The following is a 41,244-nucleotide window of genomic DNA, read 5'->3' on the forward strand; positions in this document are numbered from 1 at the left end:
AGGTGCTGGTCGCCTCGGATGCGCAAGCGGTGCTCGACGCAGCACGCGAGCATGGCTTCGAAGCCGTGTTGACACGCGCCGACCATCCGTCGGGCACGGATCGTCTCGCGGAAGTGGCGGCGCAGTTCGGCTGGAGCGACGACACGATCGTCGTCAACGTGCAGGGCGACGAGCCGCTGATCGACCCCGCGCTGGTGTGCGGCGTTGCGTCGCACCTCGCGGCCAGCAGCGGCTGTGCGATCGCGACCGCCGCGCATCCGATCACCGACCCCGCAGAAATTTTCAATCCGAACGTCGTCAAGGTGGTGCTCGACGCGCGGGGCGTGGCGCTGTACTTCTCGCGCGCGCCGATTCCGTGGGCTCGCGATGCCTGGCAGCCGCACTGGCCCGAGGTCGCGTCGATGCCGACGCCGCCCGCGCCAGCGGTCGTTCACCGGCATATCGGGCTGTACGCCTATCGCGCGCAATTCCTGCGCACGTATCCCAGCCTTGCGATCTCACCGATCGAACAGGTCGAAGCGCTCGAACAACTGCGCGCGATGTGGCACGGCGAGCGAATCGCGGTGCTCGTCACTCAGGACGTGCCGTTGCCCGGTGTCGATACACCCGCCGATCTCGCGCGCATACGGGCTTTATTCGGGTCTTGAGCGCAAGAACCCATGGCATAATCGGGCGGTCGTGCGCGTCTCCCATCACAAGCGAAACTCAGGGTTTGCCCGGTCGCGCCGTTGCCGTCTTGCAGCGCCGTCGTCATTCGACGTGCAGCGCGAGACCCGCGGCGGCAGCCGATGCGGGTCCCTCGACGAATTGCGGGAAAGCTGCAGCGTCATCGAAGAATTCACATAGATCTGGAGATATCACATGCGTTTGATCCTTTTGGGTGCGCCTGGCGCGGGCAAGGGCACTCAGGCAACCTTCATCAAGGAAAAATTCGGGATTCCGCAAATTTCCACCGGTGACATGCTGCGCGCCGCCGCCAAGGCAGGCACGCCGCTTGGCCTTGAAGCCAAGCGCTTCATGGACGCTGGCGAGCTGGTCACGGACGAGCTGATCATCAACCTCGTGAAGGAACGTCTGCAGCAGCCGGACTGCGCGAACGGTTATCTGTTCGACGGTTTTCCGCGCACCATTCCGCAAGCCGAAGCGATGAAGCAGGCTGGCGTTGCGATCGACTACGTGCTGGAAATCGACGTGCCGTTCGACGAGATCATCGTGCGCATGAGCGGCCGCCGCTCGCACGCCGCGTCGGGCCGTACGTATCACGTCAAGTTCAATCCGCCGAAGGTCGAAGGCGTGGACGACGTAACCGGCGAGCCGCTGATCCAGCGCGACGACGACAAGGAAGAAACGGTCAGGAAGCGTCTGGAAGTGTATGAAGCGCAAACCAAGCCGCTCATCGAGTACTACAACGCGTGGGCAAGCAGCGGCGATGCGTCCTCGAGCGCACTGAAAGCGCCGCAGTATCGGCGTATTTCTGGACTTGGCAGCGTCGATGAAATCCGCGCACGCGCGTTCGACGCGCTGAAGTAAGCGCGGCGCCCATCGCTCTGGTTTGTCGAAAAACCCGCCCTTGCCGGCGGGTTTTTTTTATTGTGTCGTGCGGCGTGCGGGTGTTGAGCTGGCCGCGCGTGCTTGCCATCGTTGTGTCAAGACAGCGCCATTAATTAGATGTCCATAGGGTTTGAGGCGTTGACCGGATTCGTATTTCGCCGCCGAACCATGACCCGCACATCGCCCCCGCGCTTTCCGCGTTGCAACATCGCCGCTACAATCGAACGTGGAAAAAATATTCGATCCAGCCAGGACTGATCAACGTAGCAAAGGAGCAGACATGGAAATTCGTGACAATGTGTTTTTGATCACCGGTGGTGCATCGGGTCTTGGCGCTGCCACGGCCCGCCTGCTTGTCGAGAACGGCGGCAAGGTGGTGCTCGCGGACCTGAATCAGGATGCCGGCAACGCGCTCGCCAGCGAACTCGGCGGCGTGTTCGTCAAGTGCGACGTGAGCCGCGAGGACGACGCCACCCAAGCCGTCGCAGCCGCGTTGAAGCTCGGCACGCTGCGCGGTCTCGTCAATTGCGCGGGCGTCGCGCCGGCCGCCAAAACGGTCGGCAAAGATGGTCCGCATCCGCTCGATTCGTTTGCGCGCACCATCTCGATCAATCTGGTCGGCACCTTCAACATGATCCGCCTCGCGGCCACGGCGATGTCGAAGAACGAGCCGAACGCGTATGGCGAGCGCGGCGTGATCATCAACACGGCATCGGTCGCCGCGTATGACGGTCAGATCGGCCAGGCGGCCTATGCGGCATCCAAGGCCGGCGTGGTCGGCATGACGCTGCCGATCGCACGCGACCTGTCGCGCAACGGGATCCGCGTGATGACCATCGCACCGGGCCTGTTCGAAACGCCGATGCTACTCGGCATGCCGCAGGAAGTGCAGGACGCCCTCGGCGCGATGGTGCCGTTCCCGCCGCGCCTCGGCAAACCGGCCGAATACGCGATGCTCGCCAAGCAGATCTTCGACAACCCGATGCTCAACGGCGAAGTGATTCGTCTTGACGGCGCGATCCGCATGCAGCCGAAGTAAGGCTGCAGCCGGGTGCCGCCCAATGCGGCACACCCAAATAGAAACGCCTGCGCATCCGTGATGTGCAGGCGTTCTGTTGTGCGCGGAGCAGCGGCGCAGCCCGGCTATTCGCGATCGTCGTGCTGGGTGCGCTGGCGCAACTCGTGCAGCTGCGACTCCACCACCGTCGCGTCCTCGGCATCCGGCCGATCGCCGAGATAGCTTTCGAGGTCTTCGAGCGCGGGACGCAGGTAATCGAGCCGGGCGTAAGCGAAGCCGCGATCACGCACCTCTTCGATATTGTCCGGCAGCAGAATCACGAGCCGCTGCTGCACCGCCAGCAGGCGCTGCCAACGCTCCGTCTGAAGATAGGTGGACTTAAGATTGCGCAGCATACGGGCGATGATCTCGCGGCGCGTGGCCGGCTGTAGCAGCATGCGCAGCGCACGGCTGACCGAATCGCCTGCCGACGCCACGTACGGCTCCAGCATGTCGACCATCTGCGATTCGGACAGCGAATGACCGGTAGTCGGATCGAGCATCACATCGCCGTCGGGGGTCGTCACACGCAACAGGAAGTGTCCGGGGAAGGACACGCCGCGCACTGGAATGCCGATCTGCTCGGCCATCTCCAGATACAGCACCGCCAGCGAAATCGGAATGCCGCGGCGGCGCTTCAGCACAATGTTCAGATGGCTGTTATCGGGATCGTAATAGTCGTTGAGATTGCTGGCGAAGCCCAACTCGCGGAAGAAGAACCGGTTCAGAACCCCGACCTTCTGCCTGATGTCGGCGTCATCCGGCATGCGGCGCCGCAGCCGCAACACCAACTCGTCGATTTCGGCCAGCGTACCTTGCAGATCGAGATCGGGGTAAGCGTCCTGCGCCAAAGAGAGCGCCGCTTCGGTCAGCGGCAGACTATCGTCTTCGGCTACGAGCGTGTTGAAATAGTCGAGAACCCGCGTCATCGTGATCACTTCACTCGCCTTTTGAAATACGCGTACTTGAAGCCCATCAACCAAAGCATACCGAAATATAGCGCGGCGATCAGTACGAGGCACGCGCCCAGCAGCACGATCCGGTCGACCGGTCGACTATGCATGCCGATCCAGTCGAAGCTGAGGGCCAACCAGTGCATCGCGCCGGCCAGTACCAGACAGGCGCCCAACAACTGCACGAAGAATTTGAGCCAGCCGCTCGACGGCATATAGATGCCACGCTTGCGCAGACCGATAAACAACAGCAACGCGTTCACGCAGGCACCGAGCCCGACGCTCAACGTCAGGCCCGCGTGCGCGAAAATCGGCACGAACACGAAGTTGCTCAACTGCGTGACGATCAGCACGCCGACGCCGATTTTCACCGGGGTCTTGATGTCCTGCTTCGCGTAGAAGCCGGGCGCGAGGATCTTGATCAGAATCAGGCCGATCAGGCCGACGCCATACGCCGCGAGCGCACGGCTGACCATCACGACCGAGTTGCCGTCGAACTTGCCGTAGTTGAACAGCACGGCAGTCAGCGGCTGCGCGAAGAAGAACAGCGCGACCGCGCTCGGCGCGGCCAGCAGGAACGTCACGCGCAGCCCCCAATCGAGCAGCGACGAATACTCGTGCGGATCGGCGTCGACGTGCGCCTTCGACAAGCTCGGCAGCAGGATCGTCCCGAGCGCGACGCCGAGCAGCGCGGTCGGAAACTCCATCAGGCGGTCGGCGAAATTGATCCACGACACGGCTCCTGGGCCGATGCGCGACGCAATGTTCGTGTTGATGATCAGGCTGATCTGCGCGACCGACACCGCGAACATGGCCGGCACCATCTTCGAGAGCACCCGCTTCACGCCGCGATGCGCGAGCGCCCGCACCGGATTCAAGCCGATGCACGGCACCATGTCGATTTTCTTCAGACCGGGCAGTTGCACGATGAACTGCAAGATCCCGCCGACGATCACCGCCCACGCGAGCGCATAGACCGGGGTGTGCAGATACGGCGCGACGAACACCGCGGCGACGATGAACGCTACGTTCAGCAGCACCGGCGCGAACGCGGGCAGCGAAAAGTTCTTGTACGTATTCAGCACGCCCGACGCGAGCGACGTCAGCGAGATGAAAATGATGTACGGAAACATGATGCGCGTCATCGTGACCGCGAGCGCGTACGCCTGACCTTCATGCGCGAGCCCCGACGCGACGATGAACACCACGCCCGATGCCCCCGCCACGCCGATCAGCGATAGCACTGCCAGCGCCCACGCGAGCACCGTCGAAGTAGCATCGACCAGCGCCTTGGTGGCGTCGTGGCCTTGCTGGTTCTTGAACTCGGCGAGAATCGGCACGAAGGCCTGCGAGAACGCGCCTTCGGCGGAAATACGGCGCAGCAGGTTGGGAATACGGAAGGCGACGTAGAACGCGTCAGTGAATTGACTGGCGCCGAACGCGCGAGCGATCAACGTTTCGCGGGCCAGTCCGGTCACGCGCGACAGCAGCGTGAAGCCGCTGACCGTCAGCAGGGCTCGGAATAGATTCATGGGGCGCTTATTATACGGGTGCCGCAAGTGCGGACGACGAGCCGGGACGCGATTCGGACCGATTTGCCGCCAGGACGTTCGATCAAACAAGCCGATCGGCGCGCTGTTGGTCGCTTTATGGGTCGCTTTGGATCGCTTTTTCGCTTGCCGCATCGTGGGCTGTCCGCGTGAGATGCGCCTGGGAGCGCGTGGCCCGGGGCGGCGACGCTATGCCAGGCCCACTTCACCTGCTGATCGAGCGCTGACATGGACGGGGCTTTGCCCCCTACGGCCTGTGCCGCGCAATCGCGCACCCCCGTTGCCACGTGCCTGATTTTGTTGCTATAATCATCGGTTTCGAAGCTCGCTCAGTTTTCAGATTGGTTTTCGGGCCGGATTCTGGTTGGCGCCACGCCACCCGGCAACGCTGTCAAATAGCCGAAACGAACCGAAACCGCAACCGGAAACACAAGCCCGCCTTCGCGTAGTTCGATCGATTTTTTCGACACTTTTTGCGCTCTTGGGCAATCGCTTCCAAGAGTTCGGATCTAAAAGCAGCACCTCACCGCTCCAAGGTCGGGTACTGGAAACAGGAACAGGATAAGGAACCGTCATGGCTAACTCCGCACAAGCACGCAAGCGCGCCCGCCAGGCCGCGAAGGCAAACTCGCACAACTCGGCGCTGCGCTCGAAGTTCCGCACCGCGATCAAGGCTGTCCGCAAGGCAATCGAAGCCGGCGACAAGGCCAAGGCCGCTGAAATCCTCCAGGCATCGTCGAAGACCATCGACATCATCGCCGACAAGAAGATCGTTCATAAGAACAAGGCAGCTCGTCATAAGAGCCGTCTCGCTGCAGCCATCAAGGGTCTGCAAGCTCCCGCAGCGCAGTAATTCCGGTCAGCCCGCTTCGGTGGGCTACCTCCTGTTTCCGCTGCACGAAAAAGCCCGCCTCGGCGGGCTTTTTTGCATGGGGCCGACAGATCCGCCTTGCCGCGCGACTCGCCGCCGCGTGCGTGTATTGACGGACCGCCCAGAAGACCGCCCGCTTGAGCCTCGACCTCAGCCCCAGAAAAAAACCCGCTGCTCGCGGGTTTTTGTTTTTGCCGGTCCAGCTCGCTTGCGCTATATCACGTGTCGTTTGGCTTGCGGCGTGGCGTGCTCGAGTTGCAGTTCGCACGCCTCAGTCACGACTAGGTCGTTATCTTTCGCGAAGTTGAGCACGAAATCGAAAGCCATCGGCTCGATGTCGCGCAAGCGCGAATCGAGAATCACGCACTTGAGATCGCCGATCATGGTTGGCCGAACGTACAACGAGTACTGCATATAAGCGTTTGGCCCCTTCCTCACACCGGGGCCAAAGCCTGACATCACGCCCGCGAGCCGCTCCGACCAGTCGCTCGGCCGAAATTTTTTTCCGGTCGACGTAATGCCCTGAATGAAATATTCGGTTGGAGCTGCTTCGGCCATGTAGGAATACCTGTGTGACTGCCCAGCGGGATGACGGCAAAACCGACTGCGCGCCGGCTTTGAATGCCTGAACTCGTCGCACGCCGCGATGGCGAGTCGCGTCGCCAGAAACCGCCAGGGGCCGGTCGGGCCAACTCGGCGCTCATCATGACGGCGCACCGCGAGCAGGCTTTCCGGACCGCGCGAGCCGTGTCCCGCAAGCGAAATACCGGCCTGCCGGGCTTTGGGATAACCCTGAGATTATAGCGCAGCGGACCCTTTTCCGCAGCGCACACAAGCCTTGCCTCGCCATCGCGCGAGGCTTTCGGGCAGCTTTCCCGGCCTTTTGGCTGACTCGTCAAACGAGGCAAAATCCTTTATGCTGCATTGAGTTACCACAAACGACGGCGGCGCCGTCCGGCAATCCTGCCGGGTGAGACCGCCGTATTTGTTTCATGACCGCCAAGAAAATTCGCCACTACCTGCAGTTCAAGGATTTCTCGCTGGAAGACTACGAGTACGTGCTCGAACGCGCACGCATTCTGAAACGCAAATTCAAGAACTACGAGACCTATCACCCGCTGCACGATCGCACGCTGGCGATGATCTTCGAGAAAAATTCGACGCGCACGCGCCTGTCGTTCGAAGCCGGCATCTTCCAGCTGGGCGGCCACGCCGTGTTCATGAGCACGCGCGACACGCAGCTCGGCCGCGGCGAACCGATCGAAGACGCCGCGCAAGTCATCTCGCGCATGGTCGACATCATCATGATCCGCACGTTCGGCCAGGACATCATCGAGCGTTTCGCCGAGAATTCGCGCGTGCCGGTGATCAACGGGCTGACCAACGAATACCACCCCTGCCAGGTACTGGCCGACGTCTTCACGTACTTCGAGCACCGCGGCCCGATTCGCGGCAAGACGGTCGCGTGGGTCGGCGACGCCAACAACATGCTGTACACGTGGATCGAAGCCGCGCAGATTCTCGGCTTCAAGCTGCGCCTGTCCACACCGCCGGGCTACAAGCTCGACCGCGCGCTGGTCGCGGCCGAAAGCGCGCCGTTCTACGAAGAATTCGACCACCCGAACGAGGCCTGCGCGGGCGCCGATCTCGTCACCACCGACGTCTGGACCAGCATGGGCTTCGAGGCTGAAAACGAAGCGCGCAAGAAGGCGTTCGCGGACTGGTGCGTCGACGCCGAGATGATGGCGCGCGCCAACCCGGATGCGCTCTTCATGCACTGCCTGCCGGCCCACCGCGGCGAGGAAGTCAGCGCGGAAGTGATCGACGGGCCGCAAAGCGTCGTGTGGGACGAGGCGGAAAACCGTCTGCACGTGCAAAAGGCGTTGATGGAATACCTGCTGCTGGGCAAGCTGAATCACTAAGCGAGCCATCACGCAGCATCTTGCGTGAAGCGCGACGGCGCCTTGCATACGCGGCAAGGCATCCACCCCGGCGCCACGCAGCGTGGCCGGGCTCCACGGTTGCAAAGCGGACCCCGCCGCACCGCACTGCCCCAAAATCTCGGGCAGCCAGCGGTTTAGTGTCAAAATAGTGTTTTTCGCGCTCCGGAACTGCCGGTGCGCGTTGTCTTCCCGCTTTTTCCAGCTACGAGTTCACCATGAGCGATATCAATAAGGTCGTGCTCGCCTATTCGGGCGGCCTCGACACCTCCGTCATCCTGAAGTGGTTGCAGGACAACTACGACGCCGAAGTCGTCACGTTTACGGCCGACATCGGCCAGGGCGAAGAGCTGGAGCCGGCGCGCAAGAAGGCCCTGCAACTCGGCATCAAGCAGGAAAACATTTTCATCGATGACCTGCGCGAAGAATTCGTGCGCGACTTCGTGTTCCCGATGTTCCGCGCCAACACGATCTATGAAGGCGAGTACCTGCTGGGTACGTCGATCGCGCGTCCGCTGATCGCCAAGCGCCAGATCGAGATCGCCCGCGCGACGGGCGCGCAGGCGGTGTCGCACGGCGCGACCGGCAAGGGCAACGACCAGGTTCGCTTCGAACTCGGCTACTACGCGCTCGAGCCGGGCATCAAGGTGATCGCGCCGTGGCGTGAATGGGACCTGCTGTCGCGCGAAAAACTGCTCGCGTATGCGGAAAAGGCCGGCATTCCGATCGAAATGAAGCACAAGCAAGGTGGCGCGCCGTATTCGATGGACGCGAACCTGCTGCACATCTCGTTCGAAGGCCGCCATCTGGAAGACCCGAAGGCGGAAGCCGAAGCCGATATGTGGCGCTGGACCGTGTCGCCGGAACAGGCACCGGACCAGGCTGAATACATCGACATCGAGTATGAGCACGGCGATCCCGTTGCGCTCAACGGCAAGCGTCTGTCGGCAGCCGAAATGCTGACCGAGCTGAACCGCCTGGGCGGCAAGCACGGCATCGGCCGTCTGGATCTGGTGGAAAACCGTTACGTCGGCATGAAGTCGCGCGGCTGCTATGAAACGCCGGGCGGCACGATCATGCTGAAGGCGCACCGCGGCATCGAGTCGATCACGCTCGATCGCGAAGTAGCTCACCTGAAGGACGACCTGATGGCCCGTTACGCGTCGCTGATTTATAACGGCTACTGGTGGAGCCCGGAGCGCCGCGCGCTGCAGGTGCTGATCGATCATACGCAGGAGAAGGTCAACGGCTGGGTGCGCGTGAAGCTGTACAAGGGCAGCGTCTCGGTGGTCGCACGCGATTCGAAGGAAACGCTGTTCGACAAGACCATCGCCACGTTCGACGACGACGGCGGCGCGTACAACCAGGCCGACGCCGGCGGCTTCATCAAACTGAACGCGCTGCGCATGCGAATCGCGGAAAACGCTCGCCGTCGGCGCGGCTGATGGCGAGCGTTGCGGTGAAGGCCAACTTCGCGTCAGGCGAAGTCAGGTGCCGAAGGCGCGACTAGAGCCGAAACGCAAGTGCAAAAAAGGCGCCGGGAGGAAACTCCCGGCGCCTTTTTCATGGCCCGCCCACCGCCAGAACAGCCAACCGCAATTCGGCAACAAGCGAGTCACACACTCATAAGCAAACCGGCTCGGCCTCCAACTCCACGCCAAATCTCGTCAGCACGTCGCGCTGGACCGCCTGCGCGAGCGCCAACACCTCTGCGCCGCTCGCCCCGCCGCGATTCACCAGCACCAGCGCCTGCCGCTCGTGCACCGCCGCCGCGCCCATCGCACGGCCCTTCCAGCCGCATCGATCGATCAGCCAGCCCGCTGCAAGCTTCACGCGGCCATCCTGCTGAAGGTAGGACACGACGTCCGGCTCCCTGAGCTTCAGCGTCTCGAATAGTCCCGCATCCACCACCGGATTCTTGAAGAAACTCCCGGCGTTGCCGAGTTGCAGCGGATCAGGCAGTTTGGCGCGCCGCACCGCCACCACCGCGTCGAAGATGGCCTGCGCGGTGGGCTGCTGGCCAGCGGGATCGGCACTCCCGACGTAGCCGCCTGCAGCTAGCTCACGCGCCAGATCCGCATAGCCGGCACGGGGTTGCCACACCTTCGGCAAACGGAACGTCACCGCGGTGATCACGAAGCGGTCACGCCCTTCGCGCTTGAAGAAGCTGTCGCGATAGCCGAACTGGCAGGCCTCGGCGTCGAGCTCGACCAGATCCCCCGTGGCGAGTTCCACCGCGCGCAGGGACGCGAAGCGCTCACACATCTCCAACCCATACGCGCCGATATTCTGGATCGGCGCCGCGCCGACCGTGCCCGGAATCAGCGCAAGATTCTCGAGACCAGGCAGCCCCTGCGACAAGGTCCACGCAACGAACTCGTGCCACGGTTCGCCGCCGGCCGCCTCGACGTACCAGGCGTCGGCATCCTCGCGCACCACGCGGCGACCCTGCAACCCCACCAGCAATACCAGTCCAGCGAAGTCGCCGGTCAGCACGACGTTGCTGCCGCCACCCAGCACGAGGCGCGGCAGACCAGCCGCACGCGGATCGCGCACGGCGGCCATCAACTGGTCTTCGCGTTCGATCCGGCACGCAAACTGCGCGCAGACATCGAAGCCGAAAGTGTTGTGCGCCTTCAGCGAATAACCGGCAATGAACGCGGTGGAAACGGATTCAGACATCAGAATGAGAACAGTGAAACGGCGAATGACGGCATGAATGACGCATACCCGGGACGCACACCTGGGACGCACACCCGGCCTTGCACGCGCGACAATACGCGCGGCCTTGGGCAAAAGGGAGTGGCGTCGGTAAAATGACGTCCGGTCCGTGATTATAGCGAGTGCGCAGTGAGCAGCCGACCGGCCGCGTCACGCACCGCCGCACTATTGGGAGAATGCAATGCCATCGTTTGACGTCGTCTGCGAAGCAAACATGATCGAAGTCAAGAACGCGATCGAGCAGTCCAACAAGGAAATTTCCACGCGCTTCGACTTCAAGGGATCGGACGCGCGTGTCGAACATAAGGAAAACGAAATCACCGCCTACGCCGACGACGACTTCAAGCTCGGCCAGGTGAAAGACGTGCTGCTGTCGAAAATGGCCAAGCGCAACGTGGACGTGCGCTTCCTCGACTACGGCAAAATCGAAAAGATCGGCGGTGACAAGGTCAAGCAGGTCATCAAGATCAAGAAAGGCGTGTCCGGCGATCTATCGAAGAAAATCGTGCGCCTCGTGAAGGACAGTAAGATCAAGGTTCAGGCGAGCATTCAGGGCGACGCGGTGCGCATCACCGGCGCCAAGCGCGACGACTTGCAAAGCGTGATAGCAATGCTGCGCAAGGACGTGACCGACACGCCGCTCGACTTCAACAACTTCCGCGACTGAGCGTCAGGCGCGCGAGCCGTATCAAAGATCGTTGCCAGCGGCCGGACCGGCCGCTTTCTTTTTATCGCCGATCCGGCTTTCCTGGCCGTGCATCAGCTTGGCGATGTTGCCACGATGGCGCCACACCAGCAGCGAACTCATCACGACGATCGCCAGCGCGATGATGCGCGGCCCGAACAGGAACGCATAGAAGAGCGGCGCGAACACCGCGGCGGCCAGCGCCGCCAGCGACGAATAGCGCGTGAAGAATGCCACGATCAGCCACGTCAGCAAGGTCGCGACGCCGAGCGTCGGATTGATCGCAAGCAGCACACCCGCCGCGGTCGCCACGCCCTTGCCGCCCTTGAAGCGGAAGAACACCGGATACAGGTGGCCGAGAAACACGGCGACCGACGCAATCGCGACCGACATATCGTCGAGCCCATAGCGTGCGCCGTATTGCACGACGAACCACACCGGCAGCCAGCCTTTGAACGCGTCGCCGAGCAGCGTGAGAATCGCCGCCTTCTTGCTGCCGCTGCGCAGCACGTTGGTGGCGCCCGGGTTGCCCGAGCCGTACGAGCGCGGGTCGTCGAGGCCCATCGCGGCGCTCACGATCACGGCGAACGACACCGAACCGATCAGGTAGGCAACGACAGCAACGATCAGGTTTTGCATCTGGGACTCTTATGAGGATCCGCGGTCTGAAATTCGACACCCCAACCGCAACAGGGACTGCAACTCGGCGCAAAGCGGCGCACATTCTACCGAACGCGCCCGCCAGCAAGACATTCAGGCAAACGTCAATCGACGCTTGCGCACTGCACCGCCTGCGCCGCCAGCAACTCGGTCAACACCTTCGGCACGATGCTGACCAGAAAACCGCGCCGCCCGCCGTTCAGCCAGATCCGGTCCATCTCGAGAATGCTCGACTCGACATAAACCGGCATCTGCTTGCGGGTGCCGAATGGCGACGTGCCGCCGATCAGGTAGCCCGAATGCCGGCTCGCCACTTCCGGCTTGCACGGTTCGACGCGCTTTGCGCCGATCTGCCGCGCGAGGTTCCTGGTGCTGACGGTGCGGTCGCCATGCATCAGCACGATCAGCGGCTTGGCGTGCTCGTCTTCCATCACCAGCGTCTTGACGACATGATGTTCATCGACGCCGAGCTGACGCGCCGATTCCCCGGTGCCGCCGTGTTCCACGTAATCGTAAGGATGCTCACCGAACGTGACGCCTTGACGGCGCAGAAACTGCGTGGCGGGTGTTTCGGAGACGTGTCTGGATTTGCTCATCGGCGCATTGTAATGGCGAGTTTGCACAACGGCTATTTGCCGAATGGCCAATTGTGCGGGTCAGACGCTTGTGGCACGATCGTTCGAAAATCTTCCGGCGCAGTGCAAGCCGCGCACCGGACCGTTTCCAGGAGACAGCCTTGAGCACCGATTCATCCATCCGTTCCACGATCGACGTTGCCGCGCTGCTGGCCGCGCTGCCCGCGCGCATCGCCGAGATTCCAACGCTTGCCGCCGCCCGGGACCCGCAGCACATCGCGCTGATCGAGGATGCGCGCCAGCTCACCAGCGCGCAACTGCTGCAGGCCGTCGACGCCGCCGCCGCGTTGCTGCGCGATTGGGGCGTGCGCGGCGGCGATCGCGTGATGATCGTCGCCGAGAACAGCATCGCGCAGATCGTGCTGCTGTTCGCCACCGCCCGGCTCGACGCGTGGGCGCTGGTGTCGAACGCGCGGTTGACGGCGGCCGAGCTCGACGCGATCCGCGCCCATGCGCAACCGCGCGTGGTCGCCTATGCGGTGGAAAGCTCCGGCGACGCGCGCCAGCACGCGCAGCGGCATCAGGCAGCGGATGCGCCGGCCATCACGCCCGACATCGGCGCGTGGTCTTACACGGTGGATAGCACCGTGCAAGCCGAACCGGTCGAAGCCGCCAGCCACCGTCAATGTGCCGCGCTGATCTACACCACCGGCACCACCGGCGCGCCGAAAGGCGTGATGCTGTCGCATCGCAATCTGCTGTACATCGCCGCGGTGTCGAGCCGGCTGCGCAACGTCGGGCCCGGCGACGTCGTGTATGCGGTGCTGCCCATCTCGCACGTGTATGGCTTTGCGTCGGTCTGTCTGGGCAGCCTGCAAGCCGGCGCCACCTTGCGGCTCGCACCGCGCTTCGCGCCGGAAGCCGTGCGCCGCGCGCTTGCCGACGAACACGTGTCGATCTTCCAGGGCGTGCCGGCCATGCATGCCAAGCTGCTCGAACATCTGCAGACGCACGGTCATCCGTGGTCCGCGCCGTCTCTGCGCTTTGCCTACTCGGGCGGCTCGCCGCTCGACGCCGCGCTGAAGGCGCAGGCCGAAGCCGTCTACGGCCTGCCGCTGCACAACGGTTACGGCATGACCGAGAGCAGTCCGACCGTGTCGCAGACCATGCTCGATGCGCCGCGCAGCGACTGCTCGGTCGGCGAGGTGATTCCAGGCGTCGAGGTGCGGTTCGTCGGCCTCGACGGCGTCGAAGCCGCGCCGGGCGAAATCGGCGAGCTATGGGTGCGCGGCCCAAACGTGATGCTCGGCTACTACCGCAGCCCGGAGCAAACCCGCGCGGCCGTGACTGCGGACGGCTGGCTGAAGACCGGCGACCTCGCGCGCCAGGACGCGGACGGCGCCTTGCATATCGTCGGGCGCAGCAAGGAGTTGATCATCCGCTCGGGGTTCAACGTCTATCCGGCCGAAGTCGAACATGTGCTGAACGCGCATCCCCAGGTCGTGCAGTCGGCGGTGATCGGACGCGCGGTCGAAGGCAACGAGGAAGTGGTCGCGTTCGTCGAACTGATCGCGGGCGCGCAGGTGACGCCAGCGGAGTTGATCGCGTGGTGCGGCGAGCGTCTCGCGCCCTACAAGCGGCCCGCCGAATTGAAGGTGCTCACCGCGCTGCCGGCGGCCTCGACCGGCAAGATTCTCAAACACCGGCTGCGCGAATTCGTCTGACGCAGCGCCGCGCGCAAGCAGGAACCCAAGCAGGAACCCAAGCAGGAACGCAAGCAGGAGCACAAACAGAAGCGCAAGGAGGAGCGCAAGCAGTACCGCAACTGGCAGCGCGCTCGCAGCGCGAGCCGCAGCGCAAGCGCCCATCACCCCCGCGGATGATGCTGCGCGTGCAGCGACTTCAGACGTTCGCGCGCCACATGCGTGTAGATCTGCGTCGTCGAGATATCGGTATGGCCGAGCAGCAGTTGCACGACGCGCAGATCGGCGCCGTGATTGAGCAGGTGCGTCGCGAACGCGTGCCGCAGCGTATGCGGCGACAAGGGCGCATGCACGTCGGCGGCGGCTGCGTGACGCTTGATGATGTTCCAGAACTGCTGGCGCGTCATGCCTTCCGCGCGGCTCGTCACGAACAACGCATCTGTCGCGCGGGCGCCGAGCAGCGCCGGACGCGCCTCGCGCAGATAGCGTTCGATCCACCCATGCGCCTCTTCGCCGAACGGAATCAGCCGCTCTTTCGAGCCCTTGCCCATCACGCGCACCACGCCTTCGTTCAGCCCCACTTCCACGGTCTTCAGCGTGACGAGTTCGGTGACGCGCAAACCGCTCGCATACATCAACTCCAGCATCGTGCGATCGCGCAGCCCCAAAGGCGTGGTGAGATCGGGCGCGCCGAGCAGCGCTTCGACTTGCGCTTCGGTGAGCGTCGACGGAAAACGCGGTGGCTGCTTCGCCGAACGGATGCGCAGCGTCGGATCGACCTGCGCGCGATGCTCGCGCACCGCCCACGCGTAGTAGCGGCGAAACACCGAGAGCCGCCGGTTCGCCGAGGTCGATTTGTCTTTTTGCCGCGCGGCGCTATAAGCATTGAGATCGGCTTCGCTGGCGGTGTCGAGCGACGCGTTGCGGCTCTGCGCGAGCCATTCGCAGAACAGACGCAGATCGCGCCGATAGGCATCGAGCGTGTTGCGCGACAGGCCGTGCTCGAGCCACAGCGCGTCGCAGAACGCGTCGATCGACGCCGAGCTGGTCAGCAACAGAGGTGACGCGGCGCTCGCGTGATCAGCCAGGGTATCGCTCATGCGTAGGGAATGCCTTCATGCGCCAGCAACCAGCGCTTGACGTTGCGGAAGAAGCCGTCTCCAGCGTGATGCGCGAACCCGCCGATGCCGCTCGAACTCACCACGCGATGACACGGGATCACGATCGGCAACGGATTGCCGCCGCACGCCTGACCGACCGCACGCGGCACGCTGCCGAGCTGCCTGGCCAACTGCCCATAGGTCAGCACGACGCCCGGCGGAATCTCGCTGATCGCCTGCCAGACGCGCCGCTGAAACGCGGTGCCGACCAATGCCAGCGGCAACTCGAACTTCGCGGAGGCGCGCTCGAAATAACGCTCGATCTGCTCGGCGGTTTGCCGCGCCAGTGGCGTATCGGGCGCGACGCTCTGCGCCGACTCCGGCAGGTACACGATCTCGCGCACGGCTTCGCCTTCGAGACGAATGCCGACCTTGCCGAATGGCGCATCGATCACTGCATTGAACATGGTTGCCTGCTCCTTGCTGACGCGGCGTTCCGGTTGGCAACATGGAGTACCCGGCGTGTCCGCGCGAGGCACGGCATGCTGCGCAATCCGCTGCCGGCAAACCTTGGCCGCCCGCCGGATTGCCGCTACTTTACGCCGCTTCCAACGCCCATTCCACATGCTCGCGCACCAGCGCGGAAGGGTCGTCGGCACGCAGCTTCAATGCGTGCACGATCGCCTCGCGAGCCTCAGCGCTCAAACTGCCGGACGGCGCGCGCAGCGCGTTGCCCATGCCGACCGCCAGATTGCGCAGCCAGCACTCGTAGCCGATGCGGCGAATCGCGCTGCCCTGCATGCGCGTATCGAATTCGTCCGCGCTCCACGCAAACAGTTCGACCAGCGACGCGCGATCGAGCCCATGCCGCACATCGAAATCGGCGACCGGCGCGGCCTGCGCGAACTTGTTCCATGGACACACGAGCTGGCAATCGTCGCAGCCATACACACGATTGCCGATCAGCGGCCGCATGTCCAGGGGAATACTGCCCTTGAGTTCAATCGTGAGATACGAAATGCAGCGGCGCGCGTCGACCTTATAGGGCGCGACGATCGCGCCGGTCGGACAGGCGCCGATGCAGCGCGTGCAGCTGCCGCAATGCGAGCCCGGGGTTTCGGGCGCCGCGTCGGGCGACGTTTCGGCGTCGGTCGGCAACGGCACGTCGACATAGATCTCGCCGAGGAAAAACAGCGAGCCCGCCTCGCGTTGCAGCAGCAGCGTGTGCTTGCCGCGCCAGCCGATGCCAGCCTTCTGCGCAAGCTCCACTTCAAGCACCGGCGCCGAATCGGTAAACACGCGGTAGCCGAACGGACCAATCTCTGCTTCGATTTTCTCGGCCAGATGCTGCAGACGGTTACGCATCACCTTGTGATAATCGCGGCCGCGCGCATAGATCGACACCACCGCCGCCGACGGATCAGCGAGCTGCGCCTGCTCGGCCGCGCGCCACTGCGGCCAGTGCGGCACCAGAGGACCGTCCTGCGCAGTGCTTTCGTGCGCCTTTCCACTCAGCGTTTCGATAGGCAAGTAAGCGATGCGCGCGGTAATCACACGTCGCGTGCCGGCCACAAGCTCGGCGGGCCGTGCGCGTTTCATGCCATGTTTGGCCATATAATCCATCTCGCCATGGCAACCCGCTTCCAGCCATGCTGCAAGCGGCGCTTCGGCAGCGCGCAGATCGGTGTCGCTAATGCCGATCGCGCCGAAACCCAGTTCACGGCCCCAGGTTTTGATGTTCAGCGCGAGCGCATTCAGCGCCGCTTCATCGAAATGACGCACGGCGCCCTTGGCGTCGACGGACGCGGGCGCGCTGGAAAGAGGGGACTCCGGACTTCGCTTCATCACGCCATTTTACGAGAATGCCTGTCAATCCCGATCACGCGATCCAACCGCCCGCTCCTGTCCTGCTCGAACGCACCTTCGCGCTCGCGGACGAAGCCGCCACGCACGCGTTCGGCGAGCGCTTCGCGCAGGCGATCGAAAGCGTGCGCCTGATGTATCGGGAAACGCGGCAAAGCGTGACGCAATCAGCGCTGCAATCAGCGCCCCGCCCCGCCCCGGGCACGGATGGCGACGCGGCATTCCACGGGCTGCAAGTGCAACTGGCCGGCGACCTCGGCGCCGGCAAAACCACGCTCGTGCGCGCGACCTTGCGCGGCCTGGGCCATACCGGCCGCGTGCGCAGTCCCACCTACACACTCGTGGAACCTTATGTGCTCGAGCGACCCGCAGGGGAACTCGCGCTCTACCACTTCGATCTTTACAGGTTCACCGATCCGGCCGAATGGGCCGATGCAGGCTTTCGCGAATATTTCGACAGCGGCGCGATCTGCCTTGTCGAATGGCCGCAACGCGCGGGGGCCCTGCTCGGCGTGCCGGATCTTGTCTTCTCGCTGGAGTTGGACAGCGAGGGTGACGGCCGCGTACTCGTCGCGCGGGCATACAGCGAATCAGGAAAGGCATGTCTCGAAAGATGTTGATCAAACCGTTCCGCTCGATCGAATCGGCGGCTACCGCAACGCATAACTGGCGGCGCCGGCAGATTCTGCAGGCAGGCGCGTCCACGCTCTTGCTCGGTCTCGTCGCGCCGCGTCTCGCGCACGCCAGCTCGGTGCTCGGCGTGCGGGTCTGGCCCGCACGCGACTACACGCGCGTGACGATCGAATCCGATCAGCCTTTGCAGAACACGCAGCAGCTATTGCAGGGACCGGACCGGCTGGTGGTCGATCTGAGCGGGCTCGATCTCGATCAGGCGCTGAAGGATCTCGTCTCGAAGATCACGCCGAACGATCCGCAGATATCGTCGGTGCGGGTCGGGCAATATCAGCCGCATGTGGTGCGCATGGTGTTCGACCTGAAGGGCTCGGTGAAGCCGCAGGTGTTCACGCTGCCGCCGGTCGGCGCGTACCGGTACCGGCTGGTGTTCGACCTGTATCCCGAGGTCGCCCCTGATCCGTTGATGGATCTGCTCGCGCAGACGGAGCGCAAGCAACAGACGCTGAACGAAGAAAACAGCGCACCGCCCGCCACGCTGAGCGGCCCCGCCACGACGCCGCCCACCGTCGACAACAGCGAGGCGTTCTTCGAGCGCTATGCGCAGAACGGCGGCGGCAACGCCGCGCCAGGCGTGCCGCGTGCGCCGTCGCATAGCCTGCCGACGCCCACCGCGCCGATCATTGCCGGCAAACCGGCAACACCGCTCGCGCCGCCCACCGCGATGGCACGCAACAAGGGGGCCAACAGCGGTGTCAACAGCAGCGCCAACAGCGCGCGCAGTCTGGAGAACGACGATACCGGCAGCGACGAAACCTACGCGTTCAGCACGCCGAAATCCAGCAAGAGCAACACGGTGCGTCTGCTGACGGTGACAATCGATCCGGGTCATGGCGGCGAAGACCCGGGCGCGATCGGGGGCTCGGGCACATACGAGAAGCACGTCGCGCTCGATATTGCGAAGAAGCTGCGCGCGAAGATCGACGCGCAACCGAACATGCGCGCGATGATGACGCGCGACGCCGACTTCTTCGTGCCGCTGAACGTGCGCGTGCAGAAGGCGCGGCGCGTCGGCGCGGACCTGTTCGTGTCGATCCACGCGGACGCGTTCACCACGCCCGAGGCGAAGGGCTCGTCGGTGTTCGCGTTGTCCGAGCACGGCGCGTCGAGTGCGGCGGCGCGCTGGATGGCGAACAAGGAAAACTCGTCGGATCAGATCGGCGGAATCAACATCAAGTCCGCCGACGCCACCGTCAATCGCGCGCTGTTCGACATGTCGACCACCGCGCAGATTCGCGACTCGATGCGCTACGGCGACTTCGTGCTGAAGGAAATCGGCGGCATCAACAAGCTGCACAAGGGCTCGGTCGAACAGGCGGGCTTCGCGGTGCTGAAGGCGCCGGACATTCCGTCGATCCTCGTGGAGACCGCGTTCATCAGCAACCCGGACGAGGAGCGCCGTCTGAATGACGATGCGTATCGCGACAAGATGGCCGACGCGATCATGAACGGCATCAAGCGCTATTTCGCGGCGAATCCGCCACTGGCGAAAAACCGCATGACGTGATGTATCCGCGTGCGATGCAACAAAGAACGGCCGCGCGATGCGGCCGTTTTGCTGTTTGCTCTACGCTGTCGCTGTCGCTGCCCACACTCGGCTGTCCGCCTCCCGCACGCGCGAGCGCCGAGCGCTGAGCACTGAGCACTGAGCGACGAGGCTCAACGCGCCGGCATCAGCCGCTGCACCACCCAGCCGCCGAACACGTTCACGGCGAGCCCCGCCATCACCAGCGCCGCGCCGGCGATCTCCATCACCGACAGTTGCTCATCGAGCAACAGCGACGCCGACGCCAACCCGACGATCGGCACCAGCAACGAAAACGGCGCAACCTGGCTTGCCGGATAGCGTGACAGCAGGCGGCTCCACAAGCTGTAGCCGAGCAGCGTCGCGACAAAGGCCAGATACACGATGGCGAAAATCGACATCGCGCTGATGCCCGACAGCGCCGCCGCGATCTTCTGCGGTCCTTCGAACAGATACGACGCCGCGAAAAACGGCAGCGGCGGAATCAGGCTACCCCACACCACCAGCCCAACCAGATCGACCCTGCCGACCTTCTTCGTGACAATGTTGCCGAGCGCCCACATGCACGCCGCGCACAGCGTGAGCGCAAAACCAGCCAACGTCATCGCATGGCCGCCCTGCGCGCCGATTACCGCGAGCCCGGCCGCCGCAATAAGCAAGCCTGCGATGTTCGGCAAGTGGAAGCGCTCATGCAGGAACAGCGCCGCGAAAATCAGCGTGAAAAAAGCCTGCGCCTGCAGGACCAGCGACGCCAGTCCCGCCGGCATGCCGACGTACATCGCCGAGAACAGGAACGCGAACTGCCCGAACGAGATCGTCGCGCCATATGCCAATAGCCAGCGCCGTGCCAGCTTCGGCCGCTTGACGAAAAACACCGCCGGCAGCGCGGCGAGCGTAAAGCGCAACGCGCCGAGCAGCATCGGCGGCACGCCATGCAGGCCCACCTTGATCACCACGAAATTGACGCCCCATGCGACCACGACCACCAGCGCGAGCAGCAGATCCCTCGGCGACATCCCTGCCTCCAGTTGATTGTTCGATCCGGCAGTTTAACGGAGCCAGCCGCGCGACGTCAGCGCGCGCTGCGCATCCGCGCTAGGCCGGCACACCGGTGCGCCGATGCGCAGCGAAAGGTCGGCATGACGTGCCGCGCAGTAGAATCGGTCCAGAGAGCCCCATCTTCACTCACCATCCCAGCCGAGCCTGCCCATGACATCCTCGATCAAAGCCGTCCTCAAACCGCATCTGCGCGACGTCGGCAGTCTGACCGTGCGGCGTGTGCTGCCCGCCATGGCGGCGCGCCTGATAGGCCCGTTCATCTTCTTCGACCATATGGGTCCCGCCACGCTCGAATCCGGTGTCGGTCTCGATGTGCGCCCGCATCCGCACATCGGCCTCGCCACCGTGACCTATCTGTTCGAAGGCGCGATCATGCATCGTGACAGCCTCGGCTCGGCACAGAAGATCGTCCCCGGCGACGTCAACTGGATGACGGCGGGGCGCGGCATCGTGCACTCCGAGCGCACGCCCGCCGAGGACCGCGCGAGTCGCAATATCATCCATGGCATCCAGACCTGGGTCGCGCTGCCGCTCGCGGATGAAGACATCGAGCCGTCGTTCGCGCACCACGCCGCCGACACGCTGCCGGTCGTCGAGCGCAACGGCGTGCAGTTGCGCGTGATCGCGGGCACGGCCTTCGGGGCGGTGTCGCCGGTCACGACGTTCTCGGGCACGCTGTACGTCGCCGCGCAGTTCGCGCCGGGCAGCGCGTTCGCGCTCGAACCGGAACACGAGGAACGCGGCGTCTATCTGGTGGACGGCGATCTGGAGATCGACGGCGCGACGCTCGAAGCCGGCCAGATGGCGGTGCTCGCGCTCGACGAAACGGTCACGCTCGCCAGCACGCATGGCGCGCGGGTAATGCTGCTCGGCGGCGAGAAACTGGACGGCGAGCGCTTTATCGAGTGGAATTTCGTCGCCAGTTCGCGGGCGAAGATCGAAGCCGCCAAGCTCGCATGGACCCATCAGGAGATGGGCAAGGTGCCGGGCGAGACCGAATGGATCCCGCTGCCGCCGCGCAAATGAAACGCGGCGCGCCCGCGCCTGCATTGAATTCGCGCAGGCCGGCCCCAACTAGTCACAAACCGTTTTATCGACGAGGACGCAATGGACACCACTCTGGCCACTTTCGAACAGGACGTCATCACGGCGTCGACCCTGGCCCCCGTGCTGGTCGATTTCTGGGCGCCGTGGTGCGGCCCCTGCAAAAGCCTCGGCCCGATGCTCGAAAAGCTCGAAGCCGAAGCCGCCGGCAAATGGAAGCTGGTGAAGGTCAACGTGGACGAGAACCAGGAACTGGCCGGCCACTTCCAGGTGCGCAGCATTCCGCACGTGATCGCGTTCGCCGACGGCCGGCCGGTCGATCAGTTCGTCGGCGTATTGCCTGAAGGTCAGCTGCGCGAGTTTATCGAGCGGCTGGTGCCGCAAGGCGCGGATGGCGCGCGCATCGAAGCGCAGACCGCGCTTGCCGAAGGCCGGCGCGACGATGCCTATGACGCGCTGCAGGCCGCCCTCGCCTACGACCCGGGCTTCGACGAAGCGCGCATGGACCGCATCGAAATGCTGCTCGAAGACAACCGCATCGACGAAGCGCGCAATGAAGTCGACCTGCTGTCGCCGAAAACGACGCAAGGCATCGACGCTCGCTTCAACAAGATCAAGACGCGCCTCGACGCGGTGGATGCCGCCGCCGACCTGCCGCCGACGGACGCACTCGAAGCCCGCGTCGCCGCCAACCCGGACGACCTGGACGCGCGCTTCGATCTGGCCAGCGCGCTGATCGCGCGCCACAAATACGCGCAGGCGCTCGAACATCTGCTGGCGATCGTGCAGCGCGATCGCGCGTTCCGTGACGATATCGGCCGCAAGATGATGTTGTCGGTATTCGACCTGGCCGCGCATCAGCCGGAGCTGGTGTCGCATTGGCGGCGCAAGCTGAGCGCGTCGTTGTTCTGAGGTCGTTCTGATCTGCGGCGGGTTCAGGCACGGCCGCGGCAACTGCGGCTATCGTGTCTGAATCCGCGCGGCATGCCTGCGATGAACAGGCGTCGGCTGCGCGTTGCACATGCCGCGCATTTTCCGCGGCAGCTAGCACGTCAAGCCGTCGCCTGTTTCGCCAGCACCCGCAACACGTGCGCGGCCGCCGCAAAACCGAAGCTCGCGGTCACGCACACGCTCGAACCAAATCCCGCACAGTTCAAACCGACCGGCCCCGTGTGACCCGGCGATGTACTCACGTGCTCGGCTTGCTGGTCGATATCGCAGACGGCGGCCTCCGGGTAGATCAGCGGCTCGTCCGAATACACCGCGCTCACTTTGAACTTCGCTTTGGGGCCGCGCGGAAAACCGTGCTGCTTACGCAGCTGCCCACGCACTTTCGACAACAACGGGTCCTGGATCGTCAACGCGAGATCGTCGATGCGAATGCGCGTCGGGTCGAGCTGGCCACCCGCGCCGCCCACGGTGATCAACGGCTGCTTGCGCTCGACGCACCATGCGATCAACGCGGTCTTCGTGCGCACGCTGTCGATCGCGTCGATCACATAGTCGAAGCCAGCGCCGAGCGTCGCCGCAAAATTATCCGGCTCGACAAAGTCTTCGATCAGCCGCACCTCGCAAGCCGGATTGATCGCCGCGATGCGCTCGGCCATCGCTTCGACTTTCGGTTTTCCGTAGTTGCCGTCGAGCGCGTGGATCTGCCGGTTGGTGTTGCTTTCGGCAACATTGTCCAGATCGATCAGCGTCAGTGCGCCGATCGCGCTGCGCGCAAGCGCCTCCGCCACCCACGACCCCACCCCGCCGATACCGATCACCGCGACGTGCGCGCGTTCGAACGCGGCGAGCGCCGGCGCGCCGTACAAGCGGGCGATACCGCCGAAGCGCCGCGTGCGGTCGGCGGTTTCACTCCCGTCGAGGCTGGTAGTAAGATCAGTTTGCGCGGTGGTGCTGAACATGATGAAGGCTCGTTGAAAACAGGCAAAACAGAAAGTAGCGACGCGCACGCATGCGCAGCCCGTATTTTGCCTGAACGCGTCCATCCGCATCGCCGTCGACCATCCAGCGGCATGCGATGCAAGCATCGCACCGCGGGCGCTGCCGCTGGCGCGCGGCGCGCCACCTTGATCTGCTCGCGCGCAAAAAATTAAGGCCTTGGCTATACTTGCTGCACTGTAGCGTTCGCATAAGAACATGACCTCACTCGCCGAACTTCGAAAAAATTATTCGCTGGGTTCTTTGGACGTTGGCGATGTCGACCGCAATCCGTTTCGCCAGTTCGACAAGTGGTTTCAACAGGCCGTCGACGCCAAACTGCCCGAGCCGAACACCATGACGCTGGCCACGGTCGACCCGCGCGGCCGGCCGTCGGCGCGCATCGTGCTGATCAAGGGCGTCGACGAGCGCGGGTTCGTATTTTTCACCAACTACGAAAGCCGCAAGGGCCGCGAGCTGGCCGCCAATCCGTACGCAAGCCTGCTGTTCTACTGGATCGAGCTCGAACGCCAGGTGCGCATCGAGGGCCGCATCGTCAAAACCAGTGCGGCGGAAAGCGATGCGTACTTCGCGTCGCGTCCGCTCGATTCACGCATCGGCGCGTGGGCGTCGAACCAGAGTCAGGTGATTGAAAGTCGCTCGCAACTCGAAACACGCGAACGCGAAATCAGCCTGCAATACGGCGATCAACCACCGCGCCCGCCGCACTGGGGCGGCTATCGTTTGGTCCCCGAAGCAATCGAATTCTGGCAGGGGCGGCCATCGCGCCTGCACGACCGTTTGCTCTATACGCGCGCAAGCGAAGGTGCCACCTGGCTCATCTCCCGCCTTTCGCCTTGAACCGGAACATAACGTCGGCCGCGCTGCCAACCCAGCGGCGCGTGCCGGCAGGATTGCGTCGTGGCATGGGAGTTGCGCCACGCTAAACGCGATCGACACGAGCTTTGCTTTAATTCAACGAACACGGAGAGATCACATGTTCTGGGAGAAAAAGCTGGCGCAGTGGGTGGAAGATGTAAAAGCCAAGGTCAATCTGCCGGCACGCCTCGTGCTGTGGGATGGTCAGCAACATGACTTCGGGCAATTCGCCGCCCCTCAGGTCACGCTACATGTCAAAAGCGCCACGGCGCTGCCCTATCTGCTCGAACCGAGTCTGGACAATCTCGGCGAAGCGTACGTGAAGGGCAAGATCGACATCGAAGGCAAGTTATCTGACATCATCAACGTCAGCTACCAGCTGGCACGCAATACCGTGACCAGCGCAAGCAAGCTGGCGCGCGTACGGCGTTACTTCAATCATTCGAAAACGTCGGACAAGAAGGCGATCCAGTACCACTACGACGTGTCGAACGAGTTCTACGAGCTGTGGCTCGACGAGAACATGGTCTACTCGTGTGCGTACTTCGAGAACGGCGACGAAGATCTCGCCACCGCGCAACTCAAGAAAATCGACCACATCCTCACCAAGATCCAGGTGCGGCCCGGGCAGCGTCTGCTCGACATCGGCTGCGGCTGGGGTGCATTGGTGCTGCGCGCGGCGCAGAAATTCGGTGCGAAGTGCGTGGGCGTGACGCTCTCGCAGAACCAGTTCGATCTCGCCACCGCACGCGTGAAAGCCGCGGGCCTCGAAGGCCAGATCGAGATTCGCCTGCAGGATTACCGCGACGTCGAAGGGCAATTCGACCGCATCACTAGCGTCGGCATGTTTGAGCACGTCGGCCGCAAGAATCTGCCGGGCTACTTCGAAAAAATCCACAGCCTGCTGACCGACGACGGCATTGCGATGAACCACGGCATCACGTCGAGCGATTCGGACAGCGGCGAAACCGCGCTCGGCGGCGGCGAGTTCATCGACCGCTATGTGTTCCCGGACGGCGAGCTGCCGCACATCGGCCTGGCGCTCGAATCGATGCAGCGCGGCGGGCTCGAAGCGGTTGACGTCGAAAGCCTGCGCCGTCACTATGCGCACACGCTGGACCTGTGGGCGGAAAATTTCGAGGCGCGGGCCGAAGAAGCCCGCAAGCTGGTCGACGACGAAAAATTCCGCATCTGGCGCGTGTACCTCGCCGGCTGCGCGTACGCGTTCGAATCCGACGATGTCTCGATCTACCAGGTGGTGTGCCGCAAAGCCGGCCGCAGCGCGAAAACCTTGCCGTGGTCGCGTCGCTACATGTACGAGAAACCGCTGTGATCCGGTTGCGCCGCGGCGCCGTGCGTGAACGGACCGACGCGGCGCAACTTTGAACAGCAAGGTCGGACATCGATGGGCCAGAGCGGGACAAACGAAACTGAACAGCCGGCGAGCGGCAAGCGTGACGACACCGGCGACGCAACCGTGCAGTTCGATCTGTTCGGCGCGCCAGTGCAACCGGTTCCGGCATCCGTGCCGTCGAACGCCGACGCTCGCGGTGAGAAAGCACGGCAGGCGCCTGGCGGAAGCAGAACCGAAAGAAGAACCGACAGCGCAAGCGAGACTGCACTGTCAAGCGCGGAAGCTCATGCAACAGCCGACGCCCCTGCGCAATCCAGGCGCAAACATCCACCGCGCGCAAAAGAACAGGCCGCCTCGCTGTGGCAAGAAGACTACGCACCTGACAGCGCGGCGCCGCTAGCCGCTCCCAGCGAAACCGCGCCCACTCCCGCCGACACCCCGAAAAAACGCCGCAGCCGCGAGATCCTCGCCGCGCCGCCATCGGCTGAACTGCTCGCGCTGGCAGCCGACTTGCCGCCGCAGATCCACCTCGGCACCTCGACCTGGTCGTTTCCGGGCTGGAACGGGATCGTCTACGGCGACGAGTACAGCAACAGCAAACTTTCGCGCGACGGACTCACCGCCTATGGTGCGCATCCGCTGCTGAAGACGGTCAGCATCGACCGGTCGTTTTATCAGGCGCTGTCGGTCACCGAATATTTGCGCTACGCGCAGCAGGTGCCCGAGCATTTCCGCTTCATCGTCAAAGCGCCGATGACGATCACCGACGCTACCGTGCGCGCCGAACGTGGCGAACCGGTGTTGCTGAATCCGTGTTTCCTGAACGCGCAAATGGCGATCGACGAGTTCGTCACACCGTGCCTCGAAGGGCTCGGTGCCAAGGCGGGCGCGCTGGTGTTCCAGCTTTCGCCGCTGCCGGACCAACTGCTCGCGCAGCCGGCGGTGTTCATCGAACGCCTCGCCGAATTCCTGATGGCATTGCCGAAACTGCCGCAGCCCACCTGCTATGCGATCGAGATCCGCGACGCGAGCCTGCTCACGCCGCGCTTCATCCGCACGCTGAAAACAGCGGGCGTGCGGTATTGCGTCGGGATCCATGCACGGATGCCAGACCCGCTGCGCCAGGCCGCGGCGCTCGCACTGCTGGACGGCGAGCCGGCGGGGCCGCTGATCGTGCGCTGGAGTCTGCACGGCGGCTTCAAATACGAGCAGGCGAAGGCCAGGTACGAGCCGTTCAACCAGCTGGTCGATCAAGACCCAGCGACGCGCGCATCGCTCGCCGAACTGGCCGCGCGCTATGCGCTTGCCGGCCAGCCGGTGGTGATCGCGATCAACAACAAAGCGGAAGGTTCAGCGCCGCTCAGTTGCGTGGAGCTGGCGCGAGCGATTATCGAAGCGTATGCGCGTCAGGCTTACGAGCGCGAGCATGAGCATGACGATGAACCGAAGCCGCCGGATATGACCGGGCAACCGGACGAGCCCGGCCACTAGCAAGCTATCGGCGAAACCGGCAACAAAGTGGCCTGAGCGGATTGAGCAGCATGGCGGTGCTTCAATGCGGGACATCTTTCCGCCGGTTGTTGCGTCGCACCCGCAGCGCACCGACAATCAAGCCGCGAGCTACGGGCACAGCGCGATCCAATGCGGCGCGCGCCATAAGATGCTCGGCCGCCCAGCCCGCAGTCAAGCCGCAAGCCGCGGCACAACGCGATGCAACGCGGCGCGCGGCAATCACAACGCGTCCTCAGCCCGCCTTGATCCGATGCGCGAACTTCTGACGAAACTTCGCCACCTTCGGCGCCACCACGAATGAGCAGTACCCCTGATGCGGATGCTGCGCAAAATAGTTCTGGTGATACGCCTCGGCCGGCCAGTAGTTGTCGTCGAGCGGTAATACGTCGGTGACGATCTGCCCGTCGTAGATCTCCTGCTCGGTGATCTCGCGGATCGCCTGCAACGCCGCCTCGCGCTGCGCGTCGGAATGCGTGAAGATCACCGACCGGTACTGCGTGCCGACATCGTTGCCCTGGCGGTTCAGCTGCGTCGGATCGTGGATCGCGAAAAAAATATCGAGAACCTCGCGATAGCTGATCTTCGCCGGATCGAAGTCGACCTTCACCACTTCGGCATGACCCGTTTCGCCATCACACACCTGTTCGTAGGTTGGATGGCCGGTCTGCCCGCCCGCATAGCCCGACTCGACCGAGTTCACACCGTCGACACCGAGATACACCGCTTCGAGACACCAGAAACATCCGCCACCGAGGGTGGCGACTTCGCCTGTCTGACTCATGCTGCTCGCTCCTTGATACTGATAATCGGCCGATGCCCGTCCCGCTGCGTCGCAATGCTCATGCCACCGTCGAGACTTTCCAGCTTAGCGGGTTTTTCAGTGACCGGCGGAGGTTACGGCCGGTGCGCCGTGATTGCAGTTAAAATTGCGATCAATCAACGATTTTCACTATGACTTTCGAATCATTTGTTTCCGCCCACGCACGCGACGGGTTCATGCCGGCTTTGACCCGGCTGATGGCAGGGGTCAGTGCCCGATGAAGCACGCCAGCCCGCCCAACTTCGACCAGGCCGCGTTCAGGCAGGCGCTCAGCCAGTTCGCCACCGGCGTCACCGTCATTACGACGCGTGCGGCATCCGGCCAATTGATCGGCATCACGGCCAGCTCGTTTAACTCGGTATCGCTCGATCCGCCGCTGGTGCTGTGGAGCCTCGCCACCCGCTCGGCGTCGATGCCGGTGTTCCGCGCCAACAGTCACTACGTGGTCAATGTGCTGGCCGCGTCGCAGCTCGATTTGTGCCAACGCTTCGCGACCGTCAAGGGCGACCGCTTCGAAGGCGTATCGCATGCGGAAGGCGACACCGGCATGCCGGTGCTCGACGGCGCGCTCGCCTGGTTCGAATGCCATAACCGCAGCCGCTACGACGAGGGCGACCACGTGATTTTCGTCGGCGAAGTGGAACGCTGCGGCCTGCATGAACGCGCGGCGGAGATCTCGCCGCTGGTGTTTCAGCACGGCAAATTTCACGGCATCAAACCGCTCTGAGCGCCCCGCCGCGATGCGCTCGCGGCACAAAGCCGCACAAAGCAGCACAAAGCGGCACGGTGGCCGGCCAACCAGCCAGCCAATCAAAGCCACTCAGCGTTCGCCATGCGATGCGCCGTGTCCGCCGGACTTCTTTACCAGCGATACCGGCACACCCGAATCTTCCTTCAAGGTCTGCAGCACGATATTCGAGCGAATATCCATCACGCCTGGCGCCTTGTACAAACGCTGCAGCACGAAATCCGAATAGTGTTTGAGGTTGTGCGCGAGCACCCGCAGCAGGTAATGGGTCTCGCCAGTCACGACGAACGCGCCGACCACTTCCGGCCAGTCTCGCACCGCCTCGGCAAAGCGCTCGTGCCAGTTCGCCTGGTCGTTGCGCATGGACACCTGCACGAAGGCTTCCAGCTCGAAACCCAACACCTCGCGGTTCAGACACGCGCGGTAGTGTTCAATCACGCCCTGCTCCTCCAGTAGACGCAGACGTCGCAGGCAGGCTGATGGCGAGAGCGAGATGCGCTCCGCCAGATCGAGATTACTGATCCGTCCTTCTTGCTGAAGCACCGTCAAGATACGGCAATCGGTGGCGTCGAGCGAGATCGCGTTCATATTCGGTCTCCCTTTCCCGTTTGACTCAAATTATGTTCCAAGACACGGCGTAGAAGGAGATTTTTTCGCAATCACATTCTGCGCCAAGCCACCTATCATTTGCGGATAGACACACTTCACCAAACGAGATATGCCGACACTCTGGGACATCACCCCCGCCATCGATACCGCCACGCCGGTCTGGCCAGGCGATACGCCGGTCAGTATCGAGCGGGTGTGGCGCATGGAGGCGGGCTCGCCGGTCAACGTGGCGCGGCTGACGCTGTCGCCGCATACCGGCGCCCATACCGACGCCCCGTTGCACTACGACGCCGAGGGCGCGGCGATCGGCAACGTGCCGCTCGACGCCTACCTCGGTCGATGCCGGGTGATTCATTGCATCGGCGCATCGCCTGTTGTGATGCCACAACACCTGGCCGGTTCGCTCGACGGCCTGCCGCCGCGAGTCTTACTGCGCACTTACAGAACCGCGCCGACCACCCGTTGGGACAACGGATTCTGCGCAGTCGCGCCTGACACGATCGACCTGCTCGCAACGCGTGGCGTGAAGCTGGTCGGCATCGACACGCCGTCGCTCGATCCGCAGGAATCGAAAACGATGGACGCTCACCACCGGATTCGCGCGCACCGGATGGCGATTCTGGAAGGCATCGTGCTGGATGCCGTCGCCGCCGGCGACTACGAACTGATCGCGCTGCCGCTCAAGCTGACCACGCTCGACGCGAGCCCGGTGCGCGCAGTGTTGCGCGCGCTGTCCGAGCCGCGTTGACCTCACCGATATCACCCTGATCTGACCGACGGAACCACCATGAACCACCGTGAAGAAGCATTGGCGCTCGACCGCGCCGATCCGCTCGCAGCACTGCGCGACCAGTTCGCGCTGTCGCCGGCCACCATCTATCTGGACGGCAATTCGCTCGGCGTGCCGCCGGCCGCCGCCGCGCAACGCGCGCAAAGCGTGATCGCCGCCGAATGGGGCGAAGGCCTGATCCGCAGCTGGAATAGCGCCGGCTGGTTCGCGCTGCCGCGGCGCCTCGGCAACAAGCTCGCGCCGTTGATCGGCGCGGCCGACGACGAAGTGGTCGTCACCGATACGATTTCGATCAACCTGTTCAAGCTGCTGTCCGCCGCTCTGCGGTTGGCGAATGCGCGCGATCCGAAGCGTCGCGTGATCGTTTCCGAACGCTCGAATTTCCCGACCGATCTGTACATCGCGCAAGGACTGATCGAGCAGCTCGACCGCGGCTATGAACTGCGCCTCGTCGACGATCCGTCCGAGCTGCCCGCGGCGATCGGCGACGACACCGCTGTCGCGATGATCACGCACGTGAACTACCGCACCGGCTACATGCACGACATGGCTGCGGTGACGAAGCTGATCCACGACCAAGGCGCGCTCGCGCTGTGGGATCTCGCGCATTCGGCAGGCGCGGTGCCGGTCGATCTGAATGGCGTCGGCGCGGACTACGCGGTCGGCTGCACGTACAAGTACCTGAACGGCGGTCCGGGTTCACCGGCGTTCGTCTGGGTGGCGAAGCGCCATCAAAACGAGTTTGCGCAGCCGCTGTCCGGCTGGTGGGGGCATCGCGCGCCCTTCAACATGGACCCGGCGTATCAGCCCGACAACGGCATCGGCCGCTTCCTGTGCGGCACGCAACCGATGGTGTCGATGGCGCTGGTCGAATGCGGGCTCGACGTGTTCCTGCAGACCGACATGCAGGCGATCCGCAAGAAGTCGCTGGCGTTGACCGATCTGTTCATCGAACTGGTCGAAGCGCGTTGCCGCGAGTTTCCGCTCAAGCTCGTCACGCCGCGCACGCACGCACAGCGCGGCTCGCATGCGAGCTTCGAACATCCGCACGGCTACGAGGTGATGCAGGCGTTGATCGCACGCGGCGTGATCGGCGACTATCGAGAACCGCATGTGTTGCGCTTCGGCTTTACCCCGCTCTACACGCGCTTCGTCGATGTATGGGATGCCGTAGAGACCTTGCGTGACGTGCTCACGCGAGAGAGCTGGCGGGCGCCCGAATTCGCCGCACGCGGCGCAGTGACCTGAGGAGCGCGCCATGACCGATCATATGCAAACGCCGGGTTTGCCGGACGAGTCGGCGACCCAGGGATGTCCGTTTGGGCATGGGCGCGTAGCCGCGTCGGCTGCGTCCTCTCTCGCTGTGACGCAGCCAGACGATGCCGCCGGCACAGGCTGGCATGACGCGCAGCTCGACTTTTCGGAATCGATGAGTTACGGCGACTACCTGTCGCTCGGGACGGTGCTGCATGCGCAGCATCCGCTATCGCCCGATCACAACGAGATGCTTTTCATCATCCAGCATCAGACCAGCGAGTTGTGGATGAAGCTCGCGCTGTACGAGCTGCGCGCCGCGCTGAAAGCGGTGCATCGCGATGAGTTGCCGCCCGCGTTCAAGATGCTCGCACGCGTATCGCGGATCATGGAGCAGCTGGTGCAGGCGTGGAGCGTGCTCGCGACGATGACGCCCTCCGAGTACACCGCGATGCGGCCTTATCTGGGCAGCTCGTCCGGGTTCCAGTCTTATCAGTATCGGCAAATCGAGTTCTTGCTCGGCAACAAGAACGAGCTGATGCTGAAACCGCATGCGCACCGCGCCGATATATACGCCGAAGTGCAGGCCTCGCTCGAAGCGCCTTCTTTCTATGACGAAGTCGTGAAGTTACTCGCGCGCCGCGGGTTTGCGATTTCAGCTTCGCGGCTGCAGCGGGACTGGACCCAGCCGACCACGCACGATGCGTCGGTCGAAGCGGCCTGGCTGGAGGTGTATCGCAATCCGTCGCAGCATTGGGAGTTGTACGAGATGGCCGAAGAACTGGTCGATCTCGAGGACGCATTTCGTCAATGGCGGTTCAGGCATGTGACGACAGTCGAGCGGATCATCGGGTTCAAGCAGGGCACCGGCGGAACGAGCGGCGCGCCCTATCTGCGCAAGATGCTGGACGTGGTTTTGTTTCCTGAGCTTTGGCATGTGAGGACGATGCTTTAGCAGGCCGCGGGTGCGGGTAGGTAGTCTTCATGATGATTGCAACCGATGCATGACCGGCTTCAAAGCCGGATACAGGTCCGTGTACACGTGGAAGCGCTGCTCGTACAACGCCATGCGCACGGCGTCGGGTTGCGCGCGTTCGACCAAGGTGGCCCAGCCGCTTTCGGCCGCTTCGCGCGAAATCAGCCCGACACCCACGGCCGCCAGTAACGCTGCACCCATCGCCGCCTCCACGTTCTGCTCAATCGTATAGACGGGATAACCGGTCACGTCCGCGATGATCTGCATCCACAAATCCGAATGTGCGGCGCCGCCTACCACGATCAAGCGGTCGTCGAGCGATTGCGCGCCTTTGCGTCCCGCTTCGATGTTGTGCTTCAGCGCAAACGACACGCCTTCCAACACCGCGCGATACAGATGTGCGCGCGTATGGAACAGGCTGAGACCGACAAACGCGCCGCTCGCCTTCGCGTCCCACACCGGACTGCGCTCACCCATCAGATACGGCAGGAACATCACGCCGTCCGAGCCCGCTGGCACATTGCCCGCGGACTCTTCGAGCAACCGGTGCGGGTCGCCATGCGGCGTCGCGCGTGCGGCCTCTGTCTCTGCGTGACAGAACTGCTCGCGATACCACGTCACCGACCCACCCGCGGTGATCGCGCCGCCGAACACATAGATATCACGCTGCCCGTTGAATACGTTAGGCATGCTGACCAATCCATGGCGCGCGTCGACGCTCTGATTGATATAGCCCCAGCACATGCTCGTGCCGATCATCGCGACATGCTGCCCGGCGCGCGTCACGCCAGCGGCGAAGGTCGCCATCGCCGCATCCACGCCGCCGGCGACGATCGCCGTACCGGCGTCGAGACCGAGCGGTCCGGTCCATTGCGACAACAACCCGCCCACCACGTCGGACGATTCGACCAGCCGCTGCGGCATCATCGTGGCGGGAATCCCGAGCATATCGAGCGCCTCGTCGGACCAATCGCGCTTCGCGATGTCGTAGATGCCGCCGATATTGCCGGCCGAACTGTGATCGACGGCCACCTCGCCGGTCAGCATGTAGATCACGTAGGCATTGGGCGGCAGGAAATAGCGCGTCTGCGCCCAGACATCGGGCTCATGGTCGCGCAACCACAACATCTTCGTGTAACCGTAGTAGCTGTCCACGCCGTTGCCGGTGATCGTATAGAGCCGTTCGAGATCGACGTTCTCGCGCACCCACTCGACCTGATCCGTCGCGCGGCGATCCATCCAGATCAGACAGGGCGCGAGCGGCCGCATCTCGCTATCGACGGGAATGCCCGAGCCGCCGTACAGACTGCTCACGCACAGCGCCTTGATCGAGTGCGCCGCGATGCCCGCCTGCTTCGCCTTGCCGACGCACGCCGCGACGCACTCCACCACCGCTTTCAACCACACCGCCGGCCATTGCTCGGCCCACAGCGGCCTGGGCGTGTCCGGCTGATAGCTCGACGCATGCTGCGCGACAATCGCGCCGTGCCGGTCGGCCAGTAGCGCCTTGGTGCTCTGCGTGCCGATATCGACGCCGATGATGTAGTTCATACAGTCTCCGTTTATGTGCTGCCCGCTGACTATGATGCGCCCTCGCCGGCATCCGCTTGCGGACTCATGCGCGTGGCTTCATCAGTACCTTGATCGAAGCAAGCGAGTTCGCGATTTCGATCGCCGCGTCTCACTCCTGCCACTCCTGCCACTCCTGCCACTCCGCCCACTCCGCCAGCGAGAAGCCGTGCATGCCCGACGCACACCGCGTCATGTTTGATGCAATGCAATACGTACAACGACGTATGTCTGCCGGTGCGGCGACGCACCGCGAGATGCCCGCTAAAACCTCGCCACGCCGCGTTGCGCCACGTCATCCCGCTGATCTCGCCTTGACTTTCGTTTCACTGGGTACGATCATTCGCTCACACACAGAGCAAATGATCCAGTCATGATGAACGCACGCTGCGAGCCGTGCGGGCGAGGATATTCAGCAACCACTTTGCATGGGATCGGAGTTGGTACTTTGCATGGGATCGGAGTAACGCGCTATGGCGCTGGAGGTAGCGCTGAAGCGCTAGCTCCGGTCGACCGCTGAGGGCCTGGAGTAAGCGCTGAAGCGCTAACTCCAGTCAGACCTCAGCATGGGACCAGCGTAAGCGCTGAAGCGCTAACGCTGGTCGACACAGGAGACACACATGACCAGCAGGCAAGACAGCGGCGCAGCCGCACACGTGATCCTGCACATCGGCGCGGGATCGTTTCATCGCGCGCATCAGGCGTGGTATCTGCATCGGTTGAATGAAGCGAAACTGCCGAGCGAACCGCATTGGTCACTGACAGTCGGCAATATCCGCAGCGACATGAACGCGGTGCTCGATGCGCTCGCCGCGCAACACGGCGTCTACACGCTCGAGACCGTCACGCCCCAAGGCCAGCGCGCGTACGAGACGATCCGTTCGATCGAACGCGTGGTGCCATGGACCAACAGCCTCGACGCGCTAATCGAAGCGGGCGCCAATCCGGCCTGCAAGATCATCGCGTTCACCGTGACCGAAGGCGGCTATTACCTCGACGAACACGACCGGCTCGACACCGCCAACGTCGACCTCGCGACCGATCTCAGCGGCGGCCACACCACCATCTACGGCGCGCTCGCGGCGATTCTCGACGCGCGCATGAAACGCGGCGCGGGTCCCGTCACGCTGCAAACCTGTGACAACCTGCGCAGCAATGGCGAGCGTTTTCATGCAGGCATGAGCGAGTTTCTCGAACGGCGCGGCGCGCAAGAACTGGCGCAATGGTTCGATGACCACACCACCAGCCCGAGTTCGATGGTCGACCGCATCACGCCACGTCCGACGCCTGACGTGCGTGAGCGCGTCAAGGCCGCTACCGGCGTCGACGACGCCTGCCCAGTGATGGGCGAAGCGTTCATCCAGTGGGTGATCGAAGACCGCTTCATCGCCGGCCGCCCGGCGTGGGAAAAGGTCGGCGCGGAACTGGTCGGCTCGGTGATGCCCTACGAGGAAGCGAAGATCCGCATTCTGAACGCGACGCATAGCTGCATCGCGTGGGCGGGCACGCTGCTCGGACTGAACTACATCCACGAGGGCACGCTCGACGCCGACATCCGCCAGTTCGCATTCGACTATGTGACCGATGACGTGATCCCGTGTCTCACGCCGAGCCCGCTCGATCTCGAACGGTATCGCGACGTGGTGCTCGAGCGCTTCAGCAATCCCTATATCCAGGACACCAACCAGCGCGTCGCGGCCGACGGTTTCTCGAAGCTGCCCGGCTTTATCGCACCGACCCTCGCGGAGTGTATCGAGCGCGGTGTCACGCCCGCGGCCACCGCGATGCTGCCCGCGCTGTTCTTCCGTTTTCTCGAACGCTGGCACGCGGGCAAGCTGCCCTACGCGTATCAGGACGGCGTGATGGACGAGCGCGTCGCGCACGGCTTCTTCGAGGCGCCCGATCCGTTGCGGGCGTTCGCGGCGGACCGGCTGCTGTGGGGCAGCCTCGCGCAGACGCCAGAACTGGAATCGGCACTCGCGGGCGCGCTGGCGCGCGTCGACGTTTGGCTGGCCGAACGCGGCGCAGTGTGAAAGCCACCGGGCTTTTCCGTCGCCTCATCGCGGTGCCAGGCTTAACGCGCATGGCACCGCGCGTCACGTGCGGCTAAAGTAGCGCATCCCTAACGACGAAGGTTTCGCGCCCATGTATCTCGGCATCGACCTCGGCACGTCCGAAGTAAAAGTCCTGCTGCTTGCGTCCACCGGGCGCGTGATCGGCACGGCAGGCTCCCCCTTTACCGTTTCGCGTCCACATCAGCGTTGGGCCGAGCAGAATCCCGAGGACTGGTGGACGGGTACACGCGCGGCGCTCGCCGCGTTGCGCGTGCGGCATCCCGACGAGTTCGCGCAGATTCGCGGCATCGGCCTGTCGGGGCAGATGCACGGCGCCGTGCTGCTGGATGCGGAGGACCGCGTGCTGCGCCCCGCGATCCTGTGGAACGACATGCGCAGCGACAAGGAATGCGCGGAGCTGACCGAGCGCGCGCCGGAGCTGCACCGCGTGGCCGGCAATCTGGCGATGCCGGGTTTCACCGCGCCGAAGCTGCTCTGGGTCGCACGCCATGAACCGGAGATTTTCGCGCGGACCGCCTGCGTGCTGCTGCCGAAAGATTACCTGCGCCTGCAACTGACCGGCGGCAAGATCTCCGATCCATCGGATGCGGCCGGCACGCTGTGGCTCGACGTCGCGAAACGCGATTGGTCCGAGTCGCTGCTCGCCGCCTGCAACATGACGCGCGCACAGATGCCGGACTTGCGCGAAGGCAGCGCGCCGGCCGGCACGCTGCTGCCTGCGGTGGCGCGCGAGTTCGGCTTGAGCGAAGAAGTGATCGTCGCGGCCGGCGGAGGCGATAACGCCACCAGCGCGATCGGCATCGGCGCGACGCAACCGGGTGACGGCTTCGTCTCGCTCGGCACGTCGGGCGTGCTTTGCGTGGTCGGCGACAGCTTCCGACCGAACCCGGCTTCCGCGGTGCACGCGTTCTGTCATGCGATTCCCGATCGCTGGCATCAGATGAGCGTGGTGTTGTCGGCGGCAAGTTGCCTGCGTTGGGTCTGCAAGCTCACCTCGACCGACGAGCCGACGCTGCTCGCCGAAATCGAAGCGCTTCCCGCCGACGCGTTGAACACCGCGCCGCTCTTTCTGCCCTATCTGTCCGGCGAACGCACGCCGCACAACGACCCGTACGCGCAAGGCGTGTTCTTCGGCATGACCCACGCGACCGATCGCGCGTTGCTCGGCTACGCGGTGCTCGAAGGCGTGACGCTTGCGCTGACCGATGGCCTCGACGCACTGCGCGCAGCCGGCACCGAAGCGAAGGTGCTGTCGCTGCTCGGCGGCGGCGCCCGCAGCGACTACTGGGCGCAATTGCTGGCGGATGCGCTCGACACCACCACCGTCAAGCACGGCGGCGGCGAAACCGGCGCGGCGCTCGGCGCGGCCCGGCTCGGCTGGTTGGCCGCGGGCGGCGAGCCAGCCACTGTGCTGACCAAGCCGCCAATCGAAAAGTCGTTCACGCCGAACCCACGCCGGCACGCCGAGCTGCGCACGCGGCTCGAAGCGTATCGCGCGCTGTACCGTCACGTGCGGCCGCTGTTCGACCCCGCGCGAGCCCCGCTCGCCTGAGCGGCCAATCGCGGCCGGTTGCCCGTCCAAGGTGGCGACCGACTGCTATCATCGGCGCACTTCAAGCGAACCGTTACCGTGCCCAAGTCCACAGAAAAACTAGATCTCGCCACGCGCGCAGCGTGGCTTTACTACGTCGCCGGCAATACCCAGAACGAAATCGCCGAGAAGCTGCAGGTCTCGCGCCCGGTTGCGCAACGGCTGGTCGCGTTCGCGGTGGAGAAGAACCTGATCCGCGTGCGCGTCGATCACAAGCTGGCCGATTGCCTGTCGCTCGCCGATCAACTGTCGAAGCGCTACGGCCTGAGCACGTGCGAAGTGGTGCCGGTCGACAGCGACACGTCCGACGAAGTCGACCGCAAGCTGGCGGTGGCCGGCGCCCAGGTGATGGAGCGCTATCTCAGCGCCGAAAAACCGATGGTGGTCGCGGTGAGCAGCGGCCGCACGCTGAAGGCCGCGGTCGATCAGATCGCGCAACTGGAGCGTCCGCAGCACCGGCTGGTGTCGATGGTCGGGGCGATCGCGCAGGACGGCTCGTCGAACCGCTACGACGTCGCGCTGCACATCTCCGAGAAGACGGGCGGCAAGTACTTCCTGTTGCCCGCGCCGCTGCTCGCCGATAGCGAGGCCGAGCGCGCGCAGTGGTGCAATCACCGGCTGTACCGGATCGTCGAGTCGCTGTCGGCGCAAGCCGATGTCGCGTTCGTCGGGATCGGCAATATCGGGCCGAAGTGTCCGCTGCACGAGGACGGCTTCATCACGTCGGCGGAGGTAAAGGAGTTGATGCAAAACGGCGCCGTCGCCGAAATGCTCGGACTGCCGATCGATGCCGCCGGCGCATCCGTCGAATCGCCGACCGGCCGGCGCGTGACGAGCATCCCGCTCGACGCGCCGCCGCGCCGCCCCACGATCGGTTTCGCGGGCGGCCTGCGCAAGCGCGAAGCGCTGATCGCGGTGCTCAAGGGCGGCTGGCTGTCGGGACTGGTGACTGACGAGTTGTGCGCGCGGGCGGCGTTGGAAGCGTAGGCCCGTTGGCTTCGTTTTCGGCTTCGTTTTCGGCTTCGTTTTCGACTTAACGCCTGATGAATGTGGCAAGGGCAAGCGGCACACCGGCGCCCTACACCAGGGGCAAACCTTCGGTGATGATGATCCGGTAATCGCCGCCTTTCAGCCGCGTCTCGCTGACGGCCTGGTACGCCGGACTGCGATACCACGCAAGCGCTTCGTCATAGCCGGTGAACTCGAGAATCAGGATGTCCTCGATCGCCGGCCCCTCCACCACTTCCTTGCGCCCGTGGCTCGCCAGCATCATCACCGGATGCTGCTCGAAGGTGGCGGGCGCGATCTGTTTGTATTCTTCGAGTTTGGCGGGATCGAGCGTTTTCTCGCGCGTGATGACGACATAGGCGGGCATGAACGTTTCCTGACCGTGTTTGAACGGAAAGCGGCGCGCCCGCCGCTTTCCCGATCGTCACGCGGCCAGCACTTCAACGATCTTACGCTGGAATGCTTTCCCTTCGCTGTCGAACAGATGGCAATGCTCGGGCGTCGCGCCGAGCTTTTGCGTATCGCCCCTCGCGTGCCGTTCGAGCGGCGGAATCCGCGCGATCAGGCCGTCCGGCGCAACGCTCGATTCCGCATACAGATAGGCCGCGTCGCCGAGCGATTCGACCGCCATCGTGCGGGCCGCGATGCCGTCCTCGGTGGTGCCCACGTGCAGGTGTTCGGGACGAATGCCGACCGTGACCTTGTCGTCCTGCCTGACCGCGCCGGGCTCCACCGCCACGCGTTGCGTCTCGCCGGTTTCGTAGCGCACCGTGACGCCGTCGTGCGTGACCGACTGCACGATGCCTTCCATGAAGTTCATCTTCGGCGAGCCGATGAAGCCGGCGACGAAGCGGTTGGCGGGCGCGTGATACAGCATGGTCGGGCTGCCGACCTGCTCGAGATTGCCCGCCGACAAGACGACGATCTTGTCGGCCAGCGTCATCGCTTCGACCTGATCGTGCGTCACGTAGATCATCGTGGTCTTCAGATCGTCATGCAGACGCGAGAATTCGAGGCGCATTTTCACGCGCAATGCGGCATCGAGATTCGATAGCGGCTCGTCGAACAGGAACACTTTCGGCTTGCGTGTGATCGCCCGGCCGATCGCCACGCGCTGGCGCTGGCCACCGGAAAGCTGTTTGGGCTTGCGATCGAGCAGGTGGTCGATGTGCAGGATCTTCGCCGCGTTGCGCACGGCCGAGTCGATCTCCGGCTTCTTGGCGCCGGCGAGCTTCAGCCCGAACGCCATGTTGTCGTACAGGGTCATGTGCGGATAGAGCGCGTATGACTGGAACACCATCGCGATGCCGCGCTTGGCGGGCGGCACATCGTTCACGCGCGTGCCGTCGATGGTCAGATCGCCGCCGGTGATGTCCTCGAGGCCGGCGATCATCCGCATCAAGGTCGATTTGCCGCAACCGCTCGGGCCCACGAACACGACGAATTCGCCGTCCGCGATGTCGAGGTTGATGTCGCGCAGCACCTCGTTTTCGTCGTAGGCCTTTCTGATGTTACGCAGAGTTACGCTTGCCATGATGTGTCTCCGTGTAATGCCGTGTAATGCCGTGTAATGCCGTGTAGTGCCGCGGCCGTGTAGTGCCGCGGCCGTGTAGTGCTGCGGCCGTGTAGTGCTGCGGCCGTGTAGTCCCGGATGTCGCCGTCGATTGCGTGGCCGCTGCTTGCAGGGGTCGTTCAGTCTGCCTCACCTTGCGCACGCTCAGGGCGCCGCCGCCGTCGCGCTCAGCGTCCATTGTGCGACGAGATCAGGCAACTGCCGCATGTCGTCGAATACGTGACGCGCGCCGGCCGCATGCAGCCTGTCGACCTGCGCGTCGCTCGCGTGAGCGCCGCCAATGAAGCCGAACACCGTCATGCCCGCCACGCGCGCCGCCGTGACGCCCGCGACGCTGTCTTCCACCACGAGGCATGCGCGAGGCGCGAGGCCGAAGCCGTGCGCCGCCGCCACATAGACATCGGGCGCGGGCTTCGGATTGGGCACCGCGTCGGCGCAGAACAGGCGCTCGCCGAAGAACCGCACGAGACCCGTGCGGGCCAGCACGGACTCCACGTAAGGGCGGAAGCTGTTGCTCGCACAGCCTTTGACGAGCGGCACCTGGGCGAGTGCGGCCTCGATGCCTTCGACCGCCGGCGCCTGCATCGCAGCCGCTTCCACCGCCTGGCGGATCGCGTCGATGTCGTGGGCGCCGAGGCTTTTGCCGAGTTGCGTCGCGGTGCCCTGCAACACACGCTCGATGCGCAGACCGAGCAGCGGCAACAGCACCGGCTCGACGTCGGTATCGGGCCAGCGTGCTTCGAGCTCGTGCACCAGCATACGCGCCGCCACGGCTTCGCTGTCGATCAGCACGCCGTCGCAGTCGCAGATCAGCGCGAGATTGCGAACACGCGTGCCCGCCGTCACCGTCGTCATTTAACCGCCCCGAACGTGAGGCCACGGACCAACTGCTTCTGCGACAGCCAGCCGACGATCAGGATCGGCGCGACCGCAAGCAGCGAAGCGGCAGACAGCTTGGCCCAGAACAGCCCTTCGGGACTCGAATACGAAGCGATGAACACCGTCAGCGG

General features: G+C 64.0%; 39 protein-coding genes and 1 pseudogene (1 of these 40 cut by a window edge). 22 read left to right on the forward strand and 18 right to left on the reverse strand.

Features of this window, described 5'->3' with window-relative positions:
* The 3 genes from kdsB to BN2475_RS15745 all read left to right on the forward strand — a co-directional run.
* Positions 1 to 647, forward strand: the 3' portion of a protein-coding gene (gene kdsB / locus BN2475_RS15735) for a 3-deoxy-manno-octulosonate cytidylyltransferase (RefSeq protein WP_094780436.1). Its footprint begins 154 nt before the window's first position; only the last 647 of its 801 coding nucleotides appear in the window; its start codon lies off the left edge, out of view; its stop codon occupies positions 645 to 647.
* Between the two features lie 214 nt (positions 648 to 861).
* Positions 862 to 1,530: an adenylate kinase gene (gene adk / locus BN2475_RS15740; protein ID WP_094780437.1), complete on the forward strand. Its 669-nt coding sequence runs from the start codon at positions 862 to 864 to the stop codon at positions 1,528 to 1,530.
* A 301-nt stretch (positions 1,531 to 1,831) separates the two neighbouring features.
* The gene (locus tag BN2475_RS15745) at positions 1,832 to 2,590 is read left to right on the forward strand and encodes a 3-hydroxyacyl-CoA dehydrogenase (RefSeq protein WP_094780438.1); all 759 of its coding nucleotides are present in this window, start codon (positions 1,832 to 1,834) and stop codon (positions 2,588 to 2,590) included.
* Positions 2,591 to 2,694: 104 nt separating this feature from the next.
* Here the strand turns inward: BN2475_RS15745 and BN2475_RS15750 are convergent, their stop codons facing one another.
* The gene (locus BN2475_RS15750; protein ID WP_094780477.1) at positions 2,695 to 3,537 is read right to left on the reverse strand and encodes a SirB1 family protein; all 843 of its coding nucleotides are present in this window, start codon (positions 3,535 to 3,537) and stop codon (positions 2,695 to 2,697) included.
* Between the two features lie 5 nt (positions 3,538 to 3,542).
* Entirely contained in the window at positions 3,543 to 5,093 is a 1,551-nt protein-coding gene (gene murJ, locus BN2475_RS15755; RefSeq protein ID WP_094780439.1) for a murein biosynthesis integral membrane protein MurJ, read from the reverse strand.
* A 592-nt stretch (positions 5,094 to 5,685) separates the two neighbouring features.
* Here murJ and rpsT point away from each other — a divergent pair.
* The gene (gene rpsT, locus BN2475_RS15760) at positions 5,686 to 5,964 is read left to right on the forward strand and encodes a 30S ribosomal protein S20 (protein ID WP_094780440.1); all 279 of its coding nucleotides are present in this window, start codon (positions 5,686 to 5,688) and stop codon (positions 5,962 to 5,964) included.
* Between the two features lie 231 nt (positions 5,965 to 6,195).
* Here the strand turns inward: rpsT and BN2475_RS15765 are convergent, their stop codons facing one another.
* Entirely contained in the window at positions 6,196 to 6,540 is a 345-nt protein-coding gene (locus BN2475_RS15765; protein WP_094780441.1) for a DUF3579 domain-containing protein, read from the reverse strand.
* 434 nt (positions 6,541 to 6,974) lie between these two features.
* Between BN2475_RS15765 and argF the strand changes: the two genes are divergently transcribed.
* Together argF and BN2475_RS15775 are read left to right on the forward strand one after the other, a co-directional pair.
* Entirely contained in the window at positions 6,975 to 7,904 is a 930-nt protein-coding gene (gene argF / locus BN2475_RS15770; RefSeq protein ID WP_094780442.1) for an ornithine carbamoyltransferase, read from the forward strand.
* A 236-nt stretch (positions 7,905 to 8,140) separates the two neighbouring features.
* Positions 8,141 to 9,367, forward strand: a complete 1,227-nt coding sequence (locus BN2475_RS15775; RefSeq protein ID WP_094780443.1) for an argininosuccinate synthase — start codon at positions 8,141 to 8,143, stop codon at positions 9,365 to 9,367.
* A gap of 178 nt (positions 9,368 to 9,545) precedes the next feature.
* Here BN2475_RS15775 and murB read toward each other — a convergent pair whose 3' ends face one another.
* Entirely contained in the window at positions 9,546 to 10,604 is a 1,059-nt protein-coding gene (gene murB / locus BN2475_RS15780; protein WP_094780444.1) for a UDP-N-acetylmuramate dehydrogenase, read from the reverse strand.
* Between the two features lie 220 nt (positions 10,605 to 10,824).
* Here murB and BN2475_RS15785 point away from each other — a divergent pair, with 220 nt between their 5' ends.
* Positions 10,825 to 11,310: a YajQ family cyclic di-GMP-binding protein gene (locus BN2475_RS15785; protein WP_018421633.1), complete on the forward strand. Its 486-nt coding sequence runs from the start codon at positions 10,825 to 10,827 to the stop codon at positions 11,308 to 11,310.
* Positions 11,311 to 11,331: 21 nt separating this feature from the next.
* Here BN2475_RS15785 and plsY read toward each other — a convergent pair whose 3' ends face one another.
* Both plsY and ybaK read right to left on the reverse strand, forming a co-directional pair.
* Positions 11,332 to 11,967, reverse strand: coding sequence for a glycerol-3-phosphate 1-O-acyltransferase PlsY (gene plsY / locus BN2475_RS15790; protein ID WP_094780445.1), 636 nt, complete (start codon positions 11,965 to 11,967; stop codon positions 11,332 to 11,334).
* A gap of 125 nt (positions 11,968 to 12,092) precedes the next feature.
* Complete coding sequence (gene ybaK, locus BN2475_RS15795) at positions 12,093 to 12,584, reverse strand: Cys-tRNA(Pro) deacylase (RefSeq protein WP_094780478.1); 492 nt, start codon at positions 12,582 to 12,584, stop codon at positions 12,093 to 12,095.
* Between the two features lie 140 nt (positions 12,585 to 12,724).
* On the opposite strand from ybaK, the gene BN2475_RS15800 reads away from it, so the two are divergent.
* Positions 12,725 to 14,287, forward strand: a complete 1,563-nt coding sequence (locus BN2475_RS15800) for a class I adenylate-forming enzyme family protein (protein WP_094780446.1) — start codon at positions 12,725 to 12,727, stop codon at positions 14,285 to 14,287.
* Between the two features lie 143 nt (positions 14,288 to 14,430).
* Here BN2475_RS15800 and xerD read toward each other — a convergent pair whose 3' ends face one another.
* The 3 genes from xerD to queG all read right to left on the reverse strand — a co-directional run bounded on the left by xerD (position 14,431) and on the right by queG (position 17,211).
* Positions 14,431 to 15,366 carry a site-specific tyrosine recombinase XerD gene (gene xerD, locus BN2475_RS15805; protein WP_094780447.1) on the reverse strand — a complete coding sequence of 312 codons (936 nt, stop codon included), beginning with the start codon at positions 15,364 to 15,366 and terminating at the stop codon, positions 14,431 to 14,433.
* The gene (locus tag BN2475_RS15810; protein ID WP_094780448.1) at positions 15,363 to 15,833 is read right to left on the reverse strand and encodes a methylated-DNA--[protein]-cysteine S-methyltransferase; all 471 of its coding nucleotides are present in this window, start codon (positions 15,831 to 15,833) and stop codon (positions 15,363 to 15,365) included. The genes xerD and BN2475_RS15810 overlap by 4 nt, the downstream gene beginning before the upstream one ends.
* 130 nt (positions 15,834 to 15,963) lie before the next feature.
* Positions 15,964 to 17,211, reverse strand: coding sequence for a tRNA epoxyqueuosine(34) reductase QueG (queG, locus tag BN2475_RS15815; protein WP_094780449.1), 1,248 nt, complete (start codon positions 17,209 to 17,211; stop codon positions 15,964 to 15,966).
* A gap of 17 nt (positions 17,212 to 17,228) precedes the next feature.
* On the opposite strand from queG, the gene tsaE reads away from it, so the two are divergent.
* Both tsaE and BN2475_RS15825 read left to right on the forward strand, forming a co-directional pair.
* Positions 17,229 to 17,849 carry a tRNA (adenosine(37)-N6)-threonylcarbamoyltransferase complex ATPase subunit type 1 TsaE gene (tsaE, locus tag BN2475_RS15820; RefSeq protein WP_094780450.1) on the forward strand — a complete coding sequence of 207 codons (621 nt, stop codon included), beginning with the start codon at positions 17,229 to 17,231 and terminating at the stop codon, positions 17,847 to 17,849.
* Positions 17,831 to 19,429 carry an N-acetylmuramoyl-L-alanine amidase gene (locus tag BN2475_RS15825; protein ID WP_094780451.1) on the forward strand — a complete coding sequence of 533 codons (1,599 nt, stop codon included), beginning with the start codon at positions 17,831 to 17,833 and terminating at the stop codon, positions 19,427 to 19,429. The genes tsaE and BN2475_RS15825 overlap by 19 nt, the downstream gene beginning before the upstream one ends.
* A gap of 152 nt (positions 19,430 to 19,581) precedes the next feature.
* Here the strand turns inward: BN2475_RS15825 and BN2475_RS15830 are convergent, their stop codons facing one another.
* Complete coding sequence (locus tag BN2475_RS15830; RefSeq protein WP_094780452.1) at positions 19,582 to 20,463, reverse strand: EamA family transporter; 882 nt, start codon at positions 20,461 to 20,463, stop codon at positions 19,582 to 19,584.
* A gap of 193 nt (positions 20,464 to 20,656) precedes the next feature.
* Here BN2475_RS15830 and BN2475_RS15835 point away from each other — a divergent pair, with 193 nt between their 5' ends.
* Together BN2475_RS15835 and trxA are read left to right on the forward strand one after the other, a co-directional pair.
* Positions 20,657 to 21,532 carry a pirin family protein gene (locus BN2475_RS15835; protein WP_094780453.1) on the forward strand — a complete coding sequence of 292 codons (876 nt, stop codon included), beginning with the start codon at positions 20,657 to 20,659 and terminating at the stop codon, positions 21,530 to 21,532.
* An 81-nt stretch (positions 21,533 to 21,613) separates the two neighbouring features.
* A complete protein-coding gene (gene trxA / locus BN2475_RS15840; protein ID WP_094780454.1) occupies positions 21,614 to 22,462 on the forward strand; it encodes a thioredoxin in 849 nt (282 codons plus the stop codon).
* 140 nt (positions 22,463 to 22,602) lie between these two features.
* Here trxA and tcdA read toward each other — a convergent pair whose 3' ends face one another.
* Positions 22,603 to 23,460, reverse strand: a complete 858-nt coding sequence (tcdA, locus tag BN2475_RS15845; protein ID WP_094780455.1) for a tRNA cyclic N6-threonylcarbamoyladenosine(37) synthase TcdA — start codon at positions 23,458 to 23,460, stop codon at positions 22,603 to 22,605.
* A gap of 235 nt (positions 23,461 to 23,695) precedes the next feature.
* Here tcdA and pdxH point away from each other — a divergent pair, with 235 nt between their 5' ends.
* The 3 genes from pdxH to BN2475_RS15860 all read left to right on the forward strand — a co-directional run bounded on the left by pdxH (position 23,696) and on the right by BN2475_RS15860 (position 27,200).
* Positions 23,696 to 24,337: a pyridoxamine 5'-phosphate oxidase gene (pdxH, locus tag BN2475_RS15850; RefSeq protein ID WP_094780456.1), complete on the forward strand. Its 642-nt coding sequence runs from the start codon at positions 23,696 to 23,698 to the stop codon at positions 24,335 to 24,337.
* 136 nt (positions 24,338 to 24,473) lie between these two features.
* A complete protein-coding gene (locus BN2475_RS15855; RefSeq protein WP_094780457.1) occupies positions 24,474 to 25,688 on the forward strand; it encodes an SAM-dependent methyltransferase in 1,215 nt (404 codons plus the stop codon).
* Between the two features lie 72 nt (positions 25,689 to 25,760).
* A complete protein-coding gene (locus tag BN2475_RS15860; protein ID WP_094780458.1) occupies positions 25,761 to 27,200 on the forward strand; it encodes a DUF72 domain-containing protein in 1,440 nt (479 codons plus the stop codon).
* A 253-nt stretch (positions 27,201 to 27,453) separates the two neighbouring features.
* Here the strand turns inward: BN2475_RS15860 and msrA are convergent, their stop codons facing one another.
* Positions 27,454 to 28,002 carry a peptide-methionine (S)-S-oxide reductase MsrA gene (gene msrA / locus BN2475_RS15865; protein ID WP_094780459.1) on the reverse strand — a complete coding sequence of 183 codons (549 nt, stop codon included), beginning with the start codon at positions 28,000 to 28,002 and terminating at the stop codon, positions 27,454 to 27,456.
* A 256-nt stretch (positions 28,003 to 28,258) separates the two neighbouring features.
* Here msrA and BN2475_RS15870 point away from each other — a divergent pair, with 256 nt between their 5' ends.
* Positions 28,259 to 28,768, forward strand: a complete 510-nt coding sequence (locus BN2475_RS15870; RefSeq protein WP_094780460.1) for a flavin reductase family protein — start codon at positions 28,259 to 28,261, stop codon at positions 28,766 to 28,768.
* A gap of 93 nt (positions 28,769 to 28,861) precedes the next feature.
* On the opposite strand, the gene BN2475_RS15875 is transcribed toward BN2475_RS15870, so the two are convergent.
* Positions 28,862 to 29,377, reverse strand: a complete 516-nt coding sequence (locus tag BN2475_RS15875) for an Lrp/AsnC family transcriptional regulator (RefSeq protein WP_094780461.1) — start codon at positions 29,375 to 29,377, stop codon at positions 28,862 to 28,864.
* 130 nt (positions 29,378 to 29,507) lie between these two features.
* Here BN2475_RS15875 and kynB point away from each other — a divergent pair, with 130 nt between their 5' ends.
* From kynB to kynA, 3 genes are read left to right on the forward strand one after another with little or no spacing between them, the layout of a single operon-like run.
* Positions 29,508 to 30,146 carry an arylformamidase gene (kynB, locus tag BN2475_RS15880; protein ID WP_094780462.1) on the forward strand — a complete coding sequence of 213 codons (639 nt, stop codon included), beginning with the start codon at positions 29,508 to 29,510 and terminating at the stop codon, positions 30,144 to 30,146.
* A gap of 39 nt (positions 30,147 to 30,185) precedes the next feature.
* Positions 30,186 to 31,436, forward strand: coding sequence for a kynureninase (gene kynU / locus BN2475_RS15885; RefSeq protein ID WP_094780463.1), 1,251 nt, complete (start codon positions 30,186 to 30,188; stop codon positions 31,434 to 31,436).
* 10 nt (positions 31,437 to 31,446) lie between these two features.
* On the forward strand, positions 31,447 to 32,397 hold the full coding sequence (gene kynA, locus BN2475_RS15890) for a tryptophan 2,3-dioxygenase (RefSeq protein WP_094780464.1): 951 nt from the start codon (positions 31,447 to 31,449) through the stop codon (positions 32,395 to 32,397).
* Positions 32,398 to 32,424: 27 nt separating this feature from the next.
* On the opposite strand, the gene BN2475_RS15895 is transcribed toward kynA, so the two are convergent.
* Positions 32,425 to 33,969 carry an FGGY-family carbohydrate kinase gene (locus tag BN2475_RS15895; protein WP_094780465.1) on the reverse strand — a complete coding sequence of 515 codons (1,545 nt, stop codon included), beginning with the start codon at positions 33,967 to 33,969 and terminating at the stop codon, positions 32,425 to 32,427.
* Between the two features lie 638 nt (positions 33,970 to 34,607).
* On the opposite strand from BN2475_RS15895, the gene dalD reads away from it, so the two are divergent.
* From dalD to BN2475_RS15910, 3 genes are all read left to right on the forward strand, one after another.
* Positions 34,608 to 36,020 carry a D-arabinitol 4-dehydrogenase gene (gene dalD, locus BN2475_RS15900; protein ID WP_094780466.1) on the forward strand — a complete coding sequence of 471 codons (1,413 nt, stop codon included), beginning with the start codon at positions 34,608 to 34,610 and terminating at the stop codon, positions 36,018 to 36,020.
* A 112-nt stretch (positions 36,021 to 36,132) separates the two neighbouring features.
* Entirely contained in the window at positions 36,133 to 37,614 is a 1,482-nt protein-coding gene (gene xylB, locus BN2475_RS15905) for a xylulokinase (RefSeq protein WP_094780467.1), read from the forward strand.
* 78 nt (positions 37,615 to 37,692) lie between these two features.
* The gene (locus BN2475_RS15910) at positions 37,693 to 38,640 is read left to right on the forward strand and encodes a sugar-binding transcriptional regulator (RefSeq protein WP_094780468.1); all 948 of its coding nucleotides are present in this window, start codon (positions 37,693 to 37,695) and stop codon (positions 38,638 to 38,640) included.
* A 91-nt stretch (positions 38,641 to 38,731) separates the two neighbouring features.
* Here BN2475_RS15910 and BN2475_RS15915 read toward each other — a convergent pair whose 3' ends face one another.
* From BN2475_RS15915 to BN2475_RS15930, 4 genes and pseudogenes are all read right to left on the reverse strand, one after another.
* Positions 38,732 to 39,028 (reverse strand): DUF1330 domain-containing protein, encoded by a 297-nt coding sequence (locus tag BN2475_RS15915; protein ID WP_094780469.1) that lies wholly within the window; start codon positions 39,026 to 39,028, stop codon positions 38,732 to 38,734.
* 57 nt (positions 39,029 to 39,085) lie between these two features.
* Positions 39,086 to 40,195 (reverse strand): ABC transporter ATP-binding protein, encoded by a 1,110-nt coding sequence (locus tag BN2475_RS15920; RefSeq protein WP_094780470.1) that lies wholly within the window; start codon positions 40,193 to 40,195, stop codon positions 39,086 to 39,088.
* Between the two features lie 183 nt (positions 40,196 to 40,378).
* On the reverse strand, positions 40,379 to 41,089 hold the full coding sequence (locus BN2475_RS15925; protein WP_094780471.1) for an HAD family hydrolase: 711 nt from the start codon (positions 41,087 to 41,089) through the stop codon (positions 40,379 to 40,381).
* Positions 41,086 to 41,244, reverse strand: a pseudogene (locus tag BN2475_RS15930) (carbohydrate ABC transporter permease); the annotation flags it as partial. The pseudogene BN2475_RS15930 and the gene BN2475_RS15925, both read right to left, overlap by 4 nt.

The organism is Paraburkholderia ribeironis (genome assembly GCF_900019265.1).
Taxonomy (GTDB): Bacteria; Pseudomonadota; Gammaproteobacteria; order Burkholderiales; family Burkholderiaceae; genus Paraburkholderia; species Paraburkholderia ribeironis.

Coding starts and splice junctions, on each gene's coding strand:
- BN2475_RS15825 (WP_094780451.1), top strand. CDS start 17,831: ATGTCTCGAAAGATGTTGATCAAACCGTTCCGCTCGATCGAATCGGCG.
- pdxH (WP_094780456.1), top strand. CDS start 23,696: ATGACCTCACTCGCCGAACTTCGAAAAAATTATTCGCTGGGTTCTTTG.
- murB (WP_094780444.1), bottom strand. CDS start 10,604: ATGTCTGAATCCGTTTCCACCGCGTTCATTGCCGGTTATTCGCTGAAG.
- BN2475_RS15855 (WP_094780457.1), top strand. CDS start 24,474: ATGTTCTGGGAGAAAAAGCTGGCGCAGTGGGTGGAAGATGTAAAAGCC.
- BN2475_RS15915 (WP_094780469.1), bottom strand. CDS start 39,028: ATGCCCGCCTATGTCGTCATCACGCGCGAGAAAACGCTCGATCCCGCC.
- kynU (WP_094780463.1), top strand. CDS start 30,186: ATGAACCACCGTGAAGAAGCATTGGCGCTCGACCGCGCCGATCCGCTC.
- tcdA (WP_094780455.1), bottom strand. CDS start 23,460: ATGTTCAGCACCACCGCGCAAACTGATCTTACTACCAGCCTCGACGGG.
- BN2475_RS15860 (WP_094780458.1), top strand. CDS start 25,761: ATGGGCCAGAGCGGGACAAACGAAACTGAACAGCCGGCGAGCGGCAAG.
- BN2475_RS15775 (WP_094780443.1), top strand. CDS start 8,141: ATGAGCGATATCAATAAGGTCGTGCTCGCCTATTCGGGCGGCCTCGAC.
- BN2475_RS15920 (WP_094780470.1), bottom strand. CDS start 40,195: ATGGCAAGCGTAACTCTGCGTAACATCAGAAAGGCCTACGACGAAAAC.
- BN2475_RS15765 (WP_094780441.1), bottom strand. CDS start 6,540: ATGGCCGAAGCAGCTCCAACCGAATATTTCATTCAGGGCATTACGTCG.
- argF (WP_094780442.1), top strand. CDS start 6,975: ATGACCGCCAAGAAAATTCGCCACTACCTGCAGTTCAAGGATTTCTCG.
- BN2475_RS15835 (WP_094780453.1), top strand. CDS start 20,657: ATGACATCCTCGATCAAAGCCGTCCTCAAACCGCATCTGCGCGACGTC.
- xerD (WP_094780447.1), bottom strand. CDS start 15,366: ATGAGCGATACCCTGGCTGATCACGCGAGCGCCGCGTCACCTCTGTTG.
- ybaK (WP_094780478.1), bottom strand. CDS start 12,584: ATGAGCAAATCCAGACACGTCTCCGAAACACCCGCCACGCAGTTTCTG.
- trxA (WP_094780454.1), top strand. CDS start 21,614: ATGGACACCACTCTGGCCACTTTCGAACAGGACGTCATCACGGCGTCG.
- BN2475_RS15895 (WP_094780465.1), bottom strand. CDS start 33,969: ATGAACTACATCATCGGCGTCGATATCGGCACGCAGAGCACCAAGGCG.
- BN2475_RS15830 (WP_094780452.1), bottom strand. CDS start 20,463: ATGTCGCCGAGGGATCTGCTGCTCGCGCTGGTGGTCGTGGTCGCATGG.
- rpsT (WP_094780440.1), top strand. CDS start 5,686: ATGGCTAACTCCGCACAAGCACGCAAGCGCGCCCGCCAGGCCGCGAAG.
- dalD (WP_094780466.1), top strand. CDS start 34,608: ATGACCAGCAGGCAAGACAGCGGCGCAGCCGCACACGTGATCCTGCAC.
- BN2475_RS15745 (WP_094780438.1), top strand. CDS start 1,832: ATGGAAATTCGTGACAATGTGTTTTTGATCACCGGTGGTGCATCGGGT.
- BN2475_RS15925 (WP_094780471.1), bottom strand. CDS start 41,089: ATGACGACGGTGACGGCGGGCACGCGTGTTCGCAATCTCGCGCTGATC.
- plsY (WP_094780445.1), bottom strand. CDS start 11,967: ATGCAAAACCTGATCGTTGCTGTCGTTGCCTACCTGATCGGTTCGGTG.
- msrA (WP_094780459.1), bottom strand. CDS start 28,002: ATGAGTCAGACAGGCGAAGTCGCCACCCTCGGTGGCGGATGTTTCTGG.
- queG (WP_094780449.1), bottom strand. CDS start 17,211: ATGAAGCGAAGTCCGGAGTCCCCTCTTTCCAGCGCGCCCGCGTCCGTC.
- tsaE (WP_094780450.1), top strand. CDS start 17,229: ATGCCTGTCAATCCCGATCACGCGATCCAACCGCCCGCTCCTGTCCTG.
- kynA (WP_094780464.1), top strand. CDS start 31,447: ATGACCGATCATATGCAAACGCCGGGTTTGCCGGACGAGTCGGCGACC.
- BN2475_RS15750 (WP_094780477.1), bottom strand. CDS start 3,537: ATGACGCGGGTTCTCGACTATTTCAACACGCTCGTAGCCGAAGACGAT.
- xylB (WP_094780467.1), top strand. CDS start 36,133: ATGTATCTCGGCATCGACCTCGGCACGTCCGAAGTAAAAGTCCTGCTG.
- BN2475_RS15875 (WP_094780461.1), bottom strand. CDS start 29,377: ATGAACGCGATCTCGCTCGACGCCACCGATTGCCGTATCTTGACGGTG.
- kynB (WP_094780462.1), top strand. CDS start 29,508: ATGCCGACACTCTGGGACATCACCCCCGCCATCGATACCGCCACGCCG.
- adk (WP_094780437.1), top strand. CDS start 862: ATGCGTTTGATCCTTTTGGGTGCGCCTGGCGCGGGCAAGGGCACTCAG.
- murJ (WP_094780439.1), bottom strand. CDS start 5,093: ATGAATCTATTCCGAGCCCTGCTGACGGTCAGCGGCTTCACGCTGCTG.
- BN2475_RS15810 (WP_094780448.1), bottom strand. CDS start 15,833: ATGTTCAATGCAGTGATCGATGCGCCATTCGGCAAGGTCGGCATTCGT.
- BN2475_RS15785 (WP_018421633.1), top strand. CDS start 10,825: ATGCCATCGTTTGACGTCGTCTGCGAAGCAAACATGATCGAAGTCAAG.
- BN2475_RS15870 (WP_094780460.1), top strand. CDS start 28,259: ATGAAGCACGCCAGCCCGCCCAACTTCGACCAGGCCGCGTTCAGGCAG.